The 57,671-nt window shown below is 49.8% G+C and carries 47 protein-coding genes, 4 pseudogenes and 1 other annotated feature (2 of these 52 cut by a window edge); of the genes and pseudogenes, 35 read left to right on the forward strand and 16 right to left on the reverse strand.

Going from position 1 to position 57,671, the window contains the following annotated elements:
* The 3 genes in view from udk to asmA are tightly spaced (at most 36 nt apart) and all read left to right on the forward strand, a layout consistent with a single transcriptional unit that may run on beyond the window.
* A protein-coding gene (gene udk, locus P3C52_RS10145; protein ID WP_249891531.1) for a uridine kinase crosses the window boundary here: on the forward strand, positions 1-441 show its 3' portion. The gene continues 201 nt to the left of window position 1, outside the view; only the last 441 of its 642 coding nucleotides appear in the window; the start codon falls outside the window, past its left edge; the stop codon is at positions 439-441.
* A 36-nt stretch (positions 442-477) separates the two neighbouring features.
* Positions 478-1,059: a dCTP deaminase gene (gene dcd / locus P3C52_RS10150; protein WP_038625271.1), complete on the forward strand. Its 582-nt coding sequence runs from the start codon at positions 478-480 to the stop codon at positions 1,057-1,059.
* Positions 1,060-1,079: 20 nt separating this feature from the next.
* Positions 1,080-2,900 carry an outer membrane assembly protein AsmA gene (gene asmA / locus P3C52_RS10155; protein ID WP_275554887.1) on the forward strand — a complete coding sequence of 607 codons (1,821 nt, stop codon included), beginning with the start codon at positions 1,080-1,082 and terminating at the stop codon, positions 2,898-2,900.
* Positions 2,901-2,938: 38 nt separating this feature from the next.
* On the opposite strand, the gene P3C52_RS10160 is transcribed toward asmA, so the two are convergent.
* Complete coding sequence (locus tag P3C52_RS10160; RefSeq protein ID WP_275554888.1) at positions 2,939-4,516, reverse strand: TerC family protein; 1,578 nt, start codon at positions 4,514-4,516, stop codon at positions 2,939-2,941.
* 978 nt (positions 4,517-5,494) lie between these two features.
* Between P3C52_RS10160 and P3C52_RS10165 the strand changes: the two genes are divergently transcribed.
* From P3C52_RS10165 to P3C52_RS10215, 11 genes and pseudogenes are all read left to right on the forward strand, one after another.
* Complete coding sequence (locus tag P3C52_RS10165) at positions 5,495-6,625, forward strand: polysaccharide export protein (protein WP_275554889.1); 1,131 nt, start codon at positions 5,495-5,497, stop codon at positions 6,623-6,625.
* A 5-nt stretch (positions 6,626-6,630) separates the two neighbouring features.
* Positions 6,631-7,065 (forward strand): protein tyrosine phosphatase, encoded by a 435-nt coding sequence (locus tag P3C52_RS10170; RefSeq protein ID WP_275554890.1) that lies wholly within the window; start codon positions 6,631-6,633, stop codon positions 7,063-7,065.
* 12 nt (positions 7,066-7,077) lie between these two features.
* Positions 7,078-9,255 carry a tyrosine-protein kinase Wzc gene (gene wzc, locus P3C52_RS10175; RefSeq protein ID WP_275554891.1) on the forward strand — a complete coding sequence of 726 codons (2,178 nt, stop codon included), beginning with the start codon at positions 7,078-7,080 and terminating at the stop codon, positions 9,253-9,255.
* A gap of 70 nt (positions 9,256-9,325) precedes the next feature.
* Positions 9,326-10,231: a glycosyltransferase family 2 protein gene (locus P3C52_RS10180; RefSeq protein WP_275554892.1), complete on the forward strand. Its 906-nt coding sequence runs from the start codon at positions 9,326-9,328 to the stop codon at positions 10,229-10,231.
* A gap of 32 nt (positions 10,232-10,263) precedes the next feature.
* Positions 10,264-11,358: a hypothetical protein gene (locus P3C52_RS10185; RefSeq protein WP_275554893.1), complete on the forward strand. Its 1,095-nt coding sequence runs from the start codon at positions 10,264-10,266 to the stop codon at positions 11,356-11,358.
* A complete protein-coding gene (locus P3C52_RS10190) occupies positions 11,359-12,441 on the forward strand; it encodes a glycosyltransferase (protein WP_275554894.1) in 1,083 nt (360 codons plus the stop codon).
* A 73-nt stretch (positions 12,442-12,514) separates the two neighbouring features.
* Positions 12,515-13,918: an undecaprenyl-phosphate glucose phosphotransferase gene (gene wcaJ, locus P3C52_RS10195; protein ID WP_275554895.1), complete on the forward strand. Its 1,404-nt coding sequence runs from the start codon at positions 12,515-12,517 to the stop codon at positions 13,916-13,918.
* 276 nt (positions 13,919-14,194) lie between these two features.
* Positions 14,195-15,430 (forward strand): glycosyltransferase, encoded by a 1,236-nt coding sequence (locus P3C52_RS10200; protein WP_275554896.1) that lies wholly within the window; start codon positions 14,195-14,197, stop codon positions 15,428-15,430.
* A gap of 275 nt (positions 15,431-15,705) precedes the next feature.
* Positions 15,706-16,479, forward strand: a pseudogene (locus P3C52_RS10205) (glycosyltransferase); the annotation flags it as partial.
* Between the two features lie 96 nt (positions 16,480-16,575).
* Positions 16,576-17,598, forward strand: coding sequence for a polysaccharide pyruvyl transferase family protein (locus tag P3C52_RS10210; RefSeq protein ID WP_275554897.1), 1,023 nt, complete (start codon positions 16,576-16,578; stop codon positions 17,596-17,598).
* A gap of 32 nt (positions 17,599-17,630) precedes the next feature.
* Positions 17,631-19,109, forward strand: a complete 1,479-nt coding sequence (locus P3C52_RS10215) for a lipopolysaccharide biosynthesis protein (RefSeq protein ID WP_275554898.1) — start codon at positions 17,631-17,633, stop codon at positions 19,107-19,109.
* A 41-nt stretch (positions 19,110-19,150) separates the two neighbouring features.
* Here P3C52_RS10215 and P3C52_RS10220 read toward each other — a convergent pair whose 3' ends face one another.
* Complete coding sequence (locus P3C52_RS10220; protein WP_275554899.1) at positions 19,151-20,980, reverse strand: hypothetical protein; 1,830 nt, start codon at positions 20,978-20,980, stop codon at positions 19,151-19,153.
* Positions 20,981-21,355: 375 nt separating this feature from the next.
* Between P3C52_RS10220 and galF the strand changes: the two genes are divergently transcribed.
* The 11 genes from galF to wzzB all read left to right on the forward strand — a co-directional run bounded on the left by galF (position 21,356) and on the right by wzzB (position 34,774).
* Positions 21,356-22,252 (forward strand): UTP--glucose-1-phosphate uridylyltransferase GalF, encoded by an 897-nt coding sequence (gene galF / locus P3C52_RS10225; RefSeq protein ID WP_275554900.1) that lies wholly within the window; start codon positions 21,356-21,358, stop codon positions 22,250-22,252.
* 49 nt (positions 22,253-22,301) lie between these two features.
* Positions 22,302-23,315, forward strand: a complete 1,014-nt coding sequence (gene galE, locus P3C52_RS10230) for a UDP-glucose 4-epimerase GalE (protein WP_275554901.1) — start codon at positions 22,302-22,304, stop codon at positions 23,313-23,315.
* 556 nt (positions 23,316-23,871) lie between these two features.
* On the forward strand, positions 23,872-24,924 hold the full coding sequence (gene wecA / locus P3C52_RS10235; protein WP_275554902.1) for a UDP-N-acetylglucosamine--undecaprenyl-phosphate N-acetylglucosaminephosphotransferase: 1,053 nt from the start codon (positions 23,872-23,874) through the stop codon (positions 24,922-24,924).
* Between the two features lie 2 nt (positions 24,925-24,926).
* Complete coding sequence (locus P3C52_RS10240) at positions 24,927-26,357, forward strand: lipopolysaccharide biosynthesis protein (RefSeq protein ID WP_275554903.1); 1,431 nt, start codon at positions 24,927-24,929, stop codon at positions 26,355-26,357.
* Position 26,358: 1 nt separating this feature from the next.
* The gene (locus P3C52_RS10245; RefSeq protein WP_275554904.1) at positions 26,359-27,195 is read left to right on the forward strand and encodes a glycosyltransferase; all 837 of its coding nucleotides are present in this window, start codon (positions 26,359-26,361) and stop codon (positions 27,193-27,195) included.
* On the forward strand, positions 27,182-28,459 hold the full coding sequence (locus tag P3C52_RS10250) for a hypothetical protein (RefSeq protein WP_275554905.1): 1,278 nt from the start codon (positions 27,182-27,184) through the stop codon (positions 28,457-28,459). The genes P3C52_RS10245 and P3C52_RS10250 overlap by 14 nt, the downstream gene beginning before the upstream one ends.
* Complete coding sequence (locus tag P3C52_RS10255; RefSeq protein WP_275554906.1) at positions 28,456-29,562, forward strand: glycosyltransferase family 4 protein; 1,107 nt, start codon at positions 28,456-28,458, stop codon at positions 29,560-29,562. Before P3C52_RS10250 ends, P3C52_RS10255 begins: the two co-directional genes overlap by 4 nt.
* Positions 29,559-30,644 carry a glycosyltransferase family 4 protein gene (locus P3C52_RS10260; RefSeq protein ID WP_275554907.1) on the forward strand — a complete coding sequence of 362 codons (1,086 nt, stop codon included), beginning with the start codon at positions 29,559-29,561 and terminating at the stop codon, positions 30,642-30,644. The genes P3C52_RS10255 and P3C52_RS10260 overlap by 4 nt, the downstream gene beginning before the upstream one ends.
* Positions 30,637-31,719, forward strand: a complete 1,083-nt coding sequence (locus P3C52_RS10265) for a hypothetical protein (RefSeq protein WP_275554908.1) — start codon at positions 30,637-30,639, stop codon at positions 31,717-31,719. The genes P3C52_RS10260 and P3C52_RS10265 overlap by 8 nt, the downstream gene beginning before the upstream one ends.
* 490 nt (positions 31,720-32,209) lie before the next feature.
* On the forward strand, positions 32,210-33,616 hold the full coding sequence (gene gndA, locus P3C52_RS10270) for an NADP-dependent phosphogluconate dehydrogenase (protein ID WP_275554909.1): 1,407 nt from the start codon (positions 32,210-32,212) through the stop codon (positions 33,614-33,616).
* Positions 33,617-33,754: 138 nt separating this feature from the next.
* The gene (gene wzzB / locus P3C52_RS10275; protein ID WP_275554910.1) at positions 33,755-34,774 is read left to right on the forward strand and encodes an LPS O-antigen chain length determinant protein WzzB; all 1,020 of its coding nucleotides are present in this window, start codon (positions 33,755-33,757) and stop codon (positions 34,772-34,774) included.
* A gap of 106 nt (positions 34,775-34,880) precedes the next feature.
* Here the strand turns inward: wzzB and hisIE are convergent, their stop codons facing one another.
* The 9 genes and pseudogenes from hisIE to hisL form a co-directional block, all read right to left on the reverse strand.
* Positions 34,881-35,504, reverse strand: a complete 624-nt coding sequence (hisIE, locus tag P3C52_RS10280) for a bifunctional phosphoribosyl-AMP cyclohydrolase/phosphoribosyl-ATP diphosphatase HisIE (RefSeq protein ID WP_275554911.1) — start codon at positions 35,502-35,504, stop codon at positions 34,881-34,883.
* On the reverse strand, positions 35,498-36,274 hold the full coding sequence (gene hisF, locus P3C52_RS10285) for an imidazole glycerol phosphate synthase subunit HisF (protein ID WP_275554912.1): 777 nt from the start codon (positions 36,272-36,274) through the stop codon (positions 35,498-35,500). The genes hisIE and hisF overlap by 7 nt, the downstream gene beginning before the upstream one ends.
* Complete coding sequence (hisA, locus tag P3C52_RS10290; RefSeq protein WP_275554913.1) at positions 36,256-36,993, reverse strand: 1-(5-phosphoribosyl)-5-[(5-phosphoribosylamino)methylideneamino]imidazole-4-carboxamide isomerase; 738 nt, start codon at positions 36,991-36,993, stop codon at positions 36,256-36,258. Before hisA ends, hisF begins: the two co-directional genes overlap by 19 nt.
* A 2-nt stretch (positions 36,994-36,995) precedes the next feature.
* The gene (gene hisH / locus P3C52_RS10295) at positions 36,996-37,586 is read right to left on the reverse strand and encodes an imidazole glycerol phosphate synthase subunit HisH (protein WP_275554914.1); all 591 of its coding nucleotides are present in this window, start codon (positions 37,584-37,586) and stop codon (positions 36,996-36,998) included.
* Complete coding sequence (gene hisB, locus P3C52_RS10300; protein ID WP_275554915.1) at positions 37,586-38,653, reverse strand: bifunctional histidinol-phosphatase/imidazoleglycerol-phosphate dehydratase HisB; 1,068 nt, start codon at positions 38,651-38,653, stop codon at positions 37,586-37,588. The genes hisH and hisB overlap by 1 nt, the downstream gene beginning before the upstream one ends.
* 2 nt (positions 38,654-38,655) lie before the next feature.
* The gene (gene hisC / locus P3C52_RS10305; protein WP_275554916.1) at positions 38,656-39,741 is read right to left on the reverse strand and encodes a histidinol-phosphate transaminase; all 1,086 of its coding nucleotides are present in this window, start codon (positions 39,739-39,741) and stop codon (positions 38,656-38,658) included.
* Positions 39,738-41,043, reverse strand: a pseudogene (gene hisD / locus P3C52_RS10310) (histidinol dehydrogenase). Before hisD ends, hisC begins: the two are co-directional and overlap by 4 nt.
* A gap of 4 nt (positions 41,044-41,047) precedes the next feature.
* Positions 41,048-41,947, reverse strand: a complete 900-nt coding sequence (hisG, locus tag P3C52_RS10315) for an ATP phosphoribosyltransferase (RefSeq protein WP_275554917.1) — start codon at positions 41,945-41,947, stop codon at positions 41,048-41,050.
* A 44-nt stretch (positions 41,948-41,991) separates the two neighbouring features.
* Positions 41,992-42,110: a sequence feature (His leader region), on the reverse strand.
* Positions 42,086-42,133 carry a his operon leader peptide gene (hisL, locus tag P3C52_RS10320; RefSeq protein ID WP_100396937.1) on the reverse strand — a complete coding sequence of 16 codons (48 nt, stop codon included), beginning with the start codon at positions 42,131-42,133 and terminating at the stop codon, positions 42,086-42,088. It overlaps the preceding feature by 25 nt.
* A 170-nt stretch (positions 42,134-42,303) precedes the next feature.
* Here hisL and P3C52_RS10325 point away from each other — a divergent pair, with 170 nt between their 5' ends.
* On the forward strand, positions 42,304-43,128 hold the full coding sequence (locus P3C52_RS10325) for an SDR family oxidoreductase (protein ID WP_275554918.1): 825 nt from the start codon (positions 42,304-42,306) through the stop codon (positions 43,126-43,128).
* 26 nt (positions 43,129-43,154) lie between these two features.
* Here the strand turns inward: P3C52_RS10325 and P3C52_RS10330 are convergent.
* The 3 genes and pseudogenes from P3C52_RS10330 to puuD form a co-directional block, all read right to left on the reverse strand.
* Positions 43,155-44,431: pseudogene (locus tag P3C52_RS10330) on the reverse strand (FAD-binding oxidoreductase).
* Between the two features lie 18 nt (positions 44,432-44,449).
* The gene (gene puuR, locus P3C52_RS10335; protein WP_275554919.1) at positions 44,450-45,007 is read right to left on the reverse strand and encodes an HTH-type transcriptional regulator PuuR; all 558 of its coding nucleotides are present in this window, start codon (positions 45,005-45,007) and stop codon (positions 44,450-44,452) included.
* The gene (puuD, locus tag P3C52_RS10340) at positions 45,004-45,762 is read right to left on the reverse strand and encodes a gamma-glutamyl-gamma-aminobutyrate hydrolase (RefSeq protein WP_275554920.1); all 759 of its coding nucleotides are present in this window, start codon (positions 45,760-45,762) and stop codon (positions 45,004-45,006) included. The genes puuR and puuD overlap by 4 nt, the downstream gene beginning before the upstream one ends.
* A gap of 210 nt (positions 45,763-45,972) precedes the next feature.
* On the opposite strand from puuD, the gene P3C52_RS10345 reads away from it, so the two are divergent.
* The 3 genes from P3C52_RS10345 (at position 45,973) to P3C52_RS10355 (ending at position 49,986) form a co-directional block, all read left to right on the forward strand.
* Positions 45,973-47,391 carry a glutamine synthetase family protein gene (locus P3C52_RS10345; RefSeq protein WP_275554938.1) on the forward strand — a complete coding sequence of 473 codons (1,419 nt, stop codon included), beginning with the start codon at positions 45,973-45,975 and terminating at the stop codon, positions 47,389-47,391.
* Positions 47,392-47,833: 442 nt separating this feature from the next.
* Positions 47,834-49,195, forward strand: a complete 1,362-nt coding sequence (locus P3C52_RS10350) for an APC family permease (protein ID WP_275554921.1) — start codon at positions 47,834-47,836, stop codon at positions 49,193-49,195.
* Between the two features lie 245 nt (positions 49,196-49,440).
* A complete protein-coding gene (locus P3C52_RS10355) occupies positions 49,441-49,986 on the forward strand; it encodes a YfaZ family outer membrane protein (RefSeq protein WP_275554922.1) in 546 nt (181 codons plus the stop codon).
* A 187-nt stretch (positions 49,987-50,173) separates the two neighbouring features.
* Here the strand turns inward: P3C52_RS10355 and sbcB are convergent, their stop codons facing one another.
* A complete protein-coding gene (sbcB, locus tag P3C52_RS10360) occupies positions 50,174-51,601 on the reverse strand; it encodes an exodeoxyribonuclease I (RefSeq protein WP_275554923.1) in 1,428 nt (475 codons plus the stop codon).
* A 158-nt stretch (positions 51,602-51,759) separates the two neighbouring features.
* Here sbcB and P3C52_RS10365 point away from each other — a divergent pair.
* The 3 genes and pseudogenes from P3C52_RS10365 to P3C52_RS10375 form a co-directional block, all read left to right on the forward strand.
* Positions 51,760-51,837: pseudogene (locus P3C52_RS10365) on the forward strand (hypothetical protein); the annotation flags it as partial.
* 296 nt (positions 51,838-52,133) lie between these two features.
* Positions 52,134-52,391 (forward strand): bacteriocin immunity protein, encoded by a 258-nt coding sequence (locus P3C52_RS10370; protein ID WP_275554924.1) that lies wholly within the window; start codon positions 52,134-52,136, stop codon positions 52,389-52,391.
* A 1-nt stretch (position 52,392) separates the two neighbouring features.
* Positions 52,393-52,650, forward strand: a complete 258-nt coding sequence (locus tag P3C52_RS10375; RefSeq protein ID WP_275554925.1) for a colicin immunity domain-containing protein — start codon at positions 52,393-52,395, stop codon at positions 52,648-52,650.
* A 644-nt stretch (positions 52,651-53,294) separates the two neighbouring features.
* On the opposite strand, the gene P3C52_RS10380 is transcribed toward P3C52_RS10375, so the two are convergent.
* Positions 53,295-55,619 (reverse strand): FdhF/YdeP family oxidoreductase, encoded by a 2,325-nt coding sequence (locus P3C52_RS10380; RefSeq protein ID WP_275554926.1) that lies wholly within the window; start codon positions 55,617-55,619, stop codon positions 53,295-53,297.
* Between the two features lie 185 nt (positions 55,620-55,804).
* Here P3C52_RS10380 and P3C52_RS10385 point away from each other — a divergent pair, with 185 nt between their 5' ends.
* The 3 genes from P3C52_RS10385 to P3C52_RS10395 all read left to right on the forward strand — a co-directional run.
* Positions 55,805-56,032: a YgdI/YgdR family lipoprotein gene (locus P3C52_RS10385; protein ID WP_275554939.1), complete on the forward strand. Its 228-nt coding sequence runs from the start codon at positions 55,805-55,807 to the stop codon at positions 56,030-56,032.
* 226 nt (positions 56,033-56,258) lie between these two features.
* Entirely contained in the window at positions 56,259-57,428 is a 1,170-nt protein-coding gene (gene dacD, locus P3C52_RS10390) for a serine-type D-Ala-D-Ala carboxypeptidase DacD (protein WP_275554927.1), read from the forward strand.
* A 131-nt stretch (positions 57,429-57,559) separates the two neighbouring features.
* Positions 57,560-57,671, forward strand: the start of a protein-coding gene (locus tag P3C52_RS10395; protein ID WP_275554928.1) for a MerR family transcriptional regulator. It continues 929 nt past the right edge of the window; the window shows 112 of its 1,041 coding nt (coding positions 1-112); it begins with the start codon at positions 57,560-57,562; its stop codon lies beyond the right edge, outside the window.

A 57,671-nucleotide genomic window follows, 5' to 3' on the forward strand; every position in this document is an offset into this window, starting at 1 on the left:
CATCCCAGCGCGATGGATCATGATTTGCTGCTGCACCATCTTCAGGCCCTGAAAGCGGGCCAGCATATTGAATTGCCGGTTTACAGCTACGTTGAACACACCCGCACGCAGGAAACTATTCATCTGAAGCCGAAGAAGGTGATCATTCTGGAAGGGATCCTGCTGTTAACCGATGCCCGCCTGCGTGAAGAGATGAACTTCTCAATCTTTGTCGATACGCCGCTGGATATCTGCCTGATGCGCCGCATGAAGCGTGATGTTAACGAACGCGGTCGCTCGATGGATTCGGTAATGGCGCAGTATCAGAAAACCGTGCGTCCGATGTTCCTGCAGTTTATCGAGCCGTCGAAACAGTATGCGGACATCATCGTGCCGCGCGGCGGCAAAAACCGTATCGCCATCGATATTCTGAAAGCGAAAATCAACCAGTTCTTTGAATAGGCCCGTCAGCAAGCGAAGGAAGAGGAGTAAACGGCGATGAGATTATGCGACCGCGATATTGAAGCCTGGCTCGATAACGGCAAACTGGCGATTACGCCGCGTCCGCCGGTGGAACGCATTAACGGCGCCACCGTCGATGTGCGGCTGGGCAACCAGTTTCGCACCTTTCGCGGTCATACCGCCGCCTTTATCGATCTCAGCGGCCCGAAGCATGAGGTCAGCGCCGCGCTCGATCGCGTGATGAGCGATGAAATCGTGCTGCCGGAAGGAGAAGCCTTTTTCCTGCATCCGGGCGAACTGGCGCTGGCGGTCACGCTGGAATCGGTGACGCTGCCTGACGATCTGGTCGGCTGGCTGGACGGGCGCTCGTCGCTGGCGCGTCTGGGCTTGATGGTTCACGTGACCGCGCACCGTATCGATCCGGGCTGGCAGGGCCGAATTGTGCTGGAGTTCTATAATTCAGGTAAGCTGCCGTTAGCCTTGCGCCCCGGCATGCTGATTGGCGCGCTAAGCTTCGAACCGCTGTCCGGCCCCGCCGCCCGCCCGTATAACCGTCGTGAAGATGCAAAATACAAAGGGCAGCAGGGCGCGGTCGCCAGCAGGATCGATAAAGACTAACTGCCTGAACAGGGGATGGGGTGAGACGATTAATTACCACGCTGGCAATATTATTCGTCGTGGTCGTAGCAGGAATGACAGCGCTGGTATTGCTGGTTAACCCGAACGATTTCCGCAATTACATGGTGCAGCAGGTTGAACAGCGTAGCGGCTATCAGCTGCGCCTTGAAGGCGATCTGCGCTGGCATGTCTGGCCGCAGCTCAGCATTCTTGCCGGACGTATGTCGGTGACCGCGCCCGGCGCGCAGCAGCCGGTGGTGATGGCGGAAAACATGCGCCTGGATGTCCATCTCCTTCCTTTACTTTCGCATCAGCTCAGCGTGAAGCAGGTGATGCTGAAAAATGCGGTGATTCGTCTGACGCCGGACAGCGCCGCCAAACGTCCTGATGATGCGCCGGTAGGGCCAGCCGACTCCGCGCCTTCTGAGCCGGTAAGAGGCTGGACGTTCGATATTAACAATCTCGAAGTGGCGGACAGCCTGCTGATCTGGCAGCAGCCGCAGGGCGAAGAGATTAACTTCCGCGATCTTAACCTTTCTTTGACGCAGGACAGCCGCCGCGAGGCGACGCTGTCGCTGGCGACGCGCGTCAGCCGCGATCAGCGTGAATTACAGCTGTCGCTGAACGGCGAAATGAACGTGGCGGAATATCCCCATCGCGTGAACGGCAAAATCGATGAACTGAGCTGGCAGCTTCAGGGGCCGGGTTTACCGGCCGCAGGCTTGCAGGGTAAAGGCAGCCTGCAGGCGGAGTGGCTGGACGACAGCCAGCGCTTCTCGCTGCAAAACGTGGCGCTGACGCTGGGCGAAAGCCAGCTGAACGGCGCCATCAGCGGTAAGCTGGGCAATGCGCCGCGGGTCAATATCGATCTGCGCTCGCCGCGCCTCGACCTGGATGCGCTGGCGGGCCTGACGCCGCCGACAGGGACAACGGCAGATGCCGCTGCGCCGGTTAACGCCAATCGCAGCCGCCCACCGGTTATTGCCGAGCCCAAAAGCTATATCGATCATCCGTTGAACGCCATGCAGACGGAACTGAAGCTGCAGGTTGATACGCTGCGCTGGCGCGGCATGGATCTGCAACAGGTGGCGATTGACGCGCAAAACCAGCAGGGCCTGGTGACGCTTGCCCGGCTAAGCGGTCAGGTAGGGGAGGGCACCTTCTCATTGCCCGGCACGCTGGATTTGCGCCAGCAGCCAGCGCAGGCCGCGCTGCGTCCGGTACTGAATAACATTGCGCTGGCGCCGTTGCTGCACGCTTTTGCGTTGCCGCCGACGCTGGACGGCCAGCTGAGCTTAACGGGTAACCTGAGCGGCAACGGATTGAGCGTGGATGATTTCCATCGTCACTGGCGCGGTAATGCCGATATGGCGCTGGCTTCCGCACGCATTATCGGCATGAACTTCCCGCAGCTGGTACAGCGCGCCGTTGGCCGTAACAGCGATCGGGTCAGCAGCGATGAAGAGAGCGGCAACAGTAATGAAACGCATCTCGACAAGCTGCAGGCGCAGGCTACGTTAAATAACGGATTAATGACGCTGAAAAACCTGCAGGGCAGCGCCGCGCGCTTTACGTTAGGCGGTGAAGGGCAGATCGATATGGCGCGTCGTCAGTGTGATATTAACTTCGGCGTACAGGTGACCGGCGGCTGGAAAGGTGAAAATGCCCTAATCGCCGCCCTTCAGAAGACGGCGGTTCCGCTGCGTATTTATGGCGGCTGGGATAATCTGCAATATAACCTGCAGGTGGATCAGCTGCTGCGTCAGCGACTGGAAAATGAAGCCAAAACCCGCCTTGAGAACTGGTCGCAGCGTCATCAGCAGGGTGCTTCGCCCCGCTGAGCTGATATAAAAGCCGCCCGCTAAGCAGGCGGCTTTTTTTATGCCTCGTAGTCGGGGTCGCGCTGATAAAGCGGAATAATCTTCACCTTATGCACGCGATGGCTTTCGACCTCTAAGGTGCGGAACAGATAATCGCCAAGCTGCAGCTCCTCGCCCGGCTGCGGAATGTGCTGTAGCTGATCCATCAGCAGACCGGCGATGGTGTGATAATCACGCTTTTCATTCAGCGGCAGCTCGATATACATCATCAAATCCTCCAGCGGCATATGGCCGTTGGCTATCCAGCTGCCGTCCTCGCACTGGAAAATGTCATAGCGCGCATCCAGCTCCTCGCTTTCGTTAGGTAAATTACCAGCGATGGTTTCCATCACGTCGCTTAACGTAACCACGCCTTCCAGCGAGCCGAACTCATCAACCACAAAGGCAAAGTGGGTCCGCGCGCTGCGGAACTGCTCCAGCGCCAGCAGCAGCGTGAGCTGTTCCGGGAACACCAGCGGCTGACGGATCAGGGCGCGCAGATCGAGCGAATGATGATGCAGCGACTGGTGCAGCAGGTCGATAACATGCACCACGCCGAGCGGCTCGCTGCCGTTTTCGGTAATCAGGATGCGGGTGTGCTGATTGCGATCGAGCTGCGCCATGATTTTTTCAGGCGTATCGCTCAGGTCAACATGCTCAATATCGTGGCGTGACGTCATAATGCTGCTGACGCTGCGCTGCGCCATGCCCATCACGCGCAGGATCATCTGGCGTTCCTGCTTATTGAAGACCGCACCCTGCTCATGAGCGTCCGCCACCAGCGAAGAGGTTTCCGTATCTAAATCGGCTTCGGCGGTCTGGCCGCGCAGCAGATGCAGCACCGCTTCTGCGGTGCGCTTGCGTAGCGGCATGGTCGAAGAAAGGAAGCGACGGCGGTTAAACTGCGACAGCTGGTTAAAGCTCTCGATTAAAATAGAGAAGCCAATGGCGGCATAGAGGTAGCCTTTCGGAATATGGAAGCCGAAGCCTTCTGCGATCAGGCTAAAGCCGATCATCAGCAGAAAGCTCAGGCATAAAATCACAATGGTTGGGTGGCCGTTCACAAAACGGGTCAGCGGCTTGCTGGCCAGAATCATCAGGAAAATAGCGATAACCACCGCCGCCATCATCACCGGCAGATGATCTACCATGCCGACAGCGGTTATCACCGCATCAAGCGAGAAGACCGCATCCAGCACCACGATTTGCGCCACCACCGGCCAGAAACGCGCGCCGCGTTTTTGCGGCTTCTCATCGCCGTTGCCGCCTTCCAGCCGCTCGTTTAGCTCCATGGTGGCTTTAAACAGCAGAAACAGCCCGCCAACCAGCATGATCAGATCGCGTGCGCTAAAGCCATGAGAGAAGAGCGTAAATAACGGACGCGTTAACCCGGTTAACCAGGATATAGAGGTCAGCAGCACCAGCCGCATAATCAGCGCCAGCAGCAGGCCGGTGACCCTGGCACGATCGCGCTGCGCTGGCGGTAATTTCTCCGCCAGAATAGCGATAAAGACCAAATTATCGATGCCAAGCACCAGTTCCAGCACGATTAGCGTAACCAGCCCGGCCCAAATTGACGGATCGGCGATCCATTCCATACCCTGTTTTACCTTTTATTGTTTATTTACCAGAGCAAATGATGGAATCTGAATAATGAAAACGCAATATTACCTGAGATAAATCCTAAATAAAAAATGCGCAGGCCTTATTTCTCGCCCATTATGCGCGTGATATTAGTTTTTCATATTGAAATTTGGCGGGGCGTAGTGAAGGGCGATTATTAACATTTGCTGGCTAAATAAACATCTGATATTCGCATCACGTAATAAAAGTTATTATCAAGCCGGAATTATCTGGAAAAGAAAGAAAGGTCTTACTGGGTTAACTTATTGAATTAAAGGGATTATTTTTTATATTCTTTAGTCTTATTCTGAAAGTGCTATGGATCTGCTTACTCACGCTTGTCACAACCAGTCAATAGTATAAAAATCTAGCCATAACTTATGTGATCGAACCGAGATAATTGATGCGGCTAATCTGCTGCGCTCAGATTAAAGCGCTATCTCTTGTTGCTTTATGAAAGATATAAAGCCGTTCGATTTACACGCCTCAAATAGCACTGTTTCTGATTTAACAGCATTGGTAGCTGAAAGCCAGGGGCGGTAGCGTGCTTAAACTCTGGTGGGCTGCCTCAAATAAGCGCGTCAAGAGTAATTTATAATTTTCTGTTGTTTTAAGACTAATGCTAAATAAATACGACAGAATAGTGTAATCCATCGCAAGGCCCGATTCGGACGTCATTACCGGAACTCAGGGCGGAAATAACGCCGATTCGGTCAGCAGGCTTGACCATCATTGCCTGAATTGCATGACAGCGGGTCGCTTCTGTTTTTACCGGGCGTACACAGAGCGGCTTTAGCGGCAGGAACATTTATATAAAACGAGGGGCAAACATCTCATGACGGAACAGCAATAGTTAGGGCAGATTGGTCGTGAATTGACGTTTATTCATGAACTTTTTTTGCGGCGACACACACCGCTTTAGACAATAAATCAGCAATAGTGATGATAATTCAATGATGAAAACGAAACTTAAGTTGGCTCCGTTACTGGTGTCCATCTCACTTATCAGTGGCTGTACTGTAGTCCCAGGGCAAAATGTTTCTACCAGCGGTAAAGATGTGATTAAGCAGCAGGATGCTGACTATGACATCAATAAAATGGTTAACGTCTATCCACTCACGCCAATGCTGGTTGAGCAACTGCGCAGCAAGCCAGTTGTTGCGCAGCCGAACCCGCTGCTCGATCAGGAAATTGCTAACTATGAATACCGTATTGGTGTCGGCGATGTGTTGAGCGTCACCGTCTGGGATCACCCGGAACTGACGACGCCAGCCGGCCAGTACCGCAGCGCCAGCGACACCGGCAACTGGGTACATTCCGACGGCACCATCTATTACCCTTATATCGGCAAAGTTAAAGTTGTCGGCAAAACTATTCAACAGGTGCGCACTGAAATTCAGAACCGCCTGGCCAGCTATATCGAAAGCCCGCAGGTTGATGTCAATATCGCCGCATTTCGATCGCAAAAAGCCTATGTCACCGGCGAAGTTGGCACCTCGGGGAAACAGGAAATTACCAATATCCCGCTAACCGTGCTGGACGCCATTAACGCCGCGGGCGGCCTGGCGGCTGACGCCGACTGGCGCAACGTGATCCTGACTCACAACGGACGCGAACAGCGTATTTCCCTGCAGGCGCTGATGCAGAACGGCGATCTGACTCAGAACCGTCTGCTCTATGCAGGCGATATCCTTTATGTACCGCGTAATGATGAACTGAAAGTCTTTGTGATGGGTGAAGTAACTCGTCAGCAGACCCTGAAAATGGATCGCAGCGGCATGACGTTGACGGAAGCGTTAGGCAATGCTGAAGGTCTGAATCAGGAAGTTTCTAATGCGACCGGCGTCTTCGTTATTCGTCCGAACCGCCAGCAGGGCGGCAAGATCGCCAACGTTTACCAGCTGAATACTTCCGATGCAACAGCGATGGTGCTGGGCACCGAATTCCAGCTGCAACCGTATGACATCGTCTATGTCACCGCGACTCCGCTTACCCGCTGGAACCGCGTTATCAACCAGTTACTGCCAACCATCAACAGCGTTCGTTACGGTATCGATTCGGCCCACGACATCAAAAACTGGTGATGAATATGTTTAATTCAATTCTCATCGTCTGTGTGGGCAATATCTGCCGTTCGCCAACCGGCGAGCGGCTAATAAAACGCTATTGCCCGGATATGAAAGTTGAATCGGCAGGATTAGGCGCTCTGGTTGACTATCCGGCAGACGAAAACGCGATCAAGGTAGCAGAGAAAAATGGCCTCTCGCTGGAGGGACACCGCGCGCGGAAAATCACTTCAGCCATGTGCAGAGAAAACGATCTGATCCTGGTGATGGAAAAAAAGCATATCAATGACATCAGCAATATTGCCCCAGAAGTTCGTGGCAAAACCATGCTCTTCGGTCATTGGTGTAACGGTCGTGAAATCCCGGATCCATATCGAAAAAGTATAGAGGCTTTTGAATCTGTATACCTTTTATTGGATAACGCCGCTCAGAAATGGGCCCACGCATTAAATCGATAATCAGGCATAATAATGGTCAATAAAAAATCAGATAGCTCGCAGAAAATTGCAGATGCCAAAGATGAAATCGATGTAGCCCGTTTATACGGTTCAATTATCGATCATCGCTGGCTTATTATTGGCGTAACCGCGCTATTCGCAGTAATAGGTGTTATTTACTCGATTCTGGCGACGCCGGTCTATCGGGCAGACGCCCTGGTGCAGGTGGAACAGAACCAGGGCAGCCTGGTGATGAGCCAAATCTCTAATCTGATGCCGGATACCAAACCCGTTTCAGATGCCCAGATTGGACTGATTATGTCCAGGATGGTGCTGGGTAAAACCATTGAAGATCTGAACCTGCAAACCACGGTTACGCCGAAATACCTGCCAATCGTCGGCGCTGGCTGGGCGCGCCTGATGGGCAACGATGATAAAAAAATCGCCGTTTCCCGTCTGGAGCTGCCGCCGGAACTGGTTGGCGCCAAACTGGTGCTTGAAATCGGTGAAAACAATACCTTTACGCTCTCCAGCGACGATGGCGAGCTGGTAAAAGGCAAAGTGGGCCAGATGGCGGCGCAGGGCAAGGTGAAAATCCTTGTTTCCGATACCAATGCCGGTCCTGGCGATAGCTTTACCGTTCAGAAAAATGGCTACCTGCCGACCTATAACGACCTGGTAGGCCGTCTGAGCGTGGTCGATCAGGGTAAAGATACCGGCGTGCTGGCCTTAACCCTGAACGGCACCGATCCGCAGCAAACGCAGGACACGCTGCGTGCTATCACGGAAAACTATCTGCTGCAGAACGTTGAACGTAAATCCGAGGAAGCGCAAAAGAGCCTCAACTTTATCGATCATCAGCTGCCGGAAGTTCGCCAGAAGCTGGATGACGCTGAGAACAGGCTGAACGCGTTCCGTCAGCAAAATGACTCAGTCGATCTGACGCTGGAAGCCAAGTCGATGCTGGATACCATGGTAAACGTGGATAACCAGCTGAACGAGCTGACCTTCCGTGAGGCGGAAATCTCTAAGCTCTATACCAAAGAGCATCCGGCTTATCGCACGCTGTTAGAAAAGCGTAAGACGCTGCAGGACGAGAAAAAGTCGCTTGAAGGCAAAGTTTCAGCGCTGCCACGCACCCAGCAGGAAATTATTCGTCTGACGCGTGATGTCGATGCCGGCCAGGCCGTGTTCATGCAGCTGCTGAACAAACAGCAAGAGCTGAGCATCAACAAAGCCAGCACCGTCGGTAACGTGCGTATCGTTGACCCGGCCCTGGTGCTGAACAAACCTATCGCGCCGCGTTCCGCCATTATCATCGCCGTATCGCTGGTGCTGGGCCTGCTGGTCTCCACCATCTACGTGCTGATGAAAACCATCCTGATTCGCGGCATCGAAAGCCCGGAACAGCTGGAAAACAGCGGTATCAACGTTTATGCCAGCATTCCGATTTCCGAATGGCAGCAGCAGCGCGATCGCAAGCTGACCGCCCTGAGCAAAGAGAAGGGCAAGAAAGCACTGCGTGGCGGCGAGCTGCTGGCGCTGGCGAACCCGGCTGACCTGGCGATTGAAGCGGTGCGCAGCCTGCGTACCACCATGCACTTCGCGATGCTGGATGCGCGTAACAATATCATCATGATTTCCGGCACCAGCCCGGCGATTGGTAAAACCTTTATCAGCACCAACCTTGCCGCCGTGGTCGCGCAGTCAGGCCAGCGCGTGCTGTTTATCGATGGTGATATGCGTAAAGGCTATTCCCATGAGGTGTTTAACAGCGATAACCGTCATGGCCTGTCCGATCTGCTGTCGAATCAGGCCACACTGGAGCAGGCTGTTCGCCCAACCAACGTCAGCGGTCTCGACTTTATCCCGCGTGGACAGCTGCCGCCGAACCCGTCTGAACTGCTGATGAGCCAGAAGTTTATCGACCTGATGGCGAGCGTGCAGAAACAGTACGACATCGTGATTATCGATACGCCGCCGATTCTGGCCGTTACCGATGCTGCCATTATTGGTATGCAGGCCGGTACCAGCATGGTTGTGGCCGGCTTTGAGAAATCAACGGTGAAAGAAGTGGAAGTGAGCGTACGCCGCTTTGAGCAGAACGGCATTGAAATTAAAGGCGCCATTCTGAACCTGGTAGTGAAGAAAGCCGCCAGCTATTACGGCTACGGCTATTACCACTACAGCTACGAATCGACCAAGCCATAAAACAGTAGCGCCAGCCGTTCGCGGCTGGCCTTTTTAAGGTTTTTAAAACGAATCCATTGAGACTGATGTTATGACTGAGTCTACGCCTTTAATCAGCGTTGTTATTCCTACCTTTAATCGTGCCGACATCATTTTAAAAACCCTAAACAGCGTCCTGAATCAAACTTACCGTCATATTGAAGTGTTCGTGGTCGACGATGCGTCTACGGATAACACCGCCGCGGTGATGGCGGGCGTGCAGGATGAGCGCGTGCATTTTGTCCAGCTGGAAAAAAACAGCGGCGGTACGCGTCCGCGCAACGAAGGCATTGAGCGCAGCAGCGGCGAATTTATTGCGCTGCTCGATTCCGATGACGAATGGGTGCCAGAAAAACTGCAAAAACAGCTGGATTACCTGCGTCAGCAGCCCGGTAAAAATCGCGTTTGTATGACGGCGAAATATAATAAGCGACCGGAAGGGCTGCACCTGCGCCGCAACAAAGATCTTCGTAAGTACCCCTCGATTATGGAATTTTTGCTGCTTGGCAATGATTTTCAAACCAGCACGCTATTGCTGGATGCGGCAATCGCCAAACAAACGCAGTTTGATCCGCAGCTACGTAAGCATCAGGACTGGGATTTTGCCCTGCGTCTGCAGGAAAGAGGCGCCAGCTTCTACTATCTCGATCTGCCGCTGACGATTTATGACGACTCCGATTCAACCGCGCGTATCTCATCCGATGGCAAGCGCGATAAATCTTTAATCTGGCTGGAGAGCATTAAAAAACGCGTTCCCAGTTATATCTGGTTCGGATTTTACGCAAAAATCATTGCCGACAGCTATCTGCTTTCCAATGAAAAATCGAAAGGGATCGCCATCTATTTAAAACTGCTGCTGTCGGGAAAAATTAAATTCAGCCATTTTATGGCGATGATGAACGAAAGATTCAAAAAGTTAGCCACTATTACCGCGAAACGCATTGTTCCGGGGAAGTGATTTAAAACAGCAATTGGAATGGCGAAAATATAATGAAATTTGTATCCCTGAAGATAGGTATAAGAAAGAATCGCTATCTCTATTTTGATCCGCATATGACATTTATGCTGTTCCTGTTCATGATGCTGGTAATGATGGGCGTGGCCCTGGTTAAAGAATCGGTAATGAAGCCGTACTTCTTTTCTGACCAAATCACTATTTTCAGCTTTATGAAATTTACCTACGGCTTCGGGCCGGGGAACTCCTACGGCAGCACCGCTTATTTCTATAAGCTGTTAGGTTTTGAACAGAGTTCGATTGTCTTTGCGCTTATATCGGCCGTGATTGTCATCAGCACCTTTGTCTTTATCTTTATTAAGGTGCGCGGCGGCTCGATGAATATTTTCGATATCGGCGTATTCCTGTTTTTCTGCTTCTCGTCAATGATTAACCTGACGTGGCAGAGTAAAGACTTCATCGTATTTCTGATGATGATGCCTTTGCTGATTACCTTTATGAATCGAACAGCCGGGCTGCTGATATGGACCTGTTTCGCCCTGTTTTACGCCTACTACTTCAGGACTTACTGGTTTTTATTCCTGATAGAGTTTTACGGTTTACTGTTGATGTCGCGCTATGTGCATAAAGGGAAAACAATATTTATTCTCTGTATCCTTTCTCTGCTGGTGCTGGCGTTTGGCTTCCAGTTTGGTTTAGGCATTGACGTTGATAATTTCCGTAATGAGGTAAACGAACACCGTCTGGATGATACCGGCGACGGCAGTAATACGCTGATTCGCCCCTGGTTCCCGGCAGGCAACCCAATATTTGGCTGGCTGAACGTGAGTTTGACCTGGATAACGTTCTTCTTCCCGTTCCCGCTGATATTAATGCTGTCGCCTTATTATGTGGTAATTTCCACCTTTATTATTCTGATGTATCGGAGAATATGGCAGACGCTTAATGCCGCGCTGCAGGACAGAACCTATCCGCTGGTGGTGTTATTTTCACTAATTATTATTTCATATACGGTAATTCAGAGCCTGTTTGAGCCTGACTACGGCAGCTATTTGCGACACCTCGCGCCGTTCTACCCGTTAATGTTTTACGTCTATTTAAGTTTTGGGAAATTTAAAAAGGAAGAGTAAATGAAGATCCTCCATGCTGCTGAGACAATAAAAGGTGGCGTAGCCACAGTTTTAAAGCAACTTGTCGCGGCACAACAGGAAGATAAAGGCAGTTATCAAATCCAGTGCCTGATCCCGGAAGATCAGGCGGGAGAACTGGATACGGCGCATGAAGAAAACGTGGTGAAATGGCAGCGTAAGGGCCGTTCGGTCGGCACGTTGTTCTCTTTCGCCATCGCTTTTTGCCGCACGGTAATGCGGTTCAAGCCTGATGTTGTGCATCTTCACAGTTCGTTTGCCGGTGTCATTGGACGTGCCTGTTTGCTGTTACTTTGGCCTTTTGTACGACCGAAGGTGGTTTATTGTCCCCACGCATTTAGCTTTTTAATGCAGACCAGCAATGGAAAAAAGAAAATCTATTCGCTGATCGAAAAAGCGCTGCTGCCAATGACCGACGCCATTATCTGCGTCAGCCAGTATGAAGCGGATCAGGCTAAGGCGCACGGCATTAACGCTGACAAGCTTTTTGTGATTCATAACGGCGTAGCCGAAAGAAATATTATTAAGGCGGATAACCGCGCCGATCCACGAATTAATTTACTCTTCGTGGGCCGTTTCGATTATCAAAAAGGTTACGACATTCTGCTTGATGCCATGAAGCGTAATCAAAACAGCAATATTCATTTGACGTTGATAGGCGACAGTGTTCACAGCGCAGAGCAAATTGAAAAGCTGCCCGGCGCGGAATATACCGGCTGGCTTAAAGCAAGTCAGATGGAACCTTATTTTATCGCGGCCGATGTGCTGGTAATCCCCAGCCGCTGGGAGGGTTTTGCGATGGTGCCGCTGGAGGCAATGAGTTATTCAGTGCCAATTATTGCCAGCGACGCGACTTCTCTGCCGGAAGTTGTGATTAATAATGAAACGGGCTACTTGTTTAAAAATGGCGATGCCGATTCCTTACTTTCCGTTCTCAATCGTTTAGATAAATCTGATTTAGAAGTAATGGGACGAAAAGGAAATCAATTATATAGAGATAACTTTACTTCTCAGGCTATGATAGCCAAAACGCATGGTTTATATGCCGACATACTGAAACGTTGAACACCAAATTAACTATAGCGAGGTCTAAGACATGTCTTCAATCATGCATGAATTAGGCAGGGAAGATAATAAAATGATAACGGCTAGTGGGTTTCGCACGCGTACCAATGCGTCGATTATTTCTATCATACAGCGTTTCTCTGACATTTTTGTTATGTTTACGGGACTCTATATTTTAGCGCGTATTGAATCCCAGCCTTTTTCGTCGTCCTGGTGGCTGCTTTCTCTTACTGCCCTGGTCCTTTTCCAGATGATTGGCGGTATCACAGATTTTTATCGTTCATGGCGTGGCGTTAGCTTTGCCAGCGAACTGCAGCTGATTTTGCAAAACTGGGCGCTGAGTATTCTTATTACCGCCGGGGTGATGTCCTTCGTCAGCGAAATGGATGTTAACTTTAAGACGTATTTGTTGTGGTTCGGCATTGTCGCTATCGGCTTTATTATTTGCCGTTCGGCGATTCGTTACTTTGCCCGCGTTATTCGCAAATTAGGCTATAACACGCGCAATGTGGCGATTGTCGGAAATATGCCTATCGGCGTTTCACTTGCTAATAGTTTCATTAACGCTCCCTGGATGGGAATGAACGTTGTCGGGCTCTATTCTGACGTTGCTAATGAATCTCGTAGTGATGCGGGAAATATCAACTACTGCGGCAATCTGGACCAGCTGTTAGTTGATGCCCGTGAAGGAAAGCTGGATAAAATTTATATCGCTATGGCGATGTCGGAAGAGACGGCTATTCGCGATCTGGTGGTCAAACTTTCCGATACCACCTGCTCGGTAATGCTGATTCCTGATATTTTCACCTTTAATATTTTGCAGTCGCGCACGGAAGAGATTAACGGCGTGCCGGTGGTGCCGTTGTTTGAAACGCCGATGAACGGTATCAATATGGTACTGAAGCGTCTGGAAGATATTGTTATTTCCTCCTGCATTCTGCTGTTTATTTCGCCGGCGCTGTTGACCATTGCCGCACTGGTGAAATTTACGTCGCCAGGTCCGGTTATTTTCCGTCAGGTGCGTTACGGCATGGATGGTAAGCCGATTAAAGTGTGGAAGTTCCGTTCCATGTCGGTGATGGAGAATGGCGATAAGGTTACGCAGGCAACTAAAGGCGATGCGCGCATTACGCCTGTCGGCCGGATCCTGCGTTCAACCTCGCTTGATGAGCTGCCGCAGTTTATCAATGTGCTGAAAGGGGATATGTCAATCGTTGGGCCGCGTCCGCACGCCGTGGCGCATAACGAACAGTACCGCTCGATTATTCAGGGCTATATGCTGCGACACAAGGTTAAACCTGGCATTACCGGCTGGGCGCAGATTAATGGCTGGCGCGGTGAAACCGATACGCTGGAAAAAATGGAAAAGCGCATCGAGTTTGACCTGCAATATATCCGCGACTGGAGCATCATGCTGGATCTGAGAATCATTTTCCTGACGATCTTTAAAGGCTTTATCAGTAAAACGGCTTATTAAAAAATAGTTGTTTAATTTTCAACGGTAAATAAAAGCAGGCTGGCTTACTCTTTCTCGTAAGTCAGCAAAGCGACAAAATGATTTTCTGACAGGATAGCAGGATTTTAATTTTTATTTAGCGAAGCAGCGTTAAGGCAGGGGATGTGCCGCTCGCCGTATCTGGCGACGCTGACTAAGCTTTACGATTATATTTGCATAAAATAAGGGGATGCCATCTGAAGAAGATGGGATATCTCCTTTTTTTTAGGCGTTTAGCAATCGTAGACAGAGGTGGCAATGAAAATCTCTTTTTTTGTTTATACTTTTCCGGTGCCTTCAGAAACATTTGTAACAAATCAGATAACCTATTTTATCGACAGAGGATTTGACGTTGAAATAATTGCGGTACTGCCTGGCCCGGCAGTTGAAGAATTTGCAAAGAAAGATCGCTATGCGCTGCTGCAAAAAACGCACTATTTATTATCTGCTGAAGAAAATAAAACCAGCGCTCGCGCAATGAGTCGTCTGAAAACCATTGCCAAAGGTTTAGCTCAGGCAAAGCTTAAAGTGCTTCCGGCGCTTAACTATAAAAAGTATGGTTACAGCGCTAAAAATCTCTCTCTGCCCGCGATCATCGCCGCCAATAAACAGAGCTATCAGGCGGATCTGTTTATTGCGCATTTCGGACCTGCTGGCGTGCTGGCAAATAAGCTGCGTCAATTTGGCGTTCTGAAAGGCGAGCTGGCGACAATTTTCCACGGTTACGATATTTCCACCCATCGTATTTTGAAAACCTACGCGGAAGATTACAAAGAGCTGTTTCATGACAGCAAATTTATCCTGCCAATTAGCCGACTGTGGGCGGAACGCATTCGCTCGCTGGGCGGCGATGCGGCCAAAACGCATATTATGCGCGTCGGCATCGACACTGAAGATTTCGATTTTTCTCCGCTGAAGCAGATTGGCGAACCGATCCGCTTGCTGACTATCGCCCGTCTGACCGATAAAAAAGGGATTTTCACCTCGCTGGAAGCGTGCCGCATCCTGAAAGAACGCGGTTACGCCTTTACCTATAACGTGTTGGGCAACGGCCCGCAGCGTGAGGAAGTTGAGCAGACGATTGCCCGTTACGGCTTGCAGGATCAGGTCATCCTGCACGGCTTCCAGCCGCCGCAGGTCATTAACCAGTTCCTGCGCGAATCGGATATTTTTATGCTGCCTTCGCAGACCGCGGAAGATGGCGATATGGAAGGGGTGCCGGTAGCGTTGATGGAGGCGATGGCACGTGGGATTCCGGTGGTTTCTACCTGGCACAGCGGCATTCCTGAGCTGGTTGAAGACGGCAAGAATGGCTGGCTGATTAAAGAGAAAGATGCCGCTGCGCTGGCTGATGTCATTGCGAAAATCGCGGACGAAAAACCCGACTTGATGCCGATGCTGCAGGCCGCGCGCCAAAAGGTTGAGCAGGAGTTCGATAAGAAGAAGTCTTATGACAGCCTGATCGCATTAATTAGCGGGCAGCAGCCTGCATGAATATGGCGCTAATGTCAGATAAAAAATGTGTAAGAGAGATCGTGCGATGTCTACTGAAGCTTTAGTAAGTGTACTGATCCCGGTGTATAACTGCGAAAAATTCATCGAGAAACGCTGCTTTCGATTATTAACCAGAGTTATAAAAATCTCGAAATCGTTATTATCGATGACTGCTCAACGGATAATACGTTCGCGCTGGTACAGGCGGTACGTGATAATCATCCCGACGTGCGCTTTGTTCTTCAGCAGAATCAGCCTAATCTGGGGTCTCTGCAACCCGTAACCGTCTGGTTGCCGCTGCCAGCGGCGACTATATTGCCTTCCTGGATTCTGATGATTACCTGGAAAGCAATATGATTGCCTCGCTGGTTAATACGCTGGAAAAAGAGCAGGCAGATGTTTCCCAGTGCCTCTATTTTTATGAAAGCGAAGATGGCAGCAGTAAAAAAGTCACTAACCGCTTTGCGCCTGCCGGCACGCTGACCGGCAAGCAGGCTTTAATTGCGATGCTGGAAGGCGACATTCCCGGCTTTCTCTGGAATAAGCTGTTTAAGCGCGAACTCTTTGACGGCATCGCCTTCGATGAAAAGAAAATCATTTTCGAAGATTATGAAGTGCTGATTCTTATCTTTAATAAGAATATGACTATGTCCTTCACCGCAGAGCCGCTTTACCATTACATTCAACGGCCTCAATCGCTGACCAAGAAGTCCTGGGATAAAGCAACCATGCGTTTAGATTACCTGCCTCTGACTGACCAGCTGACGGGTAGCGTCTGGAAGAATAAGGAAGAACGTAAAATTTTCCTGCGTCATAAATATTCTGTTATCGCACGCGTTGCGTTTATGGCCGTTTCGCGCGCCGTAAGCTTTTCCGCCGCGGTACAGGCAATTAAAAAATGCCGTTCGCACCTCTCATTTCGTGAGTTTTACTCTGTATCCCCTACGTTAAATAAAAAAATAAATATCCTTAATGTCATGCTGTTTACATCACCGTATACGCTGGTTCTGTTGGGGCGCATGGGTAAGCATATTCTGAAAAAAGGATAAATTTCCCCGCTTTAAAAAAGGGGAACGATCGGCGTTAATGGCGATCGATTAACCTTTTAACGTTTTTAATCATTGGTGGTTATTTAGGAGAGAAGAGTGAAAGTTCATTATTATAAAACTGCCGCAGGTAACTTTGGCGACGATTTAAACGAATGGCTGTGGCACGATTTATTACCAGGGGTGTTTGATGATAATGAAGAATGCCGCTTTGCCGGTATCGGGACAATTATCAGCTCTGCGTTGCCGCCAGCCAAAAAATGGATCGTGTTCAGTAGCGGCGTTGGCTATGGCGTTCCGCCAGCCAACTTTGGTAATGAAAGCTGGAACATCCTGAGCGTACGCGGCCCGCTGACTGCGCATGTGCTGGGCTTGCCAAAAGAAAAAGCGATTACCGATGGCGCTGCGTTATTAAGTACGCTGCCAGAATTCCAGCCGGTGCCGGAAGCTGAGCGCAAAGGTGTGATTTTCATTCCTCACCACGACGCGCTGAAAACCGGTCAGTGGGAAGAAGCCTGCCGCCGTGCCGGGGTGGAATATATCAGCCCGCAGGGTGATGCGAAAACCATCATTAACCGTATCCGTCATGCCAAACTGATTCTGGCAGATGCCATGCATGCCGCGATTATTGCCGATGCGATGCGCGTGCCGTGGGTGCCGCTGGTCAGCTCCAGCCAGATCAACACCTTTAAATGGCTCGACTGGACCCAGACGATTAATCAGCACTATCAGCCGCTGGTGTTAGGCAGCAGCTCATTCCGTGAATCAATGCGTGATAAAACGCTGGCGCTGTATGGGGAAAACTATCACCTGAAAAACGCCGACGTGGATTACGCCATTAAAGAATTTATTCGCGTACGTAAGCAGAAAAGTACTGCATGGTGGCCGCGCTACCTGAAATATACGCGTTACTTCTCTCATGAAGTGCCGGATCGCCTGTTTACCGGCGCGGAGACGCGTTTCAATATGAAATGGAACGACCGCTATATTGATCAGGCGGCGGCGAAACTGCGTCAGGCGGCCCAGCTTGGTGGCCAGCGCAGCGACGATAAGGTGTTTTATGAGAACGTGGAAAAACTGCAGGAGCGTTTACGCCAGGTCGAAATCATCGCCCGCGCGTAACGCTGAAACCTTCCACCAATCAGGACATTACAGTGAGCAAACAGTCAGATAAACCTACGCCGAAAGGCAGCGTCGCCTCCGGCGCCGTTTGGTCAATCCTCGATAACGTGGCAGCGCAGGGCATAACCTTTGTTATCTTCCTGGTGCTGGCGCGCTTACTCGACCCGCATCTCTATGGCATGCTCAGCGTGTCCATTTTGATTACCCAGCTGTTCAGGACGGTCATATTTGAAAGTATCGCCACGTCGATCATTCGTAAGCATGAGCCGACCGACGAAGACTTTAATACGGCCTTTTTAAGCTGCTGTATATTTGCGGTTCCGGCGTTTCTCATTGTCTTCTTCTCGGCCAACATCCTGGAAAATATGATGGATGTGCCAGGGCTGGGCGACGTTATTCGCGGTACCAGCGTGATTATTCTGGTCAGCGGCCTGAGTAAAACGCATGAAGCCTGGCTGACGCATCGCTTGCTGTTCCGTTCGCTGGCGATCCGCTCGATTACCTCCATTGGCCTCGGCGGTATTGTCGGCGTTTATCTGGCGTGGAAGGGAATGGGCATTACCAGTCTGGTTATGCAGCAGGTGGTGACTTCGGTGGTGGCGACCGTCACGCTGTGGCTGGCGACGCCGTGGAAACCGCGCCTGAAGTTTTCCATGGCCTCGTTTAAAGAGTCAATGCGCTTTTCCCGCCACGTTGCGCTCAGTGGTGTTACCAACTTCGCTAACCAGAACAGTGATATTTTCTTTATTACTTACTATCTGGGCAGTGCGGCAGCCGGGGTGTATTCCGCAGGTAAACGTATCGTGAACACGCTGAATACGGTGATGGCGACCGCGCTGATGCGCGTTTCGCTACCGGCGTTTTCGCGGGTAAAAAATCAGCTGGATGAGTTCAAATCCCACTATCTGAACGCCACCTTTTTTACCATTTTGCTTACCGCGCCCGCCTTTATCGGACTCTGCTATCTTTCGCATGATGTTACCTGGCTGCTGCTGGGGCAGAAGTGGATGGAATCGGTGCCGGTTATGCAGATCGTCAGCGCCACCGGCTTTATCGTCTCCATTGGCTACTATAACCATACGGTAATGTTTGCCCGCGATCGCCCCGACTGGCAGTCGCGCCTGACGCTGCTGTATGCGGTAACCAATATCACCATCTTCTTTATCTTTGTCCGCTATGGGCTGGTCGCGATGGCGCTCTCTTACTCATTGCGCACGCTGCTGCTCTATCCGGTTTCGGCCTGGTGCGCGCTCACATTGCTGAACGTCACCTGGAAAGAGTACCTGGCGCAGATTGTCAGCCCGATTATCGGTTCGCTGGTGATGTGTCTGGGCCTGTTTGCGATTGATCGTCTGCTGCATCTGCAAACCGGCTGGGAAAAACTGGTATTAGATATTGTTGCGGGTGCCGTTATTTATGGCCTGTACGTGATGATCTTTATTCCTCGCCATAAGCTGGCGGTCTTTTCCAATGCCGTGACGATGATTAAAAACCGTAAAAAACCTGCCTGACAGTAAGAAAAAAGCCTCAGCGCTGACGCTGAGGCTTTTTTTTATGCCGGCTTCACCTGTTTTTGCGTCGCCAGGTTTAACCACGGCGCTTCAGGGCTGTTCCCCAGCGCTACCCACACCGCATTGTTATTGACCGAGACACTCTTCCCGGCATATTTATTGCGCTGATTCAGCTGCGATTTTGCTGAGGAGAGCTGATCGCTGCTGTAGGTGAAGTTGCTGCTGACGCCAATGTTGTTTTGGATAGTCCAGGCGATATCGGGCGAACTGCCGTTACTGTAAGCAATGGGCATCTCGTTACCGGAAATCACGCTGTTATCGCTAATGGTCAGTGACCGGCTGATGCCACTCAGCGTAGCGAAGCGTCCTTCGCCGCTCACCTGCGTATTTTTAATACTCAGGTTATCCAGGTTCGGCAGCTTAAACGCGGTACTGACGTTAAGATAGGTATCGCCGTTAACGTTAATGGTGCCGCCTTTGCCGCGCGCCATTTCTAATCCAATACCCTGGCCGTTCAGCTCGTGATAGCTGTTGTTGCTGGAGATAAACACATCGGGATTCGAGGTGATTAGCGCCGCCCTGGCGAATCCGCGCGTATCAAGATTATTAATGCGGAAGCGCTTCGGTTGATTCAGGTAAAGTGCAGTGTTGGTCCGCGCCCCTTCATTAATCATGCTGCCGGAGAGGGTGACATCATGATCGCCGGTCTGGGTGGCAATGGCGAAGCCATAAGCTTTCGTTCCTTTGGCAATCAGGACGGTGCTGTCGATATTAATGCCTTCGTTAAAATTGACGATGGCGATCGCCGCTTTAATCGGCTTCCAGGCGTTGCCGTTCAACATGTCCGGGCTGTTGCTGTAGCGAATGGTGTTTTTAACGTTGATATTTTTGCACTGAATATAGGCTTCGCCCCACCAGGTTGCGCCGCCCATGGAAATATTACCAATAGAGATGCCGCCGATAATATTTTCCATCGCGAAGTGGCGGCGGAAGCTGCCTTTCGCCATATTATTGGCCATGATGATGTCTTTGTGATCGAAGTCGCGCAGGTGCTTGCGGGCCCCCGGTAACCCTTCTGCATGGAATGCCAGGCGCGCATCTTCGCCCGCCTTACAGTAAGCATGGTTGCCGGTCATAATGGTGCCGGAGCCCCAGATGGTGACCGCGTCGCCGCGATCCTCGCCCAATTTGGAATGCAGATCGCGCATACCGGTTCCCGCGCCCAGGCACTCTAAAAACCAGTTGTTAGTAATCTTGGTGCCGTAGGCGCCAAAGCCCGCCGGGGCGATAACCGACTGCAGCATGCGATAAAAATAGCAGTTAGACACTTCACAATAGTTGGCGGAAATCATTATTCCGCCCTGACGCCCGCCGGTTTCACTTTTTAATAGCATAGGATTATCTAATACCATGCCGTGAATTTGTGTGGCGTCCGCTTTCAATTCCAGTAAAAATTCATTACCCATATTGCCTAATGGGGTAATAATACCGTTGCCGCGCCCTTCGATGATTTGGTTTTTTATTGTCAGCTTAACCGGCTTATTAATACTGACCGGCGTATCAATCGTCAGGTATTTCTTATCTTCCGCCAGCTGTTGAAGGGCGGCGAAATTATCGACCGGGCCGTTACCGCGATGAATATCATTACGAATCTTCGCCCAAGAGGTGGATGCATGATCGAGAATAATGCCTGGCGCGCCGCTGATCTTTCCTGCGGCGCCTTCCGGCGCGGGCGCAGCAGAAGCGGGGGCCGCATTCGCGCGTGTCAGACTACCTAGCGTGCCCACGGCAGCGGCGGAAACCAATATTTTGGTTAAGGCCTTACGCCGCGAGTGGATACGTTCTTCACCGGCTTTTTCATTAATGCTCATCTCTGACCCTTTTAAGAATGATAACGCCAGGTTTCATTATTCATTTAAGCCAGATAATTGGAAGATGTAATATTTAAATTCAGATAAAAGAAAACGCTTTTTTACACTTGTGGCTGACAGTCTGATTTTTTATCAGATTAATCTCAGCGAATAGTGCTTGCCGTAATAAAATAAGCTGATTAGGCGGTTTTTCCTTTATTGTTTATACCCTGGATTTATTGTTGGATTTATTCAGCACTATAACATCCGGCTGCGTTATCACTTTCTTTCATTAACATTGTTGACCAGGAAAATTTTCAGAATAAGATTATACTTAACGATTAGTCCTTTATTGCATAATCGCTGAATGTCTTCACATCATTATATGGAAAAAATATGACCAAGCTTAAAGCAGTTATCCCCGTTGCGGGTCTCGGTATGCATATGCTCCCTGCTACAAAAGCCATTCCTAAAGAGATGCTGCCTATCGTAGACAAGCCGATGATTCAATACATTGTTGATGAAATCGTTAAGTCGGGCATCAAGGAAATCGTGCTGGTCACTCATGCGTCGAAGAACGCGGTTGAAAACCATTTTGATACCACCTATGAACTGGAAGCGCTGCTGGAACAGCGTGTGAAGCGCCAGCTGCTTAGTGAAGTACAATCCATTTGTCCGCCGGGCGTAACTATCATGAACGTTCGCCAGGCGCAACCTCTGGGCCTCGGCCATTCGGTACTTTGTGCCCGTCCTATGATCGGTGACAATCCTTTTGTGGTTGTGCTGCCCGATGTCATCATGGATGATTCCACCGCTGACCACCTGCGTTATAATCTCGCCGCAATGGTCGCGCGCTTTGAAGAAACCGGGCACAGCCAGGTTCTCGCGAAGCACATGCACGGGGCCGACCTGTCTGAATATTCCGCGATCTCCACGAAAGAGCCGCTGGAGAATGAGGGCAGCGTCAGCACGATTACCAGCTTTATCGAAAAACCAGAACACCCGGAAAAACTGGATTCCGATCTGGCGGCGGTAGGGCGCTATGTGCTGTCCGCAGATATCTGGGCCGAGCTGGAAAAAACCGAGCCGGGCGCCTGGGGCCGTATTCAGCTGACGGATGCGATTGCCAGCCTGAGCAAGAAACAGCCGGTTGATGCCTGCCTGATGACCGGCGACAGCTTCGACTGTGGCCGTAAGCTGGGCTATATGCAGGCATTTGTGACTTACGGTCTGCGTAACAACCAGCAGGGCGCCGCTTTCCGCGAGACCATCAAACAATTGTTGGCAAAATAATTCCTCACTATGACACGCCGCGCGTTTGCGCGGCATAAAAGGAGTTCACATGGCTATTTTGGTAACGGGCGGAGCAGGCTACATCGGCTCTCATACGGTGCTGGCGCTTTTAGAGCGCGGCGACGACGTTGTGGTAATGGATAACCTCAGCAACGCCTCGCGGGAATCCATTAACCGCGTTGAGAAGCTGGCCGGAAAGAAAGCCACTTTCGTTGAGGGCGATATTCTGGATCGCGCCTGCCTGCGCGATATCTTCGCCAGCAACACCATTAGCGCCGTTATCCATTTTGCCGGTCTGAAAGCCGTGGGCGAATCGACCCGCAAACCACTGGAATATTATGAAAATAACGTTTCCGGTACGGTGGTTTTGCTGGAAGAGATGCGCAACGCCGGCATTTATAACTTTATTTTTAGCTCCTCTGCGACCGTTTATGGCGCTAATGCGCCGGTTCCCTATGTTGAAACCACACCGATTGGCGGCACCACCAGCCCTTACGGTACGTCAAAACTGATGGTTGAACAGATCATGCAGGATTACGCCAAAGCGGACAGCCAGTTCAAAGCCATTGCGCTGCGCTACTTCAACCCGGTTGGCGCGCATGAATCTGGCGAGATCGGCGAAGATCCGAACGGCATTCCTAATAATCTGCTTCCTTATATTGCGCAGGTTGCGATCGGCCGTCTGGAAAAGGTGGGCATTTTTGGTAATGACTATCCGACTGAAGATGGCACCGGCGTGCGCGACTATATCCATGTGGTGGATCTGGCGGAAGGGCATTTAAAAGCGCTCGATCACCTGCATCAGGTTCAGGGTTACAAAGCCTATAATCTGGGCGCTGGCAAAGGCTATTCCGTAATGGAAATGGTCAAGGCATTTGAAAAAGCGTCCGGCAAGCCGATTCCTTATGAAATCAAACCGCGCCGCGATGGCGATCTGGCCGCCTTCTGGGCAGATGCGACGCTGGCGGATAACGAGCTGGACTGGCGCGTATCCCGTGGCATTGATGAGATGATGCGCGATACCTGGAACTGGCAGTCAAAAAATCCTAACGGCTACCGTTAAAATCAAGTTGATCTAATGTTTTTCGCAAAGCAAAAGGTTTGTTTATGCCTGTTAATAGTGCTGATTGCCTTGTGAAATAAGTTAATGCACTGTGTGGCTTCTGGAAACAGAAGCCATTTCTGTTTCATGGCTACGCTAAACGAAAGCTAAACGGCATCGCTTTTAGTACCGCAGGAGGCCCCGTAAAATAGAGCCTGTCGCATTAAAGGATCATAAAACGCGATGGCGTTATGACGAAAGTAAACAGAGCTGATATTTTGCGCGCTTTGTTTGTAAAGCAAACAATCAACGCGTTCTTAAGCTAAAAGCAGAGAAGTCAACGCCTGAACCGGCAATTTTATACTTGTCTGTAAACGATGATAGTACGAGAATCGTAAACTATTAGCGCAGGGTTATAGCGCTTTCTGTCGGCGTTACGAGAAAAAATTACCAGGTTGCTCTCGCAGGCTATGCTTGTTTGAGCCCTGAGCCACTGAAGCATCTGGTTGCTTAAAGCCAGGGGCGGTAGCGTGGGCAATTTCAGGGATCTGTGATCACTTTCAATACTGGTGCAAACATGCAAGAAATCGTGCTCGTTTTTCTGGGAGCGCTGGCGCTGCTTTTTATCTCTCGTAAGATTGCCAAGAAAGTAGGGCTGGTAGATAAACCTAATGCGCGGAAACATCACAACGGCCATATTCCGCTGGTCGGCGGAGTATCGGTTTATCTTTCGTTGTGGATTATCTACGTTATGCAACCAACCTGGCTGCCTGACTTTTCTGTCTATATGGTTTGCGCCACGATGTTAATCGTCGTCGGCGTGCTGGATGACAAACTGGATTTACCCGTGCTGCCGCGCATGGCGCTGCAGGCGTTGGTGGCCGCCATTATGATGTACAACGGCCTCTATCTCTATTCACTAGGCAATATTCTGTTTGGCTACGAACTGGTGCTTGGCGTTGTCGGCTATGCCGTAACGCTGCTGGCCGTCATTGGCGCTATTAATGCTTTCAATATGGTTGATGGTATTGATGGGCTGCTGGGGGCGCTTTCTTCCGTCACTTTTGGTGCTTTAGCCGTCGTGTTCTGGATGGGCGAACAAGATGATATGGCGCTGTGGTGCCTGTGCCTGATGGTCGCTTGCCTGCCTTATATTTTGCTAAACCTCGGGATCCCGTGGGGGCGCAAGTTTAAAGTGTTTATGGGCGATGCGGGCAGTACGCTAATCGGCTTTACGGTGATCTGGCTGCTGATTATCGCCACCCAGGGCGAAAATGCGGTGATGCGCCCTGTGACTGCCCTGTGGCTGATTGCCGTTCCTTTGATGGATATGCTGCGCGTGATGATTGCACGCATCAGAAGAGGGGACAGCCCGTTTAAGCCGGACAGAGAGCATCTGCATCATGTGTTGTTAAAATTTGGTTTTAAAACTAATGAATGCTTAATTTTAATAGCTCTCATGCATGTGACTTTTTGTTCCGTTGGTATACTGATGCTTAAGACAAAATTAAATGAACCATTGAGCTTATTAATATTCTTTGTAATTTTTATTACATACTTTATTATTTTCAATACCCAATCTTTTTCAAAAAAAGCTATACTCAAAAATAAAGGAATAAGTAAAATTTAAACATGAGAAATAATAAGACTTTCAATAGTTTCAAATGGAGCGCTATAGAAAGAATAATAGCACAATTTATGCAATTGTTTGTGGTCATTGTTTTAGCAAGGATTTTAGGACCACAAGCATTTGGGCTGGTAGCATTAATAATGGTGTTTATTTCAATAGCCCAAGTTTTTATTGATGGTGGAGTTTTAATTGCTCTTGTAAGACAAGATAGTTGTACGGAAAGAGATTACACTACTGCTTTTTATTTTAATATAGCTATAGGTTTATTAACTTATGCAATTTTAATAATCATAGCTTTTCCCCTGTCTGGCTTTTATGAAGATGAAAGGATTAAAAGCTTATTAATTTTAATGGGGTCTTCACTTCTCTTTAATGCATTGTCAATTGTACAAAAAGCCCGTTTGACAAGAGAACTTGACTTTAAAACACAAGCGAAAGCATCAATAATAAGTGTTTTCATAGCAGGTTTAATTAGCATAGTGATGGCATTATATAATTATGGTGTCTGGGCTCTTGTTGTCCAATATATTACTATGTCTTTTATAAGTACATCCATACTGTATTACTATTCACCATGGCATCCTAAAGGTAAGTTTTCAAGTGAGAGTTTTAAGCGTCTATACGGCTTTAGCTATAAGCTGTTATTATCGGGATTAATTGATACTATATATAAAAATATTTATCCTTTGATTATTGGTAAGTTTTTTAATGCCACGAGCGTAGGCTTTTTTAACCAAGCCAGGCAATTATCCAGCGTTCCAGCTACCACGTTAACTACGATAATACAAAGAGTTACTTTCCCTTTACTTAGCAAACATCAAAATGATGAAAATAAGCTAGATAAAGATTATTTACTAATGCTAAGAATGTCAGCTGCAGTTATATTTCCTATAATGATTGGGCTTTCTCTAATATCAGATTCTTTAATAGTTCTACTACTTGGAAAGGAATGGTTCAGTATTATACCTTATTTTTGTATTTTATGCTGGGCTTACTCATTTTATCCTGTGCATGCGATTAATCTTAATTTGATACATGTTAAGGGGCGATCAGATATATTCCTCCGATTAGAGATTTTAAAAAAAATTGTAGCCACTATTATTTTAATTATTAGCCTGGAATTTGGTATTAAGGGGATATGTTATGGCCTCTTATGTATGTCTTTATTCGAGTTATTTGCAAATACATACTATACGCAAATGTTATCTACTATAACGATGTGGGTACAATTTAAAAAGTTAGGTAAGATGTATGTTATTTGCTTCATCAGTGCTGTTGTTGCGTATTATTTTTGTTGTAATTTATCGCCTTCGATATTAAAAATGTTGTTTTCTCTGTCTATAGCCTTATCTGTATACTCCGCCCTTATTTTTTTCTTTGAACGAGATTTAGTATATATCTTCAGAGGATTTTTTTTACCAAGAGACAAATAATATGTTTTCTGTAGTTATGTCTGTTTATAATGCGGAGCTTTTCCTAAAAAAAGCGATTGAAAGTATTTTAGAACAATCGTTTAAGGATTTTGAGTTCATTATTATAGATGATGGTTCTACTGATGAATCAATAGATATCATAAAGGAATTTGCTTCATTAGACCCACGTATCATATATCGATCCAGGGAAAACAAAGGTCTAATAACTTCATTAAATGAAGCTATAAATTTGTCATCTTATGAATATATAGTAAGGATGGATGCCGACGACATATCAGCTCCGGAAAGATTACAAAAAATTGCAGATGTTATAAAAAATAATCCCGCAATTGATTTAATCTCATCCGCTTCAATACTTATTGATATGAATGATGACTTCATTTGTTATTCACCTCATAATTTAAATGAGGAAAAAATATTATCTTCTCTTCCTGGTAAAAACTTTATTATCCATCCAGCCGTTGCTTTTAAAAAATGTTTTTTCTTCCAGTGTGGCGGATACAATATTAAAGATAATGGTATTGAAGATGTCGCTTTATGGTTAAGGATGAAACAAAATAAGGTAAAATATAAATTCATTGGCCAAAGTCTGCTTCGATACAGAATAAATATAAACAGTGTACGTAAAGTTAATTCTGAAAAATATAGGGAAATAATATTTAAAGAGTGTTTAGTAAACCATGATAAAAAGTCTGCAATAAAAAAATTTAAAACCCTCCCCAATAAATATAAGTTTTTTGCATTGTTATTGCTATTTATGCCATCTCCTGTTCTGGATAGTTATACAAAAATGAGGAATAAAAAAAAGATCTGGAGGGTTTATAATGGAAGAGATTAAAAAAAAGAAAGGGGAGACTATTACATTAATAATTTTCTTTTTTTCTATATTTTATTTTAAGATTCCATTTATAAGTAACTCTTTATTTGTGTTAGGAGTTATTGTTTCTTTAAAAATACTAGATGTCAATTTCTTTCATATAACTTCAAAAATTCTTTGTAATAGAGAATTTATTCTTTTAAATATAATATATTTCATACCACTTTGTTGGTATGTTATTAGTACTATTGAAAAAGGAGTAAATGACTTTAGCTTTATCATTACACTTTTTTCATACCTCGTTTATATTAATATCTTTTCCTTAATAGTTATTTATTTGCTCTATAAGAATGTAGATATAAACTTTGAAAGATTACTGTTTAATGTTTTTTTATTACAGGCAATAATTATTGTTTTGGCATTTTTATTTGCGCCTGTTCGGGACTTTGTTCAATTTTTTCAATCAGAGGGTGCGAGGGAAATCGCACTGCAGGACAAAAATTTAGGTATTAGAGGTCTTGCTTTATCATTGCAGCAATATTTTGGCCTCGGAGTTCTTTACTGTGTGTTTTTTATTTTCTTTATGTTTTTTATAAGCAATAAGAAACTAAGTATTAGAGCTATTTATCCTTTCTTTTTAATAGTACTTTCATCAGTAACAATTGCACGCACCGTCTTTATTGGGCTCATTTTTAGTGGGTTATATCTTATTTTTGTTTTAGGGAAGAAAGTAACTTTAAGTATTTTTATTCGTTTTATGTTAATATTGATAATAATATCCCTGTTTTTATTATATGTTTATTTATATGGCAATAATACTCTTGTGAAGAATGCAATGAACTGGGCGTTCGAAATGTTTGTCAATTTTCTGCAGGGTAAAGGTGCGGAAACTGCATCGACAACAGCATTATCAAATATGTATTTTCCATTAAAAGAATCTCAGTATCTTTATGGGGACGGCAGCTATGTCAATAATGATGGTTCCTACTATATGCATACCGATGCGGGCTATATGCGTATGATTTTATCGGTAGGTGTTGGTGGAGTATTTTGGATCTTATATGATCTTTTATTGATTAAAATACTTCACTCATCTTTGAAGGAGTACCATTATCGTGGTCGATTCTGTTTTTGCATTTTTTGCTTAATGCTAGTATTAAATATTAAAGGTGAAGTCTTGGGATACAATGTTGGTGTACACCTCCTAATATTCCTTTACGTTATCAAAGGAAAGTTTCTTTTGGCCATAAAAAATAATAAATACCAAACAGGAATGGATAAATGAACAAGAAAATAGTTCATGTTCAGGTCATACCTAAATTATCGGGTGTACAGCGAGTTAGTCTTGATATTCTTTCACACCTTGATAAGGAATATCAAAAGTTTATCATCTTCGGGGGTGGTTATACGATAGAGGAGGCGTTACTTAAAGAATGCGAAAAGAATAATATAAAGATAATTATAGTTAATAGTTTGAGGAGAGAAATATGCCTTACTGATTTAAAAGCGTTTTATGATTTGTATAAGATATTTAGAAAAGAAAAATTTGATATTATACATACTAATTCTACCAAGCCAGGCATTGTAGCGCGGATTGCTGCCAAAGCAGCTGGCTGTAAAAAAATAGTGCATACCGTCCATGGTATTGCCTTTCACAAGCATCAAAAAATTTTTTTTAGAATATTCTACTTTTTGATAGAAGCGTTCAGTTGCCTTTTTTCTGACTATTTAATAACAGTTAATAAATTTTATTTAAAATACTACCCTCATATCAGACAAAAAAAAGCAGTCCATAACAGTATCAACTTTAGTGGGTTACATCCTTGCAATAAAGAAATTAATGAAGTTATATGTTTTGGCTTTATGTCCAGGCTGGATGTGCAAAAAGATCCTTTGACTTTATGTAAAGCGGTACGCTTTGCTCTTAATAATAATTTTTTTAAAGAAAAAAATATTAAAATTATTATCGGTGGTGATGGGGAATTAAAGAAAGAGTGTCTGGATTACGTTCAAAAAAACAATATGGATAATATTTTTGAATTTGTTGGGTGGGTAACAGATAAAGATAATTTTTATAATCGTATTGATGTATTTTGTTTGCCTTCCATTTATGAAGCTTTTGGATTGGTATTACTTGAAGCTGCGTTCTTTTCTAAACCTTCAATTGCAAGTAATGTTGAAGGTATCCCAGAGATAATAAAAGATAGTTATAATGGTCTATTATTTAATCCAACCGATTATGAAGGTCTGGCTTATTGCCTAAAAAAATATATTGATAATAAAACTTTAATTAAAGAACATGGAGAAAATTCTAATAGGAATCTTCTTGATAATTTCAAATTCGATGAAATGATAAATGAATATAAATACATATATGAGAAATTATGAAAGATAAGAAAGTTCTAATCTTCAGCCATGAATATCCTCCATGTTTAGGTGGTGCCGGAACAGTAGCATTAACATTATATAATGGCTTGAAAAAGATAGGCTATAGCACTTTCGTTTTAACTTCAAAGCGATCAAGTTTATATAAATCGAATGAAATTTTTGTAAATAAATATCCTCCTCAAACTTGGTTTTTGAGTTATGTCTTTTGGTTGAAATTAAACCATAAAAAATTTGATACTATAATTTGTAATGATCCGGCAGCTATATATAACGCCGGTAGATATTTTTCAGACGATATATTAAATAAAACTATATGCTTTATACATGGCGAAGAAAAATATTTGCATGAAAATAAAAGTTGGCTTCAATTTATAGATTTTAAAAATAGTTTTTTTAGGGCCATCAATAACTCAAAAAGCATTATCTTTGTATCAGATTATATAAAACAAAGATATCATGAATTCTATTCACTTAGAGAAAAGGATAACCAATTTGTAATTCACTCGGGCATTAATAAATCTGAAAAAAAAACAGCCTTTGGTGAATTAACAATTAAACCTTCAAGCCTTGATTCACCTCTTAAATTCCTTTCTGTAAGCCGTATTGTGAAAGAGAAAGGATATGATAAAATGTTGGCTATTTTTACACATCTTTCAAAAGAAAACATTAAATTTACTTGGTCTATAGTTGGCGATGGCAGTTACTTGGCTGAGTTTAAGCAAAAAGTCGCTTTATCTTCTGTTTCTGATAAAGTAAAGTTCTATGGTGCTATCGACCGAAATGAATTGCCGAAAGTTTACATGCTCCATGATTATTATATTCTGCTATCAGAATTAAATGAGTCTTATGGATTAAGTTATCTTGAAGCCGCTTCATTTGGTTTGATACCCATCGGATATAATCGTTGTGGTATACTAGAAGCTTTCAATTATATTACACAAGGCCTGCTATTAAATATTAATAATGACTTTTCGACTTTGGGTGATGAAATACTATCTTATCTGAAAGTAGCGAAGGGGGAAGATACAAAGTGTTTAAGATTTGAGGAAGATTTTTTAATGGAGGTCGAAAGACATGTTTAAAAATATTATTTTCTTAGAAAGTAAAGAATTTTATAGAGATATTCTTGATCCTTTTTTTTTTAAGGATGTCGACTTTCAATTTGATGGTGCAAAATTTTATAAAAATGTTTCTTTTTTAAAAAAATTCGATTTGGTAATTTATACTATTTACTCTTCATCCCTCTATAACAAAATAATTTTTCTTTGCAAGAAAAATAATATACCAACTATGTTGCTGATGGATGGTATATGTGAGTTTAGTAACTTTACAAAAAATAAAAACATCCAGAGGCTTGGTTTTGATAATTACTTTCCAATTATCGCTGACTATATAGCTGTGGTCGGCGAGAGAGCAAAGTTCTATTTTAACGAACTCGATACTACGGCATTGATGTTTTTACCACCGCGTGTAATGAATAAGGCAGCACTAGATAACCTTAATCACTCCATAAAAAAAGACATGCATACAGAGAAGTTTCTTATTACAACCGCCAATACAGCATATTATGATTCAGAAGAGTTCGGAAGATTATGTAACCTTCTAAAGAAAACAATATTAGCTTTAAATAAAGACGGTTACGATTATATTTTTAGGATTTTCGATCAGCGAATAATAGATTTTCTTAAAATTGAATCGGGGTATAATAAAACAGAAGGTTCATTTGAAGAGGTAGTCAAGAGTGTTGGTTTTGTAATAACCACTCCGAGTTCAATTATGCTTCAGGCTATGTCTTTAGGTAAACCTGTAGGCCTACTTTTATATAGAGATTCTCCTCTTTTTATTCAAAGTGGTTGGATATTTCATGATGGCATTAATTTTCAAGATACTATAAAATCCATGGTGTCTCTAGATGAAAAAAGAATGGCTTTTCAAAGTTGCGAAATAAAAAGGGTATCCGGTTACACCGTAATTAATGATCAAGTTGATATCATCAAAAACAAAAATATTGATTATGCTGAATTTGTAAATAAAAACCTTCTTAATATGCTAAATTCAAAATTTAATTTTAATTTTGAGTTCTTTTTAAGAAGGACTTATTGGAAGTTAAGAAAAAATAAATTTTTAAAACGTTTGCGTTCAAGGGTTATGGGCTAAAAGAAAGAACATATTCAAATCCATCTTATGGTAGGCATTCGCTGCTTTAATATAATTAACTTGGGTTTAGTGATTTTATTAGATACATTAAACTCGCTAAGGGGTAATTTATAATTATTGGGGGCGGAGTAATGTCACAATATAATTATTTAACTACTTTTGTCTGCCCGGGTTAATGATTTTTAGGGATTAATAAAAGATTAATTGTTAGTAAATGAATTCTACTGCCGATTTATATGCGGCAAAAAACAATGCTTTTTCTTTAAGACTTATCCCGTAATAAAATTGCTTAAAAAACATTAGAAATATATAAGCAATAAATTTCCTTAAAAAATATGAAAGCCTATTCTCAATGTCGTGAATGAAGTTTTATTACAATATGAAATTTTTCCTATCGTAGCTAAAGCTTTTCATATTCTTCTTTTGTAAGTAACATAAGTCTCATTCTACCTCATAAGCGTAAATCATTAGATTTAGACAGGAGTAAATAATGTCCAAGCAACAGATCGGCGTTGTAGGTATGGCAGTGATGGGCCGTAACCTGGCCCTCAACATCGAGAGCCGTGGCTACACCGTATCCGTCTTCAACCGCTCACGTGAGAAAACTGACGAAGTTATCGCCGAAAACCCGGGCAAAAAACTCGCACCTTATTACACCATTGAAGAGTTTGTTGATTCACTGGAAAAACCGCGCCGTATCCTGTTGATGGTGCAGGCGGGCGAAGCCACTGATAAAACTATCGCTTCACTGACGCCGCACCTGGATAAAGGCGATATCCTGATTGACGGCGGCAACACCTTCTATAAAGATACGATTCGTCGTAACAAAGAACTTTCTGAGCAAGGCTTTAACTTCATCGGCACTGGCGTATCCGGTGGTGAAGAGGGCGCGCTGAAAGGGCCGTCTATTATGCCTGGCGGTCAGAAAGAAGCTTATGAGCTGGTTGCGCCGATCCTGGACAAAATTGCCGCACGCGCAGAAGGCGAGCCTTGCGTGACCTATATCGGTCCGGACGGCGCTGGCCACTATGTAAAAATGGTACATAACGGCATCGAGTATGGCGATATGCAGCTGATCGCAGAAGCGTACTCTTTGCTTAAAAACGCTCTGGGCCTGAGCAACGAAGATCTGGCTAAAACCTTCAGCGAATGGAACGAAGGCGAACTGAGCAGCTATCTGATCGATATCACCAAAGACATCTTCACCAAAAAAGATGAACAGGGTAACTACCTGGTTGATGTGATCCTGGATGAAGCGGCTAACAAAGGCACCGGCAAATGGACCAGCCAGAGTTCACTGGATCTGGGCGAACCGCTGTCGCTGATCACCGAGTCTGTATTTGCTCGCTACCTTTCTTCCCTAAAAACTCAGCGCGTTGCGGCTTCGAAAGTGCTGAGCGGTCCGACCGCGCAGGCGTTCAGCGGTGACAAAGCTGAGTTTATTGAGAAAGTGCGTCGCGCGCTTTACCTGGGTAAAATTGTTTCCTATGCGCAGGGCTTCTCTCAGCTGAAAGCGGCTTCCGATCAATACAACTGGGATCTGAACTACGGCGAAATCGCGAAAATTTTCCGTGCTGGCTGCATCATCCGCGCCCAGTTCCTGCAGAAAATTACCGATGCCTATAAAGAAACCCCGGACATCGCGAACCTGCTGCTGGCGCCTTACTTCAAAAACATCGCTGATGAATACCAGCAGGCTCTGCGTGATGTCGTCGCTTATGCGGTACAGAACGGTATCCCAACACCAACCTTCTCTGCGGCCATCGCTTACTACGACAGCTACCGTTCTGCGGTGCTGCCAGCGAACCTGATCCAGGCGCAGCGTGACTACTTTGGTGCGCATACCTATAAGCGCATCGACAAAGAGGGCGTCTTCCACACCGAATGGTTGGATTAATCCCGTTTTGTTTAAAAAACCTCCCTGTGGGAGGTTTTTTATTGATTTCAGATAACGCTTTACCCATCCTTTTGCTATTGTTTTCCCCCAGCGTTTATTATTCCGCTTTTCAATTAATGAGTTGAGCAAACCCGAAACATGAATCAAGAAAATAAGACACCCACGGATCAGTCTTTACTTCGTCAAACCTTTTATAACCATGATGATGAGCTTGACCTGCTGGATGTGGTAGCTCAGCTGTGGAACGGCAAAAAAATCATTATCGCCACCGTTATCTTGTTTTTGTTACTGGCGGTCGCTTACCTTTTTGTTGCCAAAGAGAAGTGGACATCAGAAGCGATAGTGACGCAGCCCAGTGCCGGTCAGGTCGCCAACTATAATGCTGCACTGAACGTACTCTATTCCCAATCGCCGCAGGATAAACCCGGTATCGCAGAATTACAGCGCCAGCTTTTTGGCCGCTTCAGCGCCTCCATTAATGCACTGTCCGGATCCTTACAAAATCTGGAGCAGCCGCTGGATTTAAAAGTTGCGCCAGTCACCGCCGGACAGAACGATCCGCTGAGTATCAAGTTCACTGCCGAGTCCGCCAAAGAGGCGCAGGCGCAGGTTACGCACTATATCAAGTTGGTTAACGATGAGGTGGTTGATGACTACGGTGCGGATATTAAGCACAACCTGGAAGTTAAATCACGAGAGCTGAATGACTCGCTGACTTCGCAGCTGAAAGTGGCGGAAGATAAGAAAGAGCAGCGTGTTGATGCGTTAAAACAGGCGCTGAAAGTCGCCGAAGGCTCTGGTATTACAACTTCTCAGCTGACGCAGGCGGAGTTCCTCTCTGACGATACGCTTTATCTGCTGGGTACTAAGGCGCTTTCTGCTGCGATTGCTAACGAAGCGACTAAACCGTTGCCGCTGGACGATAACTATTACGCCACGCAGCGCGCGCTGCGCCTGATTAAAGATTTAAAAATCCAGGTAGATAACCTGCAATCTTTCCGTTATATCATGCAGCCTGATTTGCCTATCCGTCGCGACAGTCCTAAGAAAGGTCTGACGCTGGTACTGGCGGTGCTGTTGGGCGGTATCGTCGGTTCCGCTGTTGTGCTGGGCCGCAATATGACAGTGGCTTACCGTCAGCGCAAGCAATCCGCATAACGTCATCTTGATAAAAAGAAACCCGGCTTAATGCCGGGTTTTTTACTATTAGCCTCAGGTTAGCTTCGCAAAAGGTTTACGGAGCCGTACCTCGCAAGCCGGTTGATTATTTTTCCTGGGCCTTATGTCTCGCACGCAAATTATTAATAATCGCGCTCAGATCGAGATCCTGATCCTGCAATAGCACCAGCAGGTGATAGAGCAGGTCAGAGGCTTCGTTCGTCAGTTCATGTCGATCGTTAACCGTGGCGGCCAGTGCGGTTTCCACGCCTTCTTCCCCCACTTTCTGCGCGATGCGTTTGGTGCCGCTGGCGTAAAGCTTAGCGGTATAAGAGCTGTCAGGATCGGCCTGCTTGCGGGCGGTTAAAAGCTGTTCCAGCTGATAAAGAAAAGTCCAGTCTGGCGCAGCAGGGGAGAAGCAGCTCGAGGTGCCAAGGTGGCAGGTTGGGCCGTCCGGCTGCGCCAGCACCAGCAGCGTATCGTTGTCGCAGTCGGGCGTAATGCTCGCTACATGCAGGAAATGGCCGGAGGTTTCGCCTTTGGTCCATAAACGCTGTTTGGTACGCGACCAGAAGGTCACCTTTTTTTCACTCAGCGTTTTCTGCAGTGCCTCAGGATTCATATAGCCGTGCATAAGTACTTCGCCGGAGACCTGATGCTGGACAATCACCGGCATCATGCCGTCGGTTTTCTCCCAATCCAGTTGGGAAAGCTGTTGTTCTGTTAACACGGGCGGATCTCCAGGCCTTGTTCAATCAGGAACCGTTTCAGTTCGCCGATATTGATAATTTGTTTATGGAATACCGAAGCAGCCAACGCACCGTCGACGTTGGCATCGCGGAAAGCTGCCAGGAAGTGTTCCATGGTGCCCGCGCCGCCGGACGCGATTAGCGGAACCTTGCAGACTTCGCGCACTTTTTGCAGCTGAATTAAATCGTAACCGTTGCGCACGCCATCCTGATTCATCATGTTCAGCACGATTTCTCCGGCGCCGCGCTTCTGCACTTCCTGCACCCAATCCAGCGTTTCCCACTGCGTGACCCGCGTGCGCGCTTCGTCGCCGGTATATTGATTAACGTGATATTTTCCGCTCTGTTCGTCATACCAGGTATCAATGCCGACCACGATGCACTGCACGCCAAAACGATCGGCCAGCCGCGTAATCAGCTCAGGATCGGCCAGCGCCGGTGAGTTGATGGAAATCTTGTCGGCGCCAAACGATAAAATTTGCGCCGCGTCCTCAATACTTTTAATGCCGCCGGCGACGCAGAAGGGAATATCGATCACTTCGGCCACACGCGTCACCCAGCTTTTATCCACCACGCGTCCGTCGCTGGAGGCGGTAATATCATAAAATACCAGCTCATCCGCGCCTTCTTCCGCATAACGCTGCGCCAGCGGCACAATGTCGCCGATGATTTCGTGATTGCGGAACTGTACGCCTTTGACTACCTGGCCATCGCGCACGTCGAGACAGGGGATTATCCGTTTTGCCAGCATAAAATCGCCTCCGAAACCGTGAATTTTTCTTCCAGCAGGGCGCGACCGACAATCACGCCCTGAGCGCCGCTGCCGCGCAGGGCGGCGATATCCGCCAGCGAGCCAATGCCGCCGGATGACTGAAACGCCACCTGCGGAAAGCGCGCGGAGACTTCCTGATAGAGCGTTACGTTAGAGCCACTCAGCGTGCCGTCGCGTGATATATCGGTGCAAAGAACGTGCTGCAGGCCGACAGGCAGAAACTGCTCAATAACCTGTTCCAGCGTGACGCCCGCCGCTTCCTGCCAGCCGCTGATCGCCACTTCTTTGCGATTACTGGCGTCGATGCGCACATCCAGTGCCAGTACAATGGCCTGCGCGCCGAACTCGCTAAACCAGCGCTGCACCTCTTCTGGCTGCCTGACTGCCGTCGAGCCGACCACCACGCGTGATGCGCCAGCTTCCAGCAGCGCGGCGACATCGTCGCGGCTGCGGATGCCGCCGCCAACCTGTACCGGCACCTCAACGCCCGCCAGCAGTTTTTTCAGCAGCGAAAGCTGACGCGCCGCCGGATCTTTCGCGCCGGTCAGATCCACCAGGTGCAGCAGCTGCGCGCCCTGCTGCTGATAATCCTGTAAGCGCGGCAGCGGATCGCTGCCATAATCGCGCTGCTGTGTGTAATCACCCTGATGCAACCGCACCACTTTTCCATCAATTAAATCTAACGCCGGGATAATCATCCTTACATCTCCAGGAAATTTTTCAGCAGCTGCGCGCCCGCTTTGCCGGAGCGCTCAGGGTGGAACTGGACGCCGTAGAAATTATCTTTCTGTACTGCGGCGGTAAACGGCTGGCCATACTGGCATTGGGCAATGGTATAAGCGTTCACCGGCATGGCGTAGCTGTGAACAAAGTAGAACCAGCTGTCATCTTCAATCCCGCGAAACAGATGCTCGCCCGCCTTTGGCGTCACACGGTTCCAGCCCATGTGCGGAAGCGGCAGGCCTTCATCTTTCATCAGCGCTACCGGCTGGTCGATAATGCCTAAAGTTGTTACGCCGCCATTTTCATCACTGCCGCTGCCGAGCAGCTGCATTCCAAGGCAAATGCCGAGCGTGGGTTGAGTACAGGCTTTAATCAACTCTACCAGCTTGCGCTCACGTAGCTGATCCATCGCCGCCTGAGCGGTGCCGACGCCCGGCAGAAAAAGCTTATCTGCCTGCAGCACAACATCCGCCTCGCGGCTGACCTGCGGCTGATAGCCCAGGCGCTGAACGGCCGCTTTTACCGAGGAGAGGTTAGCGCAGCCGGTATCAAGAATGACGACGTTCATCACAGCACTCCTTTCGAACTCGGCAAAGTATTGCCTTCGACGCGAATCGCCTGGCGCAGCGTACGGCCAAAGGCTTTAAACAGGCTTTCCACGCGGTGATGATCGTTTTTGCCTTTGGTTTTCAGGTGCAGCGTGCTGGCCATGGAATAGGAGAGGGAGCGGAAGAAATGTTCCACCATCTCGGTACTCAGATCGCCGACGCGCTGATAGTTGAATTCCGCCTTAAATTCCAGGTGCGGGCGGCCGGAAATATCCAGCGCGCAGCGCGCCAGGCATTCATCCATCGGCAGCACAAAGCCGAAGCGGCCGATGCCGCGCTTGTCGCCCAGCGCCTTCAGCAGCGCTTCGCCCAGCGCCAGCCCGGTATCTTCCACCGTGTGGTGATCGTCGATATAAAGGTCGCCCTTCACCTCGATATTCATGCGCAGTCCGCCGTGAGTGGCGATTTGATCCAGCATATGATCGAAGAACCCTACGCCGGTATTGATCTTGCTGCCGCCTTCGCGATCCAGCCAAACCTCGATTTCAATCTGCGTCTCTTTGGTATTGCGGTTGACCTTCGCATAGCGGTCGCGTTGGGTCAGCTTCTGGCTGATGGCGTTCCAGTCCAGACCATCCTGGCTGTAGCGTAAGCCCTGAATGCCCATGTTTTGCGCCAGCTCAATATCGGTCGCCCGATCGCCAATCACATAGCTGTTCTCTTTATCCAGCACGTTTTCAGCCAGCCAGGCTTCCACCAGTTTGGTTTTCGGCTTGCGACAGTCGCAGTTGTCGGCGGGCAGGTGCGGGCAGATAAGGATGTCGTCAAAGCGCACGCCTTGCGAAGTGAGGATCTGCATCATCAGGTTATGCGGGCCGTCAAAATCGGCCTGCGGAAAACTGGCGGTGCCGAGACCATCCTGATTGGTGATCATCACCAGCTGGTAGCCCGCCTTTTGCAACGCGAGCAGCGCCGGAATCACATCTGGCTCAAAGGCCAGCTTCTCCATGCGATCCACCTGAAAATCCTGCGGGGGCTCGCTGATAAGGGTGCCGTCGCGATCGATAAAAAGGGTTTTCTGACTCATGCTTACTCCACAATACCGGCGGCGCCGGGTAAGGCGTTCAGGGCGGCGATCAGCCGCTCGCATTCGTTTTGGGTGCCGACAGAGATGCGCAGGCAGCCGGCAAGCCCCAGGTTTTTGTTTTGATCACGCAGGATAATGCCCTGATCCCACAGCGTTTTAAAGACGGTAGCGGAGTCGGTAAAGCGCGCCAGGATATAGTTGGTTTCGCTGGGGAAAACCTGCTCTACGCAAGGCTGCTGTTGTAGCGCCGCAATCAGCCAGGCGCGGCTGGCGTTCAGTTCGATAACGTGCTGGCGCATCAGGGTAATGCCTTCCACGCTTAACGCCTGCGCGGCAATATCAGCCACCGGCGTGGAAAGCGGATAGGGGGCAATCACCTTCAGCAGTAGCTCAATTACCGCCGCGTTCGCCAGGGTAAAGCCGCAACGCAGGCCCGCCAGCGCGAAAGCTTTTGACAGTGTACGCAGCACCACCAGATGCGGATACTCAGCGATCCAGCCCGCCAGCGTCGCCTGCGGACAGAACTCAATATAGGCTTCGTCCGCTACCACCAGCGCCTTGCCGCGCGTCATTTCCAGTAGCTGGCGAATATCCTCCGCATCAATCAGGTTGCCGGTCGGGTTATTCGGGCTGCACATATAGACCAGCTTCACCCCCTCCAGCGCGTCCCTGATGGCGGGCAGGTTCAGCTGCCAGTTCTCTAAGGCGGGCACGGTGCGGTACTCCACGCCGATGGTTTCGGCGCTGACGCTATACATGCCGTAGGTGGGCGGACAGAACAGAATCGCATCCTGACCCGGCTCGCAAAACGCGCGGATCAGCAGCTCAATCCCTTCATCAGCGCCGCGGCTGACCAGCACCTGATCCGGCGCCAGTCCGGCATAGGCGGCGTAGCGCTCAATGACCTGCTTTGGTTGGCACTCCGGGTAACGGTTCAGGCTGTTCTGTGAGAGTTCAAACGGCACCGGCAGCGGATATTCATTGGCATTCAGCCAGACATCGCCGTTACCGCCAAGGCGACGCGCCGACTGATAAGGCGTCAGCGCACGCACATTAGCGCGCGCCAGTTCAGCTACATTCAGGCTCATGCTTGCTCCTTCAGCGCGGCAACGCGCAGCGTAACGGCATTTTTGTGGGCGATCAGCTGTTCCGCCGCCGCCAGCGTTTCAATGGTCGGGGCCAGGTTCAGAAAACCCTGCGGCGTCAGTTCCTGCACCGTCATGCGCTTTTGAAAATCGGCCAGCCCAAGGCTGGAGCAGGTGGCGGTATAGCCATAGGTCGGCAGAACGTGGTTGGTACCGGAGGCGTAGTCGCCCGCTGATTCCGGCGACCAGTCGCCGAGAAAGACCGAACCGGCGCTGGTTATCTGATCGACCAGTTCACGCGGCTGGCGCGTCTGGATAATCAGGTGTTCCGGCCCGTAGCGGTTAGAAATCTCAATGCACTGCTGCAAATCGCGCGTCACGATCAGCCGGCTGCTGGCGAGCGCCTGACGCGCGGTGGCAGCGCGCGGCAACTGCGCCAGCTGCGCTTCCACCGCCTCGGCCACTGCCTGCGCCAGACGGCGCGACGGCGTCAGTAAAATAACCTGTGAATCGGGGCCGTGTTCCGCCTGTGACAACAGATCGGAGGCAACAAAGGCGGGTGTAGCGTCATCATCCGCAATCACCAGTACTTCGGACGGACCAGCGGGCATATCAATCGCCGCGCCGTCGAGACGCTGACTGACCTGACGTTTGGCTTCAGTAACCCAGGCGTTGCCGGGGCCGAAAATTTTATCCACTTTCGGTACCGACTCCGTGCCGAAGGCGAGGGCGGCGATCGCCTGCGCGCCGCCGACCTGGAACACTTCCTGCACGCCGCACAGCTGGGCGGCATAGAGAATTTCATCGGCGATCGGCGGTGGCGAGCAAAGCACTATGCGTCCGCAACCGGCAATGCGCGCCGGCGTAGCCAGCATCAGCACGGTAGAGAAGAGCGGCGCCGAGCCACCGGGAATATAGAGGCCGACCGAACGAATCGGACGGGTAACCTGCTGGCAACGCACACCCGGCTGGGTTTCAACATCGACGGCGGGCAGTTGCTGGGCGCGGTGAAAAGTTTCGATATTCGCGACGGCTACCGCCATCGCCTGTTTTACATCATCATCGAGCCGTGCAGCCGCTTCGGCAATTTGCGTGGCGCTAACGCGTAGCGCATCAACCTGCGTTTTATCAAAGGCGGCGCTGTATTCACGCAGCGCGGCGTCACCCGCTGCGCGCACGCGCGCGGATAGATTGCACCGTTTGGGTAATGTTGTCCGAGGCGGAAATTGCCGGACGCGTCAGCAGCGCCTGCTGCTGGGCTTCATCGCACTGCTGCCAGTCTGTAAGCGTGTCAAAGCGGCTCATGGCGTTACTCCATCATCTTCTCAATCGGCAGCACCAGAATGGAACTGGCGCCCAGCGCTTTCAGTTTTTCCATGGTTTCCCAGAACAGGGTTTCGCTGCTGACCATATGCATTGCCAGGCGGCTTTGATCGCCTGCCAGTGGCAGCACTGTTGGACGCTCGGCGCCCGGCAACAGCGCAATCACTTCTTCCAGACGTTCGCTTGGCGCGTGCAGCATAATGTATTTCGATTCACGCGCTTTGATCACGCCCTGAATACGGGTCATCAGCTTATCGACCAATTCTTGTTTGGCGGCGGAAAGTTCGCCGTCACGCTGGATCAGCACCGCTTTTGAGCGATAGATGACTTCCACTTCACGCAGGCCGTTGGCTTCCAGCGTAGCGCCGGTTGAAACCAGATCGCAGATGGCGTCGGCCAGACCGGCGCGCGGTGCCACCTCGACGGAGCCGTTAAGCAGACAGGATTTAAAGGCGACGCCCTGTTTATCGAGATACTGTTTCAGCAGGTGAGGATAGGAGGTGGCGATACGGGAGCCTTGCAGACACTGCACGCCGGTATATTCATCATCAACCGGCATCGCCAGCGACAGGCGGCAGCCGCCGAAATCGAGGCGGCGCAGGGTAAAATAGCGCGGATCTTCGCCCTGGGCGCGGCGGTTCAGCAGCTCTTCTTCCAGCACGTTTTCACCCACAATGCCGAGGTCCACCACGCCATCCATCACCAGGCCCGGAATATCATCATCACGCACACGCAGAATATCGATGGGCATATTCTCAGCGAAGGCGATCAGGCGCTGCTGTTGCAGGTTAATTTTAATGCCGCAGCGTGCCAGCAGCTCGCGTGATTCATCGCTTAAACGACCTGATTTTTGCATAGCTATGCGTAAACGGGTGTTATCTAACATCTCTCCAGTCCTCTTGTTATCTTTCCTGTCTGTTGCAGTCAGCCAAAAAAAAGCCCCCGGAAGAAGATCTTCCGGGGGCCATTTGCGCTCTGCACCACTGGAAGATCAAATGTCTTCCAGCACACATCGCCTGAAAGACTAGTCAGGGTGATGGTGATGATGATGGTTGAACTGAACGCGTGTCATAAATTCTCTGCATGTATATTCATTTGCCTGTCAGTTAACCTAGCGGAGATAAGGCGCGTAAGCAACCGTTTTTTTCCATCCGCAATAAATCTCTTTTGCTGAGTAGATTGTCTCCTGGCGGAGCCTGACGTAGCCTTAATGTTAAATTGATAACAGAGTCAGGAGCAGCAATGAAAAAAGTCGCGATTGTAGGTCTGGGATGGCTGGGTATGCCGCTGGCGACGGCGTTAACGGCGCGCGGCTGGCAGGTAACCGGCAGCAAAACCACGCCGGACGGCGTCGAAGCGGCGCGCATGTGCGGCATTGAGAGCTGTCTGCTGGCCTTAACGCCGGAACTGGAATGCGATGCGGACGAACTGGAAGCGTTGCTGTCGGTGGATGCGCTGGTGGTGACGCTGCCCGCCAGCCGTACCGCAGAGGGCGGCGAAAACTATCTGCGCGCGGTGCAAAACCTGGTCGACAGCGCACTGGCGTTTAACGTGCCGCGCATCATTTTTACCAGCTCAACCTCCGTGTACGGCAATGCGGGAGGAATGATGAAAGAACAAAGCCCGCTGCGTCCGGTTACCGTGGCCGGCGAGACGCTGGTGGCGCTGGAAAACTGGCTGCACGATTTACCGGGCACCTCGGTAGATATTCTGCGCCTCGCCGGACTGGTTGGGCCGAAACGTCATCCGGGCCGCTTTCTGGCCGGGAAAAGCGATGTGCCGGACGGCGAACATGGCGTCAACCTGGTGCATCTGGATGATGTGGTGGAAGCGATCGCTCTGCTGCTGCAAACGCCGAAAGGCGGTCATATTTACAACCTTTGCGCGCCGCGCCATCCGGCGCGTGAGCAGTTTTATCCGGCGGTCGCGCAGCAGCTGGGACTGACGCCGCCAACCTTTTCGCCTGCCGGTAACAAGAGCGGAAAACTTATCGACGGCAGTAAAATCTGCGATGAGCTGGGATTTGAGTATCGCTATCCCGATCCGATGACCATGCCGCTGGGTTAAGACCAGCGGGGCCACAGCCGGTAAAGCTACACGCCAAGCCGGTCGCGCAGCGCATACCAGGCGGCGCCGACGGCGGTTAGCGGCACTTTAAAGCGGCGTCCGCCGGGGAAGGGCAGGTGCGGCAGGCGAGCGAAGGCATCAAAGCGTTCGGCGTCGCCGCGCAGCGTTTCCGCCACCAGCTTGCCCGCCAGATGGGTAAAGGTCACGCCGTGACCGCTGTCGCCCTGAATGTAATAGACCTGCTTATCCAGCCGTCCCAGCTGCGGCATACGGGACAGCGTCAGCAAAAAATTACCGCTCCAGCCGTGGCTGAGCTTCACGTTTTGCAGCTGAGGAAAGGTTTTTAACAGCTTAGGGCGGATCAGCGCGGCAATATCCTGCGGTTCGCGCGCGCCGTAAATCACGCCGCCGCCGTACAGCAGACGGTTATCGGCGGTTAAACGAAAATAGTCCAGCAGGTAATTACAATCTTCTACGCAGTAATTATCCGGCAGCAGCGCCAGCGCCTGGTCGGCGCTTAACGGATCGGTGGTGACAATTTGCGAGCCGCAGGGCATGCTTTTGCGGCTAAGACGCGGCTCCAGCTCCGGCGCCAGATAGGCATTGCCAGCAAAAATCACAAACTTCGCACTCACGTCGCCGCGTGCGGTTTTAACCAGATTCGGCGTGCCGTAAATCACTTTTTCCACCGCCGACTGTTCTAAATCCGTCCGCCGTGCCGACGAATAGCTTCCGCTTCGCCCAGCGCCAGATTGAGCGGATGCAGATGACCGCCGCGCCGATCCAGCAGGCCGCCCACGTAGCGCTCGGTAGCGATAGCGCGCCGGATGCCGCGCTCGTCCAGCAGCTCCAGTTGATCGTTGCCGTAGCGCTCCCACAGCCGCTGCTGCGCACGCAGATGCTGCATCTGACGGGCGTTCAGCGCCGCAAATATGCCGCCGGGACGATAGTCGCAAGCGATAGCGTAACGATCGATGCGATCGCGAATAATGTCGGCGCCTTCGAACATCATGCTGCCCAGCATCCGCGCCGCATCTGTGCCGTAGCGCTGCTCAATCACATCAATATCGCGGCTGTAGGAATTCACCACCTGGCCGCCGTTGCGGCCGCTGGCACCGAAGCCGACGCGCGCCGCCTCCAGCACCACCACGTCATAACCCGCTTCGGTTAAAAACAGCGCCGAGGAGAGACCGGTAAATCCTGCGCCGATAATACAGACATCGCACTGCACCGAGCCATCCAGCTGCGGCCAGGGCTGATGCTGATTTATCGTCGCGGCATAATAGCTGTCCACATAATTCACTGCGGTCTCCTTAATCGCTCAGAAGTTGGCGGGCGTGTGGGCGCTGACAATTCGACAGACCCGATTCGAGGTGTTACTGAAGCTGTGCGGCAGACCGGTATCGATAACGTAGCTCTGACCGGCGTGCAGCTGATAACATTGCCCGCCGATAGTCAGGGTGATTTCGCCCTCCAGCAGCGTGCCGGTCTCTTCGCCCGGATGACGGATCTTTTCTCCGGTGGTCGATCCCGGCTCATAGGTTTCCAGCAGCATTGCCAGATTATGACTGGCGTTGCCGTTATGAATCAGCTTCAGCGAGACGCCCTGGCTGCCAATATCAATCAGCTCCTGCGGCTCAATCACAATTTTGGGCGGCGTATTTTTCACCGTCTCCGAGAAAAACTCCGACAGCGACAGCCCGTATACCGTCAGCAGCTTTTGCAGCGTGCTGACCGCCGGGCTGACTTTATCCTGTTCAATCGTACTGATGGCGCTGTGCGTCAGGCCGGCAAGTTCCGCCACGCGCCGCTGTGACAAACCTAACTCCTGGCGGATCTGCGACAGACGTCGTCCGGGGGCCAGAGTCGCTTCGTTCATAGCCGTTTTTCCTTGCGATAGTGATGACAGGCGTGAATAAAAGCCTCAAACAGTTGGGATGAGGCCTCAGAGTGTTGATAGCGCCATTCAGGATGCCACTGCACGCCGATGGCAAACGGATGATTGGGCACGCTGACGGCTTCAATCACGCCATCTTCCGCTATCGCTTCCGCCTGCAGCCGCGGCCCGGTTTCCGTGATGCCCTGCTGATGCAGCGAATTAACCTGAAGCGAGGTGGCACCGCGCAGCAGATGCGCCAGCTTCCCTTCCGGCGTCAGCGTAATATGATGTGCAGGGGCATACTGTTCCTCCAGCGGCGCATCGGTGTCGGCATAGTGTTGAATCTGTTCATTTGGTAACTGACGATGTAAGACGCCGCCGGTCGCCACCACCAGCTCCTGCATACCGCGACAGATCGCCAGCAGCGGCAGGTGCAGCGCCAGCGCCCGATCGATCAACGCCAGCGCCAGCTCATCGCGCCCCGGATCGGCATGCGCTTCCTGCTCAGTACCTGCGTAGCGCCAGGGTTCGATATTACTGGGACTGCCGGGCAGCAGCAGGCCATCCAGCAAGGGCAAGGTGCGGTGGGCGATGATCTCGCCCAGGCCCGGACGATGCGGCAGGGCAATGGCAACGCCACCGGCATCCATAATGGCGTTGAGATACTTTTGATGAAGTACATAAGTGGGATGGCCCTCTTTTAAGGTGTGGCACATCACCACGCCGATCAGCGGTCTGTCCATTATTCTGTCCACGCCAACCCCGCTCCGACTGGTCAATATTTCTGACAAAAGCGCGTCAGAAACCCGAATCTGTACAATATATTTTCAATCTAGTCAGGCTTTGTTCAATATTCAAACCGCTCTGTAACATTTGCACACTTTTTGTCTTATGACTATGTTCTAAATATGGCCGTTATTTTGAGCAGCACGCACAACTTTTCTGAACGGTAAATGGCGGGTGGGATCATGACAAACCTGGTAGAAGTAGAAGACTTCACAAGACATAGTGAAGAGATGCGAACCAGCGCGTTCCAGAATGAGATAGAAGCTTATCTGGAACGCTATCCTGAAACGCAATATGTCGATATTCTGCTTAACGATCTAAACGGTATTTTTCGCGGTAAACGTATTCCGATAGACAGTCTGGCGAAGCTGGAAAAAGGCTGTTACTTCCCGGCCTCGGTCTTTGCGATGGATATTTTGGGCAACACCGTCGAGCAGGCTGGTTTAGGCCAGGCGCTGGGCGAGCCGGATAATATTTGTCTGCCCGTCGAGGGCACGCTGGTTCCTTCCGCTTCCGATCCCGACCGCATTGCTCAGCTGCTGCTGACCATGCGCAACCAAGATGGCACTCCCTTTGACGTTGAACCCCGAAATGTTCTTAACAATCTCTGGCAGCGCTTGCGCAATCGCGGATTGTTTCCGGTGGTAGCGGTAGAGCTGGAGTTCTATCTGGTCGATAAACAGCGCGATCACGACGGCTATATTCAACCGCCCTGTACGCCGGGCAGCGATGAACGCAGCATGCAGAGCCAGGTCTATTCCGTTGACAACCTCGATCATTTTGCCCATGTGCTGGGCGATATTGACCGGCTGGCACGGCTGCAGGGCATTCCCGCCGACGGCGCGCTGGCGGAGGCGTCGCCTGGTCAGTTCGAAATCAACCTGCGCCATACGCGTAACGTGCTGAGCGCCTGCGATCATGCGCTCCAGCTAAAAAGGCTGATTCGTCAGGTTGCGGAAAATCACGGCATGACCGCCACCTTTATGGCGAAACCCTATGAAGAGTACGCTGGCAGCGGAATGCACGTGCATATCAGCATGCTGGATACCGCCGATCACAACGCCTTCGCCTGTGACGACGGCAGCGATTCGCCGTTAATGAAGCGCGCGCTGGCTGGCATGATCGATCTGATGCCAGCCTCGATGGCGCTGCTGGCACCGAACGTCAACGCCTATCGCCGTTTTTGTCCTGAATCCTGGGTACCGATGCAGGCCTCCTGGGGCCATAACAACCGCACCGTCGCGCTGCGCATTCCCTGCGGCGACCTGGAAAACCGCCGCGTGGAATATCGCGTGGCTGGCGCCGACGCCAACCCCTGGCTGGTGATGTCGGCAATTTTCGCCGGTATCCTGCACGGACTGGATAATCAGCTGCCGCTTCCGCCGCCGGTGACCGGTAATGGCCATAACGCACAGGGCGCGCCGTTGCCGGTACGCCAGAGTGAAGCGCTGGATATTTTCGCCCGCAATCGGGCATTACAGGATCTGTTGGGCGAGCGTTTTAGCTTTGTCTGGCACAGCTGCAAACATCATGAACTGATGCAGTTTGAACGGCTGATCACTGCGACAGAGATTGACTGGATGTTAAAAAATGCCTGAGGCTTTTCTTTGCCTGCCGGGTAATGTTTTTTGCCGACGTTAATGACAGTAAAAGAAATTGTATCTGAAGGTCACAACATCTTGTCATCGACCTGACAGCAGGGCAAAATATGCGCCCTGCAAAAAAGGAAAATAACCGGCGCTTCAGGCGTCGGTTATTTTTTTGCATTTAATCAGACTCATTCATACAAGAGGCCGGTCGGCGTACCGGATAGATACACATATAAAACACGTTCACCGTGTAGTTTTGAGGAAAACAAGATGGGGCAACTCGCTAACTTCGCACTGGCTTTCGCCGGTGTCCGACTCCGTGATGACTATGGTGCCAACGGCTCTGCCGTCCACGCTCTTTCGCTCACGCCTCTGAAAATGATTTCTCGCTTAGCGCGAAGTTTCCCTGTGGTCCGCCTTAATCAGGCCGCCGCTATGGGGGGACAACGCCATGACGCATAATGTTAATGCTGAACAGCCACGCACCCATCTGAAAAAAACGCTGACATTATTACCTGTGGTAATGATCGGCCTGGCCTATATCCAGCCAATGACGCTGTTTGATACGTTCGGTATCGTATCCGGCCTGACCGGCGGCCACGTTGCTACCGCCTATGCCTTTGCGCTGATCGCTATCCTGTTTACTGCGCTGAGCTACGGTAAGCTGGTAAACCGCTTCCCATCTGCGGGCTCCGCTTATACCTACGCGCAGAAAACCATTAGCCCGCACGTTGGCTTTATGGTGGGCTGGGCATCGCTGCTTGATTATCTGTTTATGCCGATGATCAACATTCTGCTGGCGAAAATCTATTTTGAAGCACTGCTGCCGGGCATTCCGTCCTGGATTTTTGTGGTGCTGTTGGTGGGCTTTATGACCCTGACCAACCTGCGCGGTATTAAAACCGTCGCCAACTTTAATAGCGTTATCGTCATTATGCAGGTCGCGGTGATTATCGCGCTGGTCTGTATGGTGATTTATGGCGTGGCGCACGGCGAAGGCGCGGGCACGCTGGTCAGCAGCCGTCCGTTCTGGTCGGAAGATGCGCACGTGGTGCCGATGATTACCGGTGCGACGATACTTTGCTTCTCGTTCCTCGGCTTTGACGGTATCAGCTCGCTCTCGGAAGAGACCAAAGATGCTGAGCGCGTCATCCCGAAAGCGATTTTCCTGACGGCGCTGGTCGGCGGCATCATCTTTATCGCGGTGTCGTACTTCCTGCAGCTCTATTTCCCGGATATTTCGCGCTTTAAAGACCCCGATGCTTCACAGCCGGAAATCATGCTTTACGTGGCGGGTAAAACCTTCCAGTTCGGCATTCTGATCTTCTCCTGCGTAACGGTGCTGGCTTCCGGCATGGCGGCGCATGCGGGCGTGAGCCGTCTGATGTACGTTATGGGCCGCGACGGTGTGTTCCCGGAGCGCTTCTTCGGCTATGTGCATCCGAAATGGCGTACGCCAGCGCTGAACGTGGTGCTGGTGGGCGCAATTGCCCTGCTGGCAATCCGCTTTGACCTGGTCACCGCCACTGCGCTGGTTAACTTCGGCGCGCTGGTGGCGTTTACCTTCGTTAACCTGTCGGTAATCGCCCAGTTCTGGATCCGTGAGAAGCGCTACAAAACGCTGAAGGATAACTTCAACTATCTGGTGCTGCCGCTGTGCGGCGCGCTGACGGTGGGTGCGCTGTGGATTAACCTCGAAGAGAGTTCGATGGTGCTGGGGCTGATTTGGGCAGCGGTAGGGATTATCTATCTCGCCGTGGTGACCCGCAGCTTCCGCAACCCGGTGCCGCAGTATAGCGAAGAGTCGCTCTGATTCTTCCTGAAGCGCTAAAGTAGAGTGAGGCCAGACAGCAGTCTGGCCTTTTTTATGGCGCGAACAGGGCCGTTGCCTGTTTAGCGCTGGAGAGAGCGAACATCAACCATTATCCGTCACTGCTCCGGTAAGTCAGCGAAAAGGCTACTTTCGGACATTTCCGACTAAAGCAAAAGACCTTGTAACCGGCTGCGCGCTTCGTTAACCTGCGCCAGCAATTACTGCCTGAATGAATGGAGTTGGCAATGTTTAAAAAAGTAGTGGTAAGCAGCGCGCTGGCGCTGGCAATGGCAGCGGGTTCGGCCCAGGCTATCGAAGGCAGCGTTGATGTGGGTGAGCATTACACCAACCTGAACGTTGGACTGGGAACCACGTCACCGGGCCTGAGCCTCTCTGGTAACTGGATGCGCAGCGACCACGATGGCGATGTTTCTGGTCTGCGTCTGGGTTATAACGTTGAAATCGGCTCAATTTTCCTGACGCCGGGCATCAAGGCGATGTGGATCGATCCGGAAGATGGTAAAGATGGCTTTGCTGCTGCGGTAGGCGCTGGCGTCAGCATTCCGGTAACCAAAATGATCGGTCTGTACGGTGAATATTACTACTCGCCGGAAGCCTTCACCGATCACCTGGACAGTTATCAGGAAGCCTCCGGCGGCATCAGCTTTACGCCGATCTCACTGCTGAACGTGCGCGTGGGCTATAAATATGCTGAGCTGAATAATAAAGGCGATCGTAAGGATAACGTACTGGCCGACGGCCCTTACATCGGCGCCTCTCTGCGCTTCTGATCGCTGGTTTAACAGTAAAAATAAACCGTGACCTAAAAGCGGGATACTCAGCGAAGAAGGGGCGGTTTTATTATTTACTGAATAAGAAATGAAAAAAGGGTCTCCAGGAGATCCTTTTTTCGTTTGTAGCATTACCCGTAAAACTGTGCTGAATTTTGGCGCCATCCAGCCCAGCGAAACGGCTTTTTCACGACACCAGTTCGCGCGCGTAATCGTACAGCGCCTTCAGCTGGGCCATTTTCTCTTTATCGCCATCATGCAGATTCGCCAGCGATTCCAGCTCCAGCAGGAAAGACTCAATACGTTCACTGTTTAAAGCTTTACGGCGATGCTGCAACCAGCGCTGCTGTTCGCTGTCGTCCAGTGTGCCGGGAAAATTGCGCGCCCGGTAGCGGAACAGCAGCTGGGCGATGCGCCCATCGTTAAAGGTCAGATCGAGCGCGGGCAGGTTAGCTGGCGCCGTTTGCAGAATAATGTTCATTGCCGATTTATCGGCATCGCTAAAAAAGCCGTTATAGATTTGCGCGTCAACATCCTCTGACGGCGTAAACGGCTCTGCGTCGGCATAGAGCGCGACCACTTTTTCGCGTACTTCCGTATGCTGACGCAGCAGCGCCAGATTATCCAGGCAGCGCTGACGATCGATGCCGAGGCGCGCCGCATCTTCCGGGCGCAGCGTATTCGCTGGCGCCACCACCGGACATTTATTGATATGCAGCAGCTTGATTGGCACGGCGGCCAGCGAGCCCAGTTCCTGACGCGGCGTATAAAGGCGTTCGCGCAGCGCATCGGCATCCAGCTCCAGCAGCGGCGAAATATCACCGGCCAGGTCGCAGACAATCAGCGCATTGCGGTTTTCGGGATGCCAGGCCAGCGGCGCTATCCAGCTGGTATTACCTCTGAGCGCGCCAAACATGCCGGAGATATGCATCAGCGGCTTCATTTGCGGAATATCGATCAGCGTATTGATTTTCTGTTTGGTACGGTGGCTAAACAGAAAATCGAACAGCTTCGGTTGCTTCTCTTTGACCAGCTTCGCCATGGCGATGGTGGCATAGACATCGGACATCGCATCATGTGCCTGGCTGTGTTCCACACCGTTGGCTTTGGTGAGATGCTCCAGCTTAAAGCTTGGCAGGCCATCTTCATTTTCCGGCCAGTTAATGCCTTCCGGGCGCAGCGCGTAGCAGGCGCGCATCACATCCAGCAAATCCCAGCGCGAATTGCCGTTTTGCCAGCTCCAGGCGTAAGGATCGTAGAAGTTGCGATAGAAAATATTGCGTGTCACTTCGTCGTCGAAGCGCACATTGTTGTAGCCCACCACACAGGTGTTTTCGACGGTGAAAAGCGCATGGATACGGCGCGCAAACTCTGCTTCATTTACGCCACGCGCTTTCGCCATCTGCGGCGTAATACCGGTTATCATCACCGCTTCCGGCTGCGGCAGATAATCATCGGCAGGCTGGCAGTAAAACACCTCCGGTTCGCCGATAATATTGAAATCCATATCGGTGCGGATACCGGCAAACTGCGCGGGACGATCCAGCGCCGGACTTTTACCGAAGGTCTCATAATCGTGGAAGAGGAAGGTGGGTTGCTTTTGAGTATTGCTCACTGTTTTTGATTTCCTCTTTTTGTTCTTTAAAATCATTTAGCTGGATGGTCAGAGCGCTGTTACCTGTTCTTTGCTGATTCTACTTTTCATATCAGTTTTCTGTTGCGTAACTGGAAATGAGGTCATAACTGACATTTTCCTGAGTACAGAAAACTATCATGGCAATCAGCGGCACTAAGCTACGGTCTCTTCATGGTAAACCATATTCCGGCCCACCAGAAATAACTGATTCGGACGATTGGCAATTGGCTGGTGTATTCGTCGTTAATTTGTCCGGGCGCCAGAACTAAGGTTGTTGCAACCCTACCTGCTATCCCACATACGGCCGGGAAGATGTGTTCAGCCGTCATCTCATTATCCAGACGTATCTTTCGATCAATCAACGCTGATCTTACTGACGAGCCTGGCGGTAGATGGTTAATAAACAAGCCGTCTGATGGCGGTTTTTTATTGAACCCTCTCGGCAGGATAACGGTTAGCCATGCTGTGAAGCGTCGCGAAGCTGGTTTAGACTGTGGTTCAGGAGGGATATATGCAGTTGAAAGGTAAATTTGAAGAATACACAGAAACAGAGTTCACTCAGCTTATAACTGAAATCCTCAGCGCTGAAGGCGGTGAGGTTTATCAGGATGCGCTACTGGAAAATTTTATCACCGTAGCTGAACACCCTGATGGCTCTGACCTGATTTATTACAACGATAATGATGATATCACCCCGCAACAGCTCGTAGATGTCATTAAGCGCTGGCGTAGGGACAACGGCAAGCCCGGCTTTAAACAGGAGCTTTAAGATGAGTCAGGCACTTTTACAGCTTGCGAAAGATTTTATCGCTGGAAAAATGACCGCAGATGAATTTGCTGATCCCTATCAAGAAAAATGGAAAGCTGAGCGTGACAGCGGTTTATCAGGAAAAGACCCTGCTGAACTAAATGAGAAGCTGTCCACGTTGTTCTGCCTGGCCGATCAATATAATCCCGAACAAGACTGTCATTATTCAGAGTTTGATGCAAATGAGTTAAAAAAGCGGGTCAGTGAATTACTTAAATGACCGCATGAAGCCGCCTTCGGGCGGTTTTTTATGCCTTATTAAAAGAGAACTATACACATTTGGCCGCAGCCAACCGTCAGCTTAAAACGTCATCATCCCGACTGAGACGAAATAGGCATCGAGACAGGGAATCTGTTTAATCTGATGAACAGACAATGGCGATAAACACGCAGTGAAAATAATGACGCGTATTTTTTTATTTATATCGGTACTATTTTTCCTTTTTATTGAGGAGAGGGGCATGAAGAAAATTTTATAAAATAAAGCGTAAGCAACATCGCCTGTATATATTCCAGTAAAATTAATTTTTATCCCGCAAGACAGTTCAGGACGTGCGTTTTCATTGGCATGCTCTTGAATATGCAGTGGGAACAAGACCCATATTGCTTTTTCGGGATAAGCATCGATATATGCTGTTAAACTCTATCGCCATAAGTTTCTGTTGAATTGAACCATTAACAGCGGGATTAATGTGCGTTTGCTGGTGGCTTAGGCAGGGTGATAAAGGCGGGTTATAAATTCGCCTTGAACCATAAAGATTTTATTTTTAAACAGCGAAGAATGCAGAAGCGCACGAGTACATCAGATGCGATTCAGCCGGAATAACGGCCTGCCGTAACAGGCCGTTTATGGTTCACAACGCCTTAGCGCAGCGCGCCGGAGGTCTCTACCGGCACCGCGCACGGCTCCATCTCAATGGGAATGCTTTTATACGCCGGAATGCCGCTTTGCGTATCATGACTATCGAGCGGCACCATCACGTTGGCTTCGGGATAGTAAGCGCCTACCGAACCTTGCGCCATATCCAGCACGACGATCGTCAGGTTATCCATACGTCGTGAAGTGCGCTGGCCTTCTGGATCGAGCGCAATAATATTCACCTTATCGCCCACTCGCAGCTGGCGTTTTTCCGCTTCGGCAGCGCTGATAAACAGCACGTCGCGCCGTCCGGTTACGCCGCGATAGCGATCGTTCAGACCGTACAGCGTGGTGTTGTACTGATCGTGGCTACGCAGAGTGGTCAGCACCAGATCGTGACACTTCAGCGAGCGGGGATCTTCGTTAATGCCTTCCATCACCATAAACTGCGCCCGTCCTGAAGGCGTATTCCATACGCGTTCGGAAGCGGCGTTGCGCAGGCGAAAACCGCCTGGCTCCATAATGCGCCGGTTGTAATCCTTAAAGTCAGGGAAGACCGCTTCGATCGCCTCGCGAATAAAGCAGTAATCGCCAATCATCCGATCCCAGTCCACTTTGCTGTTGGGCAGCGTTGCTTTCGCCAGTCCGGCGACAATAGCCGGTTCCGATTTCAGCAGCGGCGAGGCGGGTTTTAACATGCCGCGCGAGGCGTGAACCATCGACATGGAATCTTCGACGGTAATGCTCTGTTCGCCGGATGCCTGCACATCCTGTTCAGTACGGCCCAGCACCGGCAAAATATAGTTATGGCGACCCAGCAGCAAATGCGAGCGGTTTAATTTGGTCGCCATATGTACCACCAGATCCAGCTTGCGCATTGCCGCAAAGGTGGCTTGCGGATCGGACATCGCTTCGGCCAGGTTGCCGCCGAGACAGAGCAGCGCTTTGGCTTTGCCGTCGCGCATCGCCTGAATCGCCGCAACCGCGCCGTGACCGTGATGCTGCGGCGGTTTAAAGCCAAACACCTTTTCAATACTGTCGAGCAGCTTTTGCGACGGAATTTCCGTAATACCGACGGTGCGGTCGCCCTGCACATTGGAGTGCCCGCGCAGCGGACAAATGCCGGCGCCGCGCTTGCCGATATTGCCGCGCATCAATAACAAGTTGGCAATCTGCTGCACATTCTGCGTGCCGTACTGATGCTGCGTAATGCCCATGCCGTAGCAGATAATGGTTTTTTCCGCGTTGGCATACAGGCGAGCAACGTTCAGGATCTCTTTGTAATCCATCCCGGAAACTTTCAGAATATGCGACCAGTCGGTGGCATCCAGATCCTGCTTCAGTGCTGCAAAGCCTTCGGTATGTTCACGAATAAACTGCTCGTCGATCACGCCCGGCTCGCCTGCCTGCAGCGCACGTTCATGCATCGCCAGCAGCGCTTTCATTACCCCTTTTAGCATCGCGGCATCGCCGCCAACCCGGACTTTATAATACGTCGAGGCCAGCGGCGTGGAGCCCAGCGACAGCATCTCAATCGGGCTTTGCGGCGAGGTAAAACGCTCCAGTCCGCGTTCGCGCAGCGGGTTAATCGCTACGATGGTCGCGCCGCGTTTAGAAACTTCACGCAGCGTACCCAGCATGCGTGGATGGTTGGTACCGGGATTATGGCCAATACAGATGACTAAATCGCAGTGGTCAAAATCTTCCAGTTCGACCGTACCTTTACCGACGCCGATGGACTGCGGCAGGCCGACGCTAGTGGGTTCGTGGCACATATTTGAGCAGTCGGGGAAGTTATTAGTGCCATATTCACGGGCAAACAGCTGGTAGAGAAAGGCGGCCTCATTGGAGGCGCGACCGGAGGTGTAAAACTCAACGCTGTCCGGGTCGTCATAGCTTTGCAAACGTTCGCCGATTTCACGAAAGGCGAGTTCCCACGAAATGGGCTGATAAGTATCACTGGCGGCATCGTATTTCATTGGATGCGTTAAGCGTCCTTCACCTTCCAGTTCAAAGGCGTTGCGCTGCCACAGTTCACTTACGGTATGCGCGGCGAAAAATTCTGGCGTGGTGCGTTTGCTGGTGGCTTCCCACGAAACCGCTTTGGCACCGTTTTCGCAGAATTCAAAAGAGGAGGCGTGGCGTGGATCGGGCCAGGCGCAGCCGGGGCAATCGAACCCCTGCGGCTGATTCACTTTAAACAGTGCGATGACATCCTGCTTTACTGACATTTGCCCACGTAGCGCATCGGCTACCGCTTTAAGCGCGCCCCAGCCGCCAGCCGATCCGCCATAAGGTGCAATACCAATTGTTCGATTATCTTTTCTCATAACTCTCTGCATTTGTTTTAAACCTGTTACTAAAGCGTAGGTCACTTCGTCCGGCAGGCAGGAAAAAAAGGATCTAATTGCTTTCGAAATATTACAAGGGCAGGCGCGCACGCAGCAGGAGATAAATTGCGTAATGATTAAAGTGTGCTAAACATTAAGAGTAAATATCTGAACAGGAGGTTATGATGAAAAAGACAGCATTATTAGCATTTGCGTTTGCCGCCGCCCTGCCGTTAGCGGGTTGTTCCAGCAGTAACTATTCCATCCACACCAATGATGGACGCACGATTGTCAGCGATGGCAAACCGAAAGAGGACAACGCTACCGGTCTGATTAAGTATAAAGATGCCAACGGCAACGAGCAGCAGATCAACCGTTCTGACGTAAAATCCATGACGGAAATTCCGCATTAATCTCCCCGCGTTGCCCGTTTACTAAGCCACCGAAAGGTGGCTTTTTTGTTATTTGACCTGGCAGACTAATGTGGCTTGCTGTTGATCTCAGTAAAAACAGGGCTGCTAACAGCAGATCATGCGGCGTTAAATACATAATTTTTTGCAATTTATTAAGAAAAAACTTACGCCAATACCGTACAACAACGCCCTCGTTTGATTCGTATTTATGATTGAGGGTGTTCCGTTGAAAAGGCGTCAGCTTGCGAGTATTACCGGTTTTCTGTTGTTAGCATTTCAGTCCCATGCCGATGTGGCGTCTGTTTCTTTTCCACTGACGCCGCCGTCGGTTGATGCCGCTTCCTGGGTATTAATGGACGCCACGACCGGACAAATACTGACCGAAGGCAACGCTGACGAACAGCGCAACCCCGCCAGCCTGACCAAGCTGATGACCGGCTATGTGGTGGATCGCGCCATCGATCAACATCGTATCAGCCGTGACGATATGGTCACCGTCGGCCAGGACGCCTGGGGTGCCGGTAATCCGGTGTTTAAAGGTTCTTCACTGATGTTCCTGAAGCCGGGCGAGAAAGTCTCGGTACGTGACCTGAGTCGTGGTGTGATTATCGATTCCGGCAACGACGCCTGCGTCGCGCTGGCTGACTATGTTGCAGGTAGCCAGGACGCCTTCGTCAAAATGATGAACGACTATGCGGCGAAGCTGGGCCTGGATCATACCCATTTTGAGACCGTTCACGGTCTTGATGCGCCGGGCCAGCATACGACTGCGCGCGATCTGGCGGTGCTTTCCCGCGCCATCATCAATGGCGAGCCCGATTTTTATCAGATGTATAGTGAAAAATCGCTGACCTGGAACGGTATTACGCAGCAGAACCGTAACGGTTTGCTGTGGGATAAAAATCTGCACGTAGACGGCCTGAAAACCGGCCACACTGAAAGCGCCGGGTTTAACCTGATCGCCTCCAGCCTCGATGGGCGTCATCGCCTGATCGCGGTCATTATGGGTGGCAAAAGCCCGAAAGGACGTGAGGAGCAGGCGCGCAAGCTGCTGATTTGGGGAAATAACAACTTCGATACCGTACAGCTGTTCCATGCGGGCAAGCCGTTAGGCAAGGAAACCGTCTGGTACGGTAATCCACATCAGGTGGAAGTCGGCACCCGCGATGACATTTATCTGTCGGTGCCGCGCAGCGCGATGCAGAGCATCAAAGCAAAATATGTTATCGATCGCAAAGACCTTGAAGCGCCGCTGAAGCAGGGTGAGAAAGTCGGCACCATTCAGGTACTGGATAAAGATAACGTGCTGGCCAGCTATCCGCTGATGACGCTGAATAAGGTGGACGAGGGCGGTTTGGTCACCAAAATCGGCGATTATCTGAAGCAGAAATTCTAAGCGTCAGGCAGAGGTGATTTCGCCTCTGCTTTCGCCATCTTCGCTATTCCTTCTCTTTTCTTTTCCCGCACGCTTGACCCTGACGCCACGTCAGCCTTTATCTTTGGATAACGTTGAGCAAGGAGAGTGTCATGTTATTGCAAGCAGGTGAACTGGCCCGGCGCACCGGGGTAACGGTGCGTGCGCTGCACTATTACCATAGCATCGGACTGCTGGTGCCCTCGGCGCGCAGCGAAGCGGGCT

Origin of the sequence: Mixta sp. Marseille-Q2659, from assembly GCF_940807255.1 — a bacterium.
Classification (GTDB): domain Bacteria; phylum Pseudomonadota; class Gammaproteobacteria; order Enterobacterales; family Enterobacteriaceae; genus Mixta.

What these genes read in the sequence shown, in the direction of transcription:
- dcd (WP_038625271.1), top strand. Translation starts at nt 478, where the DNA reads ATGAGATTATGCGACCGCGATATTGAAGCCTGGCTCGATAACGGCAAA.
- P3C52_RS10160 (WP_275554888.1), bottom strand. Translation starts at nt 4,516, where the DNA reads ATGGAATGGATCGCCGATCCGTCAATTTGGGCCGGGCTGGTTACGCTA.
- P3C52_RS10165 (WP_275554889.1), top strand. Translation starts at nt 5,495, where the DNA reads ATGATGAAAACGAAACTTAAGTTGGCTCCGTTACTGGTGTCCATCTCA.
- P3C52_RS10170 (WP_275554890.1), top strand. Translation starts at nt 6,631, where the DNA reads ATGTTTAATTCAATTCTCATCGTCTGTGTGGGCAATATCTGCCGTTCG.
- wzc (WP_275554891.1), top strand. Translation starts at nt 7,078, where the DNA reads ATGGTCAATAAAAAATCAGATAGCTCGCAGAAAATTGCAGATGCCAAA.
- P3C52_RS10180 (WP_275554892.1), top strand. Translation starts at nt 9,326, where the DNA reads ATGACTGAGTCTACGCCTTTAATCAGCGTTGTTATTCCTACCTTTAAT.
- P3C52_RS10185 (WP_275554893.1), top strand. Translation starts at nt 10,264, where the DNA reads ATGAAATTTGTATCCCTGAAGATAGGTATAAGAAAGAATCGCTATCTC.
- P3C52_RS10190 (WP_275554894.1), top strand. Translation starts at nt 11,359, where the DNA reads ATGAAGATCCTCCATGCTGCTGAGACAATAAAAGGTGGCGTAGCCACA.
- wcaJ (WP_275554895.1), top strand. Translation starts at nt 12,515, where the DNA reads ATGATAACGGCTAGTGGGTTTCGCACGCGTACCAATGCGTCGATTATT.
- P3C52_RS10200 (WP_275554896.1), top strand. Translation starts at nt 14,195, where the DNA reads ATGAAAATCTCTTTTTTTGTTTATACTTTTCCGGTGCCTTCAGAAACA.
- P3C52_RS10220 (WP_275554899.1), bottom strand. Translation starts at nt 20,980, where the DNA reads ATGAGCATTAATGAAAAAGCCGGTGAAGAACGTATCCACTCGCGGCGT.
- galF (WP_275554900.1), top strand. Translation starts at nt 21,356, where the DNA reads ATGACCAAGCTTAAAGCAGTTATCCCCGTTGCGGGTCTCGGTATGCAT.
- galE (WP_275554901.1), top strand. Translation starts at nt 22,302, where the DNA reads ATGGCTATTTTGGTAACGGGCGGAGCAGGCTACATCGGCTCTCATACG.
- wecA (WP_275554902.1), top strand. Translation starts at nt 23,872, where the DNA reads ATGCAAGAAATCGTGCTCGTTTTTCTGGGAGCGCTGGCGCTGCTTTTT.
- P3C52_RS10240 (WP_275554903.1), top strand. Translation starts at nt 24,927, where the DNA reads ATGAGAAATAATAAGACTTTCAATAGTTTCAAATGGAGCGCTATAGAA.
- P3C52_RS10245 (WP_275554904.1), top strand. Translation starts at nt 26,359, where the DNA reads ATGTTTTCTGTAGTTATGTCTGTTTATAATGCGGAGCTTTTCCTAAAA.
- P3C52_RS10250 (WP_275554905.1), top strand. Translation starts at nt 27,182, where the DNA reads ATGGAAGAGATTAAAAAAAAGAAAGGGGAGACTATTACATTAATAATT.
- P3C52_RS10255 (WP_275554906.1), top strand. Translation starts at nt 28,456, where the DNA reads ATGAACAAGAAAATAGTTCATGTTCAGGTCATACCTAAATTATCGGGT.
- P3C52_RS10260 (WP_275554907.1), top strand. Translation starts at nt 29,559, where the DNA reads ATGAAAGATAAGAAAGTTCTAATCTTCAGCCATGAATATCCTCCATGT.
- P3C52_RS10265 (WP_275554908.1), top strand. Translation starts at nt 30,637, where the DNA reads ATGTTTAAAAATATTATTTTCTTAGAAAGTAAAGAATTTTATAGAGAT.
- gndA (WP_275554909.1), top strand. Translation starts at nt 32,210, where the DNA reads ATGTCCAAGCAACAGATCGGCGTTGTAGGTATGGCAGTGATGGGCCGT.
- wzzB (WP_275554910.1), top strand. Translation starts at nt 33,755, where the DNA reads ATGAATCAAGAAAATAAGACACCCACGGATCAGTCTTTACTTCGTCAA.
- hisF (WP_275554912.1), bottom strand. Translation starts at nt 36,274, where the DNA reads ATGCTGGCAAAACGGATAATCCCCTGTCTCGACGTGCGCGATGGCCAG.
- hisA (WP_275554913.1), bottom strand. Translation starts at nt 36,993, where the DNA reads ATGATTATCCCGGCGTTAGATTTAATTGATGGAAAAGTGGTGCGGTTG.
- hisH (WP_275554914.1), bottom strand. Translation starts at nt 37,586, where the DNA reads ATGAACGTCGTCATTCTTGATACCGGCTGCGCTAACCTCTCCTCGGTA.
- hisB (WP_275554915.1), bottom strand. Translation starts at nt 38,653, where the DNA reads ATGAGTCAGAAAACCCTTTTTATCGATCGCGACGGCACCCTTATCAGC.
- hisC (WP_275554916.1), bottom strand. Translation starts at nt 39,741, where the DNA reads ATGAGCCTGAATGTAGCTGAACTGGCGCGCGCTAATGTGCGTGCGCTG.
- hisG (WP_275554917.1), bottom strand. Translation starts at nt 41,947, where the DNA reads ATGTTAGATAACACCCGTTTACGCATAGCTATGCAAAAATCAGGTCGT.
- P3C52_RS10325 (WP_275554918.1), top strand. Translation starts at nt 42,304, where the DNA reads ATGAAAAAAGTCGCGATTGTAGGTCTGGGATGGCTGGGTATGCCGCTG.
- puuR (WP_275554919.1), bottom strand. Translation starts at nt 45,007, where the DNA reads ATGAACGAAGCGACTCTGGCCCCCGGACGACGTCTGTCGCAGATCCGC.
- P3C52_RS10350 (WP_275554921.1), top strand. Translation starts at nt 47,834, where the DNA reads ATGACGCATAATGTTAATGCTGAACAGCCACGCACCCATCTGAAAAAA.
- P3C52_RS10355 (WP_275554922.1), top strand. Translation starts at nt 49,441, where the DNA reads ATGTTTAAAAAAGTAGTGGTAAGCAGCGCGCTGGCGCTGGCAATGGCA.
- P3C52_RS10370 (WP_275554924.1), top strand. Translation starts at nt 52,134, where the DNA reads ATGCAGTTGAAAGGTAAATTTGAAGAATACACAGAAACAGAGTTCACT.
- P3C52_RS10375 (WP_275554925.1), top strand. Translation starts at nt 52,393, where the DNA reads ATGAGTCAGGCACTTTTACAGCTTGCGAAAGATTTTATCGCTGGAAAA.
- P3C52_RS10380 (WP_275554926.1), bottom strand. Translation starts at nt 55,619, where the DNA reads ATGAGAAAAGATAATCGAACAATTGGTATTGCACCTTATGGCGGATCG.
- P3C52_RS10385 (WP_275554939.1), top strand. Translation starts at nt 55,805, where the DNA reads ATGAAAAAGACAGCATTATTAGCATTTGCGTTTGCCGCCGCCCTGCCG.